We start from the raw sequence: 49514 nt of genomic DNA, 5'->3' as shown, positions 1-49514 counted from the left end.
TGGTCGCAGCGAAACTCAACCGCCGACCCAGACCAACCCTGAACCTCGAAACACCAGCCAACCGACTAAACCAGCTGCTACAAGCGGCCTAACCCCCAGCGTTGCTCCCACCAGTTGACTTTGCCCGCCAAACATTGTCATCAAATGCCACCTCGGCGGGCGTTTACTTGACCCCGAGCAGCTCTTCCACGGTTCCGATGCCGAAGAACAGCAGGAACGCGGCAGCCACAGCCCACATGAGCGGGTGGACTTCGCGGGCGCGGCCCTGGAACGTGCGGATCAGGACGTAGGAGATGAAGCCGGCGCCCAGGCCGTTGGCGATGGAGTATGTGAACGGCATCAGGGCGATGGTCAGGAACGCCGGGATGCCGACGCCCCAGTCCTGCCAGTCGATCTTGCCCACCTGGGAGACCATCATGAAGCCCACGACGACCAGTGCCGGGGCCACGGCTTCGAATGGGACCAGGTTGATCAGCGGCGTGAAGAACATGGCCACCAGGAACAGCACGCCGGTAACGATCGAGGCGAGGCCGGTGCGTGCGCCTTCGCCGATGCCCGCGCCGGATTCAACGAAGATCTGGTTGGAAGATACGGACGCGCCGCCACCGACGATTGCGCCGAGGGCGTCAACCTGCAGGACCCGGTCCACATTGGGGATGTTGCCGTCTTTGTCCACGGTTCCGGCCTCGTTTGCCAGGCCCACCATGGTGCCCATGGCGTCAAAGAAGATGCTCAGGAGGATCACGAAGGCCAGCAAAGCGGCAGCGATGAAACCGAGGTGCTCGAACGCGCCGAATGGGTTCGCCTTGCCGATCAGGGACAAGTCCGGGGCGCCCCATTCGGAGAGCGTGGGCGCCACAAGCGACCAGCCGCGCGGGTTGACGTTCTTGCCGTCAAAGCTCGGGCCGATGTGGAGCGTGAATTCAAGGATGGCGGCCAGGGCGGTGGAAACCACGATGCCGATCAGGATGGCGCCGCGGACCTTCCGGACCACAAGGGCAATGGTCAGGATCAGGCCAACCGCGAAAACCAGTGTGGGCCAGCCCATGAGCTTGCCGTCAACGCCCAGTCCCAGGGGAACCGTGGTGCCGGCCGCGTCCGGGATGCGCCGCACGAATCCTGCATTGACCAGGCCGATCAATGCGATAAAGAGGCCAATGCCCACCACGATCGCGGTCTTCAGGGCTTCAGGCACAGCCTTGAACACGGCAGTACGGAAACCTGTGAGCACCAGGATGAGCATCGTGACGCCGGAGAGCACCACAAGGCCCATCATGTCCGGCCACGTCAGTCCAGGGTGGGAGGCCACAGTGACTGCTACGAACGCGTTCACACCGAGCCCCGTTGCCACGGCGAACGGGTGCTTGGCCCACGCGCCCATGAGGATGGTCAGGATGCCCGCCACGAAAGCAGTAGTGGCCGCGACGGCGGTGAAGCCCAGGGACGCGCCACTCGAGTCCGCTCCGGAGAGGATCAGCGGGTTCAGCACCACGATGTAGCTCATGGCGAAGAACGTTGCGAAACCGCCACGAATTTCCCGGGAGTACGTGGATCCACGTTCAGTGATTTTGAAGTAGCGGTCGACTGCAGAACCTTGTTTAAGCATGAAGGACTCCGGGGATCGAGGGGAGTGTGCTCTCAAATCCTATGTGGTCGGATGCGGGCGCTCCGGACGATTCGCCTAGTCTGTAAGGAAGCCAACACTAGGAGAAACCGCCCCATGCGTACCATCCGCCCGCTTCTGGCCGCCGTCGTCGCTGCTCTTGCCTTCGCGTCCGCCCTGCTGTTTTCCGCGGCTCCGGCGTCCGCGCATGACGTCGCCGAATCCACCACGCCGGCCAATGGTGCCAGCGTGGCTGTTGTCCCGGCGTCGGTCTCCATCACGTTCAATAACCGGCCGCTGGCCATCGGTTCGGGCGTGACGGTCACGGCGGGCGGCGAAAACTGGGCGGATGGCCCCGTTGAAATCATCGACAACCAGGCGGTCCAGAAGCTGCGCGAAGGCGCGCCGGCGGGCGAGTACACGGTGGTCTGGCGAGTCGTCAGCAGCGATTCGCACCCCATCGAAGGCACGTTTACGTTCACGGCAGCCTCAGGCGCGACGTCGGCAAGCGGCTCGGCGGTTGCCTCACCGTCTGCTTCGGCATCCTCAGCGGCGGTACCGACCGCAGGTACGGGGGCGCCGGGGACTGGCACCAGCGAACCGGCAGCGGATGCCTCCCAGCCTTTCCCGTGGAGCATCGTGGGACTGGCCGTCGTTGCTGTCGGACTCGTTATCTTCCTGGCTGTTACGGCACGTAGGAAACTCGCTGCTTCCAACGACGCAGATGGCGATTCTCCCGCGGAATAACGGGGTTTTCTACGTACCTGCGAATATCTCGAAACGGTCACCGCGACACGCCAAAAGCGTAGTTCTCGTTACTTAAATGTGACTTCGGCGTGATCATCGCGTACGGTTGTACCTGTGCCTGTTCCACGTAACGGGCACTTCCGGCCTGATTGCCTAGCTCTGCCGCAGTCCGGAATCCGTTCGCAGACAAACCTTACGGCAGAGACGGGGAACCCATTTTAGGTCGCTTTCGAGCGTGCCTTGGGGTGAAGTCACGAAGCTTCCGCTGAACAGCGGGGGATAGTGACCGGGTGACTCCCATCCGAATCCGACAGCTAACCTCGCAGGCATCGGGAGAGGCTCTTTCATGTCTTCACGCATTCTTCGCGGCCGTCGTAAGGCGGACAGCGTACGTCCTAATCCGTTCATCTCCATCTCCAAGGCAGTTGCCAGCAACGCTTCCGGCGCTGGCCGCCAGGCAGCTGTTATCGCAGCAGCTTCGGGCCTCGTTCTGACCGGCTCCATTGCTGCCCACGCAGCCGAAGCTCCGGTTCAGCGGGACTCCAGCCCCGCCACGGTCGCTGAGACCGCATCCGAGGCTCCCACCCAGGTTGTTACCGCCGCATCCACGGCGACCATCAACTTCGAGCGCCCTGCTGTTGCTTCCGTAGCAGCTCCGGTCATCGAGAAGCCGGCTCCCGTTGTTGAGGCTCCCGTAGCCAAGAAGGCAGCAGTCACCACTGCCGCTGCAACGGCTCCTGTCGCCAAGGCTGCAGCTGCCGCTCCGGCTGCTGCTGCTCCCGCTGCTGCTGCCCCGGCAGTCGGTGGCGTCAACGCAGCCATGGTTGCCTCGGCTTACGCCCAGATCGGCATCATGCAGGACTGCACCGCCATGGTGGAACGGGCCCTCGGCTCCGCAGGCATCCCCGTTGGTGACCTCGGCCCCATGCAGTTCATGAACTACGGCAAGGTCGTCAGCGACCCGCAGCCCGGTGACATGATCGTTCAGTCCGGCCACGTCGCCATCTACATCGGCAACGGCCAGGCCATCAGCGGTGGCATCAACGGCAACCAGACGGGCATCCACCCGATCAGCTGGTTGACCGCAACCGGTCCCATCACTTACGTACGCGCTGGCGCATAAGCCTCACGCTTCAGTTCAAAGGCCGGTGCCTTCGAAGACCAGATTCTTCGAGGGCACCGGCCTTTGGCGTTAAGTTTTGTGCGTAAAAGTTCCAGACGGAGACGTACGACGGCGGATCGGCGCGCCTTGCCGCACGGCGGGCCAGGGTTTGCGGGCCTGATCGGCTAGGCGGTGGCCAGGCCTGGCCCTGCCGGGAGGGCAACCTTGGAAGAGATTGCCTGACCCACTGCTTTGGCCTGCCGAAGGACTTCCTTGGGTGTGGGCGTAATGAGTTCGCCGACACCTACAAGGTGCATTCCGACTGCCCTCATGGCCGCGGCCAGGTTTTGGCCGATGGCAATCCCGAGTTCCGCCAGCATTCGGCGCAGTTGGCTCTGCGCACAGCGCGTGACCACGATGTGGTCGGCCAGGAGAACCCCGTTGGCGGTGTGGACGGCCCACTGGCGACGTGTGGATTCGAGGGGGCCGGACACGTGGAGTCCGGTCCTCAGCCCCGCAGTGGTCATGCTGGCGGCCAATCCGTAGCCAATCTGCTGTGACGGATCCGAGCCCAGGAAATCAAGGCGGACGGCGCGCGTGGTGCTGCGGACGTCCAGCTGATGACTCGCCGCGTAGTTCCGCAGGTGGCGGAGAATCTCGTTGCGTTCCTTCATTGCGGCGGGATCGGCCACGTCGCAGCGTTGAAGCATGCCTGTATGGATCGACGGGCCCGTTGCGGACAACGCACCAAAGCCGTCCACGACGATGGAACCCACGCCATAACGGCTGAGCTCACTGGCAACTGCCAAGCCGGACAAGCCGGCTCCGATGACCACGGTGGTGGTGCGTTCCGTGGCGGAATCAGGCGTGAGTGTCACTGCTTGGTTCCTCCTTGACGTGTGTGCCCTTCGGCATCGCGTGGGGTCGCGTCCGAGTTCCCCAAGCGGCCGCAAATAAATGGCCGGAGTGTGTCGTGAAACACGTTTGCCGGCCATTCGGTGACTCGAACACTACCGAACTTTTTCGGCCATGGATAGCCTCCCGGATGCGCGTGTTTCCGTTGTTCATCCGGAGCGCAAAATGGACCCCCGACAACCGAGCCCTGACCGTTATACACATAGCCCAAAGTCGCCTTGATTCGGCGTTGCCGACCGAGAATAGTGGGCATTGGAAGGAGAAACTTCCAGGTTTCTCCTGCCCCGGCCATTGACAATGAAGCAGTCAGGGAATCCGACCCGGAGAACCTCTGGCAGAATAGCCGGAACATCAAGCAGTAGGTGGAGAGGCGGGCCCCAATGGACCAGCACGGCAGACACAGTGAAGAGCCACAGCAAGGCGATGACCAAGCTGTCGCACCAGGCGGCATCGTCGTTGGAGTGGACGGTTCAGAGCACGGTCAGTGTGCCTTGGTTTGGGCGGCGCGGGAGGCAGAGCGCAGGCAGCTCCCATTGCACATCGTCACGGCCTATTCCGTGCCCATCTTCGCCGCATCAGGGCTGGACGGCGGCTACGCAACCGTCGACGATTCTGTGATTCGCGAGGGCGCGGATGCGATCGTGAAGCAGGCCATGGACAAGATCTCCGGCTATGCCATCGACGTCGACGCTTCGGTGGAAAACGGTGACGCTGCCGGTGTCCTGCTTGATCTCTCTGCAGAGGCCGCGCTCCTGGTTTTCGGCAGCCGGGGTCGCGGAGGCTTCGTCGGACGCTTGCTGGGTTCCGTCAGCAGTGCCTTGCCAGCCCACGCCAAATGCCCCACCGTAACGGTGCCCCTGTATTGCGCCGACCGGCTGGGGGAGAACACCGAGGACAAACACATCAAGGCAGAGCATGCCAAGGCAGGGTCCCGAACCGTGGAAAACGTGGTGGCGGTTGGCGTGGACGGCTCCGAGCAAGCCCGTGTGGCAGTGCTCGAAGCAGCCGAGCAAGCCCAACGCATGGGGGCCAAGCTCCGCGTGATCTGCGCTGTGCCGCAGTACAGCGGTTCCCTTGCATGGGTCCCGGCTCCGTTGGACCGCGATGCTCTGTTTGCGGATATCAGGGTCCAACTTGACGCAGGTGTCGCGTGGCTCAGGAGCCACTTCCCGCAATTGACCATTGAGACGGACCTCCGGGACGGTTCACCGGTTGACGTCCTGGTGGAGACGAGCCGGAGCGTGGAGTTGGTTGTGCTGGGGACGCGTGGCCGCGGTGGGTTCGCTGGCATGCTCCTGGGTTCCACCTCGGACGGTGTCCTGCACCACACCAAGGGGCCGGTGCTGGTTGTCCCTGACCGTGAGGACCCCCGGCTCGCTGACCGGCAAAAATTTGGGCCGATGCTCGGCGCAGCCTAAGCCGCGGACCGCCACCTTCCATGGACAGCCAGCAGGCCGGGGAGCAACCGCGAGAACAGGGGGCCGGCCTCGACGCGTCCGGGCAAGTGCTCACGCTCGATATTGCCGACATCCGCGGAGCAATGCTTCCCGAGGTGGGCGGCAAGGCCGCGAACCTGGGTGAGCTGGCAAGCGCCGGATTGCCCGTCCCGCCCGGCTTCTGCCTTACCACTGCCGCGTACCGGCTCGCCCTCTCGGCCATTGGCCTGCAGGAGGTCATTGCCGCCTTGAAAGCGGTCGGCACAGCTGACCTTGACCAGCTGAATGGGCTCGCCACCCGTGCCCGGTCCTTGGTGCTCGACGCCGGAGTCCCGGCTGCGGTGGGTCAGGCGGTGCGGTCCGCCTACCAGCAGTTGGGAGGCAACGTCCCTGTCGCCGTCAGGTCTTCAGCCACCGCCGAGGACCTGGCCTTCGCGAGTTTCGCTGGTCAACAAGACACATACCTGAACGTCGTGGGCGTTGACGCTGTCCTGGATGCGGTCAGCCGCTGCTGGGCTTCGCTCTGGACAGACCGGGCCGTGGCCTACCGGACCACCAACGGCATTGACCATGCGTCGGTGACGCTGGCCGTCGTCGTGCAGGAAATGGTGGATTCCGCTACCGCAGGTGTCATGTTCACCGCCAATCCGGTCACGGGGAACCGGTATGAGGCAGTGATTGACGCCAGCCCGGGTTTGGGGGAGGCCGTGGTGTCCGGGGCGGTAAATCCGGACCAGTACGTCGTGGACGTCCGTAGACGGTCAATTGTGAAAAGGACCGTCGGGGACCGGCAGGTGGAGATCCGTTCGCTTCCCGGCGGTGGCACGGAACGTGTCGAACGCCCCGGCCAGGATGGTCCCGATGCGCCCGTCCCGCAACCTTGCCTCAGCGATCTACAAGTCCTTGCACTGGCGGAATTGGGCCGCAAAGTCCAGGAACATTACAGCGCTCCACAGGACACCGAATGGGCCATTGATGATGATGGAAAACTCTGGCTCACCCAGGCCCGCCCCATCACCACCCTGTATCCGCAAACCACGCGCATACCTCCGGGCGCCGGCGAGCACGCTTTCCTGAACTTCAGCCTCGCGCAGGGCCTCACCAGGCCACTGACGCCCATGGGCCTGGCCAGCATCCGCCTCATAGCCTCGTGCGTCGCCAGGACTGCGGCGTTCGATGTGCCGGATCCCCGGTCAGGGCCGCCGCCGTATTACGAGGCTGGCCAGCGGATCTTCTTCGACCTCACTGCGGTGCTGCGGAGCAGGCCTGGCCGGGCAATCGTGCCGCGGGTTTTCGATGTCATGGAGGCCCGCTCCGCCACGCTGATGCGTGGCCTCTTCGACGATCCACGCTTCACGGTCAGAACCAAGACACCCCTGAAGCTGATTCGTCACGTCGCTCCGGTCGCAGCCAAGTACCGTGTACCGGAGTCACTCTTCCGCGGCCTGTTCCGCCCAGCTGCCGCCATGAAGCGCGTAGAGACGCTCACCGCGGAACTGCGCAAAACCCTCGATGTCCCGCCTGGGGCAACATCACATCAGCGGCTCGCCCATGTCCAGCGAATCCTTGGCGAGGAGCTTTTCGCCACAGTGCCGCAGGTGTTGCCCCTTCCAGCGCTCGGTTTTGCGATGCTGGCGCTGGTGAGGCGGATCCTGGGGGATCAAGCTACGTACGACGAACTTCAGACCGTGATCCGCGGCCTGCCCAACAATGTCACCACGGAGATGGATCTGGCCCTGTGGCAGCTTGCCTCGGAGATCCGCGAAGACCCCGACGCCGTTGCCTCCATGGCAGGCCGGACGGCAGCGGGGCTGGCGGAACAGTATCGGGACGGAAACCTCCCACCAGCTGCCCAGTCAGGACTGGATTCCTTCCTGAGCACCTACGGGCACAGGGCCGTTGCCGAGATCGACCTCGGCATGCCCCGCTGGTCAGACGATCCCACCCACATCCTTGGAGTTGTCGCCAACTATTTGAGGCTCGCCGACGGTGCAGAATCCCCGGATCAGCAGTTCCAAAAAGCCGCACGGGAAGCGGATGAGCAGGTTGCGCGCTTCGTGGCGCAGGCCAGGGCGAAGAGCCCGGTGCACGCGGCGATCGTGCGCGTCGCGATGGACCGGACCCGGAGGTTCGCGGGACTTCGCGAACTGCCTAAGTACAACCTCGTCCTGGGGCTGGCTGCCGCGCGGAAACAGTTGCTCTTGGTGGGACGCGCACTGGCAGAGTCCGGGCGCATTGAGCGTGCTGAGGACATCTTCTACCTGGATCTTGACGAAGCTGAGACTGCGCTGGCTGGAGATGACCTCCATGGAAAAGTGGCCGAGCATCGTGCGGCTTACCAGCAGGAACTCCGGCGCAGGCATATCCCGCGGGTGCTGTTGTCTGATGGAACCGAGCCAGAGGCCACGCCTGGGACCAGTGGAAAACAGCGTCCTGGCACTTTGTCCGGCAGTCCGGCGTCGGCAGGCATAGTGACGGCTCCGGCGCGCGTCATCATGGATCCCGTGGGCGCGCACCTCGAGCCAGGAGAAATCCTCGTGGCTCCATCAACGGATCCCGGCTGGACGCCGCTGTTCCTTACTGCTGGTGGACTGGTCATGGAGATGGGCGGGCCCAACTCACACGGTGCAGTGGTGGCCCGTGAATACGGAATCCCCGCAGTGGTGGGGGTTCCGGACGCAACATCGCGCCTTAGTACCGGTCAGCGGGTCACAGTGGACGGAGCGGCCGGGACGGTCAGCATTGAGAACGCGGGTGGTGGGACAGCCTAGGCGTGCTGGTGCGATTCGTGCTCAGAGTGGCTCACAGGCTCCAACTGGAAAGTGCAGTGCTCGGTGTCGAAGTGCCGGCCAAGGCAGGACCCCAGCTGGTCAAGGATGCTGTCCGCCCCGCTGGCGTTGAGGACCGCGTCCTCCACCACAACATGGGCTGAGAACACGGGGACGCCGGAGGTGATGGTCCAGATGTGGATGTCGTGGGCTTCAACCACGCCATCAACAGCGAGGATGTGCTCGCGGATCATGTTGACGTCAACGCCCTTCGGCGTGGCCTCCAGGAGGACATCCACCACGTCGCGAAGCAAGTGCCAGGCGCGGGGAATGATCATCAAAGCGATCACCACAGAGGCGATGGGGTCTGCGGCGCTGAAGCCCGTAGTCATGATGACGATTGCCGCCACGATGACCGCGATGGAACCCAGGAGATCTCCAAGGACCTCAAGGTAGGCACCGCGGACATTGAGGCTTTCCTTTTGTGCACCCTGCAGGATCAGGAGCGAGACAAGGTTGGCCACGGCGCCCAGAATGGCGGCCCACAGCATGACGTCGGTATGAATGTCCGGGGATTCCCCAAAACGGCGGATGGCCTCGATCATGATCACAACCGCGATGACGATCAGAATCAGGGCGTTGGCCAAAGCAGCCAGCACTTCGGCCCGCTGATAGCCATAGGTGCGCTGATCACTTGCTGGACGCGTAGCAATCCACGCCGCCATGAGGGCGATGAAAACGCCTGCAGCATCGGAGAGCATGTGGCCGGCATCGGCCAGCAGAGCCAAGGATCCAGACACGACGGCGCCAACCACCTGGATGCCCACCACCCCTAAGGTGATGGCCAGGACGGCAATGAGCCGCTTCCGATGCTTGCCGGTTGCTGTGACTCCGTGGGAGTGGTTGTGGTCGTGCCCCATGGTTATAAGGCTAGCCCCAGCCGAGCTCATGCAAGCGGTCGTCGTCGATCCCAAAATGGTGAGCTATCTCATGAACCACGGTGATGGCCACTTCATCGATGACTTCTTCACGCGTGCTGCAGATGTCCAGGATCGGCTGGCGGTAGATGGTGATCCGGTCAGGCAAGGAGCCGGCCTCCCACCAGGAATCCCGTTCGGTCAGCGGGACGCCCTCGTAGAGTCCCAACAGCACAGTGTCCGGATCTTCGCCGGGTTGCGGCGTGTAGTCGTCCTCAATGAATATCGCTACGTTGTCCATGGCGCTGGCCGCTTTGGGCGGGATCAGTTGGATGGCGTCGCTGACGGCCTCTTCAAATTCTTCGGGAGACATTTCGAACGGCCGGGCCACTCCAGCGGCGTATGCCTCGTCGACAGGACTGTGCTCAACAGGGCTGTGCACCGCGTTCCGTTCCCTGAGCGGAGATGATGGGCGCTCGCCGTCCGGGACGATGGGCAAGCCGGGAGGAAGATTCGCGGGCATGATCCGACTTTAGTCCGCTGAGGCCGCATCGGCGCCGTGTGTGATGAGAGATACTAAAAGTCAATCTCTTTCGACAGACACAGGAACCGCATGACCGGCACATCTTCCCTCGCGCCTGAGCCCCTCGACGTCGTCGTTGTAGGTGAGGCGTTGATCGACATCGTGCAGTCCTCCGATGGGCAGGTGGAGTACCCCGGTGGTTCGCCGGCCAACGTCGCCTTCGGTTTGGGCCGATTGGATGTCAAAGCGGGCCTCCTGACCGCCATTGGCCGTGATGCTCGTGGCGACGCCATTGCAGCACATCTGCGCAGCGCGGGGGTGGTGCTGTTGCCCGGCTCCATGTCAGCCGGAAAGACCGCGACGGCGACGGCCCGGATAGCTGCCGACGGTTCGGCTGACTACACCTTCGATATCGATTGGGACTTGCCTCCGATTGCATTGCCCTATGCCCCGAGAATCCTGCACACGGGTTCAATCGCCACCTTCCTTGAACCTGGCGCAAGCGTTGTCCGGAGTTTGCTGGAGCAGGCGCAAGGCGGGTGCATGGTCACCTACGACCCCAACATCCGCGCCGATCTTCTGGGAAGCCACCACGAGGCCCTGGCGCTCTTCGAGGAAATAGTGCCGCTGACCGACGTCGTAAAGCTCAGCGGCACCGACGCCCGCTGGTTGTATCCGGGCAAAGCGCTCGAGGATACGGCGAACCACCTCCTGGCCCTGGGCGCCGGATTGGTAGTGGTGACCCAAGGGGTTAAGGGCTCGCTCATGGCCACCCGTCATATACAGCTCAACGTTCCCGCCGTTCCGGCCACGGTCGCGGACACCATCGGCGCCGGCGACTCCTACACGGCTGCGCTCATCATGGGGCTCCTGCTTCGTGGCAGCGACGGACTGGCTCCTACCGTCATGGAACGCATCGGCACCATCGCCTCCATGGCGGCCTCCATCGCCGTCGGCCGGCCAGGCGCCAATCCGCCCACGCACCGCGAACTTTTGGCCGGAATGGCCCGCTGACGTAGAGCTAGCGGGTCCGACGCCGGGTCAGGCCGACGCCAATCAGGCACACCACGCCTCCGATCAGCCCCCAGATGGTGGGGACCTCCTGAAGCACGGCCCACGAAATCAGGATGGTGGTGCCCGGCACCAGGTACGTGGTGGCAGCCAGCTTTCCCGCCGAAATCAGTGACAGGGCGTAAGCCCACGTGGTGAATGCGATGGCCGTGGGGAAGATGCCAAGGTAGATCAAACCCAGAGTGGCGGGGAGCGGTGCTGCTTGGACCTCGGAAATCAGCTGCCCTGTCCAAGGCAAGCAGCAGATCGCGCCCACCATGATCCCGAACCACGTCGCCTGTCCTGCCGTGAACTTCCGGAGAACGGGCTTCTGCAGTATGGCACTCACCGAAGCGAGTACGGCGGCAAGCAAGCACAACAGCACACCGGCGACGTCCGCCGTCGAACGCTGTCCCGAACCCAACGCGATCATCGCGACGCCGCAGAATGCCACACCGCTGCCGATCAGCAGCCACCGAGGAAAGCCCTCCTTGAGGAAGATCCCGGCAAGAATCGCGATCAGGATGGGCGAGACGTTGATCAGCATGGCGCTGGTCCCGGCGTCGAGCATGTGCTCCGCAGCGTTCAGCGCCACGTTGTAGCCTCCAAACCACATGACACCGTAGGCCACGATCGGTAACCATTCCCGGCCGCTTGGCCAGACTTTCAGCGTCGGCAGCACCACGATTCCAAGCACGACGGCGGCAACCGCCAAGCGTCCGAGCGTCAAGGAACCGGGGGAGAAGCTGGGGCCGACTGCGCGGATTCCCACGAAAGCCGAAGCCCAAAGGACTACCGTGACGATTACGGCCGCGATGCCGAGCTTGCTGATGGCCGGTGCCGGCGCGGGAGTGGTGCGCTGGGGCAGGTCCGGGGAAGGCTGGCCGGGTTCGGCCGGGGAGGTGGTTGTCATAGAGCCAAATCTAGCTGTCAGGGAGTCAGTGCGGCTGGCGGTTTTCGGACGCGTCAGGGCAAGATCCTGCCAATGTTCGACGGCTGCCCTCGGTGGCCTCGGACTGGGTGCGTTGGTGAGGAGTGAGCTTTCGACTCTTTGGTTGCTTCTTTCGGATGAGATCCCGCCCTTCGATGGGCCTCACCTTGGGGGTCCTGGACCTTGCGCAGACCTCGATTTGGGAATATCGCCATCTATGCTCTAAAGTTTTAGAGTCCAGTTCGGACGAGCGAGACACGGAAAGAACGCGTAAAGCGTCGCTTTTCTTTGCGAAATCCGAATTGAGTTCAGGCCCCCATCGTCTAGCGGCCTAGGACACCGCCCTTTCACGGCGGCGGCACGGGTTCGAATCCCGTTGGGGGTACGCAAGGAAGTGGTAAATCGGATGAAAAAAGTCTGGTAAGCTAGAAGCCTTGAAAAAAACGCGGTAGAGATACTGCAAACGCAAGGCCCTGTAGCGCAGTTGGTTAGCGCGCCGCCCTGTCACGGCGGAGGTCGCGGGTTCAAGTCCCGTCAGGGTCGCTCTGAGCGCCGAAGAAATTCGGTTCTCAAGGTGACATGTCACCTAGGCTCTGTAGCTCAGTTGGTAGAGCGTTCGACTGAAAATCGAAAGGTCACCGGATCGACGCCGGTCGGAGCCACCACTGGGAAGCATCAGTTCTTCGGAACTGGTGCTTTTCTTCTTTAACTCGTTTGACGCCCCGGAGCCTTCGACGTGTCGAAGCTCACGTCAGTTCAAAGTGGGTAGCGGCGGTACGAATACTTCGCCGCGGGCCCCTCCACATCCCCTAACGTGGGTATTCTGCGCGGGGGCAGCCCCATGAGTTGGGGTTTTCCTGGCAGGTGTCGGCTACGAGTGCTCTTTCTGTTTTCCAGACGTGGATGGTTTTGGCCGGTGTGGTGATGTCGAGTGTTCCGTTGATGGGTAGTGGTGGGCCGTTGTTGACGGAGTAGGTGCCGGTGAAGCTTGCCGTGAGGGTGGCTTGGTAGTTGCCTGTTTCGGTGTAGATGTTGCTGGTACGCGTCTGGTTGCTGAGCCACTCTGCCTCGGGGATGGAGTAGCCGGCCACTGGTGTTGGTCCGAGGGTTGTTCCGTCGCCGAAGGCGTAGGTGTAGCTAGCCGGTGTTGCTGTCAGGTGGACGGCTTGACCGAGGATGGTGACGTCGAAGCCTTGCTCTCCTGCGGTGGCGTAGAAGTTGGTGGGGCCGCCTTTGAGGGTGTGCGGGAACGGCTGGGCTTCGAGGGTTCCCGGGCTGACGGGTAGTTGTCGGAAGTCGTTCAGGATCCGGGCGGCGATGTTGGCCAGGACGTTCTCGGGTTCAGGGTCGTATAGGCAGGTGGGTCCGCTGACGGCTGGGTAGTCCGTCCATGTGGGATTCGTGATGGACTTCGGTGCCTGCCTCCAGATCACCGGGGTGCCTTCTTCTCCGTCAGGTGTCTTGGCCGGGCATTCCATCGTGAGGCAGCCCTTGTCTGGTGTATCCGTTCCGCCAGACCGGCAGTGAACGTCAGCCATGTACTGGTTCGGGTCCTCGGCTGCCGGCGAGCCGTCTAGCTTGGGCGTCGACTTCCCCGTTTCGGGATCGAATTCCCAGATAGCTCCAATGAACGCCGATCCCTCTTTGAAGCCTGCATCCGGCGCGGAATGCTCGTTGTTTTGAATTTCGGTCTCAACGTACGTCCGACCTGCTGTTAGGTGTCCCAAGGTGGCGACGAGTCCGAGAGCGGCAAAAAAGGACAGGGACACTATCGGGCGGAACATCATTGGATGATGCCAAGGTCGGTCACAACCCAAGAACCATCTCTATACTCCGCGAAGAAAGCCACAGCGTCGTTTGTTGCTGCAGTGAGCCCGCGGTTTTCAGTTCCGTTGCCGTCCATGTAGTGAATCTCGTCCTGGATGACCTGAATCCTGCCCTGCTGCGAGGATGAGCCAGTTTCCCAACTCACTTCTGCAACTGGAGTTCGGAATCTTCCGCCTACTAGCCACCGTCCAGCCGTGTAATTGGCGCCGACTGATTTCGCGAGATGCTGGCAAAGTGCACATGTGGGTGAGGCCAGCTCTGAGGCGCTCCTCGAATCGCCTGTTTCGTACGAGTAGCTGAGCGACTGGAACCAGTATCCAATAAACGCCTCCAGCCCAGCCTTCGAGTTCTCCTTCGCCAGCTCCGGCATCACGGGAACCGGCACGTTCTGGGCCTTGCCCTTGGCATCCGCAGGCTTGTACACGGCAGACACCGACGGAGTACCCGGGGTAGCCGAAGCCGCCGGAACCGACGAGCTCGTGGTGGGTGACGCCGTCGTCGTGCCCGTATTAGAGGGTGCGCCGCTGGGCGTTGAGGCGCCCTGGCAGCCCACCAGAAGCAAAGCAAGCCCCACGCCCAAGGCTGCCGTCCGGGAGAGGACAAAAGGAAAAGTGGCAGACGAAAGGCGTGGCATGACAGGCTCCCCAGCAGCTGTTTGGCGGTGTGTCGGCCAGTCTAGGTGCGGCAAACCAGCCCAATACAGTCACGAACCGGGCCTTGTGGATAACCCGACCCTTTTCACCGCGGGGTGCTGGGCGTAGTCTTGCCTCGCTGGCCCGTCAATCGCACGCATCCTATGGGGGAACCATGGTCACCATCTCACGTTCAAGTACGCCCAAGCGCCGCCGCCTCATCCCGGTAGCCCTTCTGATCGCCACGCTGACCCTCAGCGCGTGCACTATCCCGTCGCCGGTTGCGCAGCAGTCCCCCAGTGCGTCGTCGGAGGCTCCGGCCGCGGAAGTGGGAACGAGTTCAGCCGCACCCTCGGAATCGAGCCCGGAAGCAACAGCCAGCACCGGCGCTACCACTGGAACGGGCGGAGTCTACGGTGAGTTCACGTCGATTTCCGAAGCCTGCATCTCGGTCAGCGCCACCATGCTGAGCGTCACCATTCTGCCGTTGGCGGGACTGGTGGGCGGCAACCCCGATGACGTCGAGAAGGCCAAGCAGGAGTTGTCCCAAATGCAGGGCAAAGTGCCGGATGAATTGAAGCCCGCCTTCGAAAAGCTCAGGGCCTTTACAGAGTCCGCAGGATCGGATTTCAGCAAGTATGGAGATGGGAAATTCGAAGAACTCATGAAGCCCATTCAGGACTGGATGGATAAGAACTGTAAGTAGCCGCCGCGCGCACTCCCCTCTCGCCTGACGCTTCTCCCAAAGGGTCGGAGCTAGACGCTAGGGTGGTACTCAAGAGAAGGGGAGTGCTCCATGGAAGACCAGAACGTGCAGTTTGATCCCGTGCCTGGGGGCGAGATCCTTGGTACCGGACGCACCATCATCTCCGAGGCGGCCGTGGCCAAAGTTGCGGGCATAGCTGCCCGAACCGTGCCGGGCGTCTACTCGTTGGGATCGGGGCCGTCCCGTGCGCTGGGCGCGATTCGCGACGCCGTCGGCAGTTCAGACCATGCAGCGGGCGTCCGCGCAGAAGTCGGCGAAACCCAAGTGGCCGTGGACATCAATCTGGTAGCCCTCTATGGACACCCCCTGCACAGCGTCGCCAACCAGGTCCGGAGTGCTGTTTTCCGCGCGGTAGAGGAACTCGTTGGCCTCCAGGTCATTGAGGTCAACATCGAGATCAATGACGTCTACGTTGCCCCATCGGCCAAACCTGCCGGTACCAAGAATGTCCTCGCTGAAAGGGAGGCACTCCAGTGAGCATGACCGTTGTTGGAATCGCGATCGGCGCCTTCGTGGCCTTCATGTCCTTCTCGTTCGGACTCTGGGGTTTCCTTATCTCGCTGCTTTTCATGGGCATCGGCGCGCTGCTGGGCCGCGCGGCCGACGGCAAACTGGACCTCCGCAGCGTCCTGGACGCCATTACGGGCCGGCGCTCTTCGTCATGAGCGTGGCTGAGGCTGTGGATACCACCACCAGCCTGGCCGGCCACAACCGGATCAGTACCCAGGCATTGACATCCTTGGCGCGCGCTGCCGCCGCCGAGGCCCTCGGCGTTCCCGCCACCGACATCCGCGCTGATTGGGCGGACGACGACGGCCTGCTGGCTTTGTCGATTGTCGCGCCTATTAGCATCCCGTCTTTGACCGAGGTTCTTCGGGATCCGATGCGTGTCCAAGGTTTCGGGGGTTCCATTTGGGACCGTGCGGTAGCGGCCAAGGCAAGTGTTCTTGAGACAGTCACCCGCCTTAGTGGCTCCCAACTCAGCAGGGTAGACATCAGGATCAGCGGAGCACACGTGACCGAGGGAGGCCGCGTTCAGTGATACAGGACCAGGAAACACCATTGGACCCGAACGCAGGAGCTGGCCGGGTGGCAGGCGAAGACCCCGAAATGAGCCGGATCCTGAGCCGTGCGACGCATTCCTCCCGGGCCGGGGCAGCAGTCATCGCCGCGGTGCTGGTGATCCTTTTCTGCGTATATGCGCTCCTCGAAGCAGGTGTTCGCGCAATTGGACAACCGCCGTGGCTCATCGACCCCACAACAGCGGCCGAGCGCATTATTGCGCTCCCCGAAGGTATTACGCCCCTGCTGTTGGGTGCCAGTGGGGCCGTTATCGCGATGGTCGGCCTGTTCTTTTTCCTGCATGCAGTGCTGCCCGGCAGGCGGGCCCGGCATCTGCTCCGGGACCCGCGTACCGCCGTCGTGGTTGATGATGAGGTCCTTGCCTCCGCCCTTGCACGTCGTGCACGAACTGCCGCGAACGTGACCCAGGAACAGGTCATGGTGGTTGTGTCGCGCCAAATGGTGGTGGTCAATGTACGGCCTACCTCGGGCAGCAGGGTGAGTGAAGAGGCTGTTCTGGCGGCGGTGCAAGCCGAACTTGATGAGATGTCGCCGGTACCGATGCCTTCTGTCCGGGTCAACCTGGCGTCGTCGGGGGTGATTGGCGCGTGAACGGAACACCGAGGGCCCTTAATCGCGTACTGCTGTTCATTATTGGCGTGAAACTCCTGGCCGTCGGGTTGCTTCTCCTGCTGCTGGCCACCGTGCCTGCGGTGGCTGCCTGGTGGCATGGCTGGTCCGCAAATGTCTGGGCAGGGATGGAGAACGCCTTCCGCCAGACGCGCTTCCCAGGCCGGGAAGAAAGCTGGCTGTGGATTGTGGCCGGTGCGATCCTGGTGGTCATCATCATCGCCATGGTCGCTTGGCTCTCCCAACAAGGTAAGGGCAGGGCCAACCTATTGGTCTCCAGCGATGACGACAGCCATATAAATGGCGAAGTCCGGATCGGTGGTGGCGTGGCCGAGCAGGCGCTCAGGGCAGCCTTGTCTGAGAGAACAGACCTCGCGGGCGCCTCAGTGGCGACCTATGAAGTGAAGGGCAGGCCTGGCCTGCGCATTCGGATCCAACCGAGGCAAGGAGTGGCGCCGCACATCCTCGCAGCCGAGGTGTCGCAGCTTGTTGAAGCAATGGACCAAGTAATTGGTCAGAAGACTCCGGTGCTTGTGCACATGGTTTCCGGAGCCCGGTCCCGATTCACTAAGGCGGAACGTGTCCGCTGATATTGCAGAACCCGACCTCAAGCCAATAAGTTGAATCCAAAGGGGGAATAACTTCCTTTGGCACGTACTGTCACAGATCCAACCGTCACAAAGGAGAGCACCATGAGTGAAGAGACCACGGGAGCCGAAGCGGTCAACGGCGCGGCGGAAAATGCCAAGGATGCAGCTGGCGATGCCTTGGAGAATGCCAAGGAATTTGCTGGCGAGGCCGTTGAGAATGTCAAGGAATTCGCTGGCGACGCCGCTGAGAATGTCAAAGAGTTCGCTGAAGATGCCGCCGAGAATGTCAAGGAATTCTTCTCCGGTGATGTTGGAGAAAACGCCAAGGAATTGGCGGGCGATGTCGCGGAGAAGTCAAAGGAAATCGCCGGAGACGTTGCCGAAAACGTCAAGGGTTTGGGCTCGAAGATCGCGGGCCTGTTCAAGGGCGAGAAGTAGCAATCCCCAGAACCACCTGATGGCAGCCCCCACCGCGGACAACCGACGGGACCGGGGCTGCCATCTTGCTGTCCCTGCCTAGTAGCCTGAGATCCATACGCGATGAACAGGAGAGTGCAGTGGCTGGAACAACGGTGCTCGAAACGACGGTGGCCGAACTCATGGCCGAGCTGGCCGCACTGGAGGAACCCCGGGCCAGGGAAGTCAACGAAAAGCACGGTGACGACCACGGCGTGAACCTCAGTAAGTTGCGCGCCGTCGCGAAGAGGCTGAAAACGCAGCAGGAGCTGTCACATGAACTGTGGTCCACGGGTGACACCGCTGCCAGGCTGCTGTCACTCCTGATTTGCCGCCCAAAGGCCTTTGAGTCCGAGGAGCTGGACAGCATGCTCCGTGAGTCCCGGACTCCCAAGGTTCAAGACTGGCTGGTGAACTACGTGGTCAAGAAAAGCGCCCACTGCGAAGATTTGCGGGTGTCGTGGTTTTCTGACCCGGACCCTGAGGTGGCCAGCGCAGGCTGGGCCCTGACATCGGAGAGAGTGGTCAAGAAGCCCGAAGGCCTGGACCTCGTTTTGCTTCTGGACATCATCGAGGCCGAAATGAAGGGCGCTCCGGACCGCCTCCAGTGGGCCATGAACCAGTGTCTGGCCCAGATCGGGATTGAGTTCCCGGAACATCGGGCCAGGGCGTTGGATATCGGCGAGCGGCTGGAAGTCCTCAAGGACTACCCCACGCCGCCTAACTGCACGTCACCTTTCGCGCCGAGCTGGATCAATGAGATGGTCCGGCGCAAGGGCTGACCATCCGCGGCGCCTAGCCCCTGTTGCGGTGCATCATCCGGTATGTGAGCTCTGCGAGGAGTTCTTCGTCGGAGAGGTGCGAAGCGCGGGCGATGGGAGCGGCGGGCACTGCTATGCGCGGAGGCCCCTGCCGCGGTTCGTCGCCCGAACGCATGTCGTCGGGGGTGATCATTTCGGGGGCAAAGTTGGATTTTCCCTTGAGGACCTCTGAGACAGAGCCGGCACGCCAACCCAAGGCGTGCTCCAGCTTGCGCTGGTTGATTTCCTGGGTGCGCCGCGTTCCCGATTCCAACGTACGGACGGTCTTGATGGCGGTGCCCGCCTGCTTGGCCAACTGCACCTGGCTCAAGCCTTGCGCCAGGCGTTCTTCCTTGATCAATCGGCCGATAGTCTGCAGTGCTTCAAGTTCATCCACACTTCCTACCCTTCCATAGGCAACACTGGGTAAACAAATCGGAAGACTTCGCTTCCGGTCGCAGCGGCCGTCCAAATAGGAGGCGCCAAGGGGTCGTCGCTGACCCTCCAGCGAGATCAGCAGGCTGCTTGGTATCGATGCGGTTACGTTCGGTGTAAGCGCTTGCATTTATCCATCCATCATGGCTAGTGTGAGCGTCACCACATCAATTGCGCCGCCGAAATCACTTGTACTCAGCGAGGAGTCTTTAGCATGAAGAAAACCAAGTACCTGCTACCGGTCGCAGCCGCCGGTGTCCTGGCACTTACCCTCTCCGCCTGTAGCGGAGATGGTGGCGGTGGGGGATCCACCGCCGGCTCGGATAATTGCTCCGCCTACGAAAGCTATGGCAAGCACGACGGCAAGACCGTCTCCGTCTACTCGACAATCGTCGATATCGAAGCAACCAACCTTGAGGAATCCTGGAAGCAGTTTGAAGACTGCACGGGCATCACCGTCAAGTACGAAGGCAGCAAGGAATTCGAAACGCAGATCGGCGTCCGGGCCCAGTCCGGCACCGCTCCTGACGTGGCAATCTTCCCGCAGCCCGGTCTTCTTGCAACCCAGGCGCGGGCCGGGTACTTGAAGCCTGCTCCTAAGACCGTCTCCGATCTCGTGGACAAGAACTGGTCCCCGGACTGGAAGAAGTACGGCACCGTGGACGGCACGTACTATGCCGCGCCGATGCTTGCGAACGTCAAGGGCTTCGTTTGGTATTCGCCCAAGACCTTCAAGGACAAGGGCTGGGAAGTCCCCAAGACGTGGGACGAAATGATCGATTTGTCCAAGAAGATCGCGGCAGATGACAAGAACATGAAGCCGTGGTGTGCCGGATTCGAATCCGGTGAGGCTACTGGCTGGCCCGGCACGGACTGGATCGAAGACGTCGTCCTGCGTGCCCACGGCCCCGAGGTCTACGATCAGTGGGTTGCCCACCAGATCCCGTTCAACGACCCCAAGATCGTGGAGTCCTTCGATAAGGCCGGCGACATCCTGCTCAACCAGGACATGGTCAACGGCGGCTTCGGTGACGTCCGCTCGATCCTGAGCACCGGCTTCGCCCAGGCCGGCCAGCCGGTCCTGGATGGTACGTGTGCGATGCACCACCAGGCCAACTTCCAGGCCGCCAACTGGCCTGCAGGAACCAACGTTGCCGAGGACGGCGATGTTTGGGCCTTCATCACCCCGCCGATTGACGAAAGCAAGGGCAAGGCAGTCACCGGTGGCGGCGAGATGGTTGGAGCGTACAAGGACACCGCAGAGGTCCAGTCGTTCCTGGCCTACCTGGCAAGCGCCGACTTTGCCAACAACCGCGTCAAGCTGGGCGGCGTTGTCAGTGCAAACAAGGGCTTGGACCCGAACAACGCACAGTCCGACCTCGACAAACTGACCGTCAAGATCCTCCAGGACCCCGAGACTGTCTTCCGGTTTGATGGCTCGGACCTCATGCCGAGTGCAGTTGGTTCCAACTCGTTCTGGAAGGGCATCGTGCAGTGGATCAACGGCACCTCTTCCCAGGATGTTGCCAACAGCATCGAATCCAGCTGGCCTAAGAGCTAACTCCCAAAGTGCTGCCTCCCCTGACTGGTGCGCCCAGGCGGGGAGGCAGTGCTTTTCCCGGAACTTAGTGATTCACTCACGCCCCGGAGGTTGGGTATGGAATTTATCGGAGGAAAACTCCTTCAAGTAGTGATAGCCCTGGCGATATTCGCAGCGGTTATCGGCATCATCATGCTGGTGGTGGACAGGGCGCCGAAATCGGTCAAGGACAGGGTTACCGTGGCCGGCTTCCTTGCCCCGGCCGCAATCCTTATGCTGGTGGGCCTGGTCTATCCCGCGGTCCGCACATCAACGCTGGCCTTCACGGATGCCAGCGGCAATGCCAACGGATTCGACAACTTTGTCTGGATGTTCACGCAGCCCGAGGCTCTGACCACGCTGCGGAACACCGTCATCTGGACTGTCCTTGTTCCCCTGTTGTCCACAGGCTTTGGACTCGCCTACGCAGTCTTCATCGATAAGGCCAGGGGTGAGAAAGTACTGAAGTCCTTGGTCTTCATGCCGATGGCCATCTCTTTTGTGGGCGCCGGTATTATCTGGAAGCTCGTTTACGATTACCGTGGCCCCGGCATTGAACAGACCGGTGTCCTCAACTTCTTCCGCGACGCCTTGGGAATGGACCCCAAGCAGTTCCTCCTGGACGCTCCGGAAAACACGCTCTTCCTGATCATCGTGATGGTCTGGATCCAGACCGGCTTTGCCATGGTGATACTTTCGGCCGCCATCAAGGGTGTCCCGGTGGAACTCGTCGAGGCAGCCCGCCTTGATGGAGCGAACGCGTGGCAGCAGTTCCGGAACGTCACCATTCCGGGTATCCGCGGAGCACTGGTGGTGGTGCTGACCACCATCACCATCGCCACCCTGAAGGTGTTCGACATCGTCCGGACCATGACCGCCGGAAACTACGACACTTCTGTTGTGGCCAACGAAATGTACACGCAGGCTTTCCGCGCAGGTGAGCCGGGTCGCGGTGCCGCATTGGCGCTCATCCTGTTCCTGATGGTTCTGCCAATCGTCGTGTACAACGCTCGAGTCCTTCGCAAGCAAAGGGAGATCCATTGACAGCCACGCCAGCCCCGAAAGAGGCCTCGAAGGCCACCCGGCAGCGTCCTGGATCCGACCCAACGGAGGACGCCCAGCCGATCATGCGGAGGGTCAAAACCAAACTGACCTCCAAGTGGGCAACAGCGGCAGCGATCATTATCGCCGTCGTCTGGTCCGTCCCGACGTTCGGCCTGTTCGTCACCTCGTTCAGGCCAGCCGCCAAGCAAGTGGGTCCACGGTCCAACGGCTGGTGGAATGCCTTTGTGGACTGGGACTTCACGTTCAAGAACTACACGGATGTCCTCACGCCGGCCGGCTCACAGTCGGCCAACTTGTCCCAGTACTTCGTCAACTCCATAGCGATCGTCATCCCGGTCACCATCTTTGTGCTGGTGTTGGCATCGATGGCTGCCTACGTGTTCGCCTGGGGCAAGTTCAAGGGCCGCGACGCACTGTTCATCTTCGTCTTTGCCCTGCAGATCATCCCGCTCCAGATGGCATTGATTCCGCTCCTGCAGTTCTTCACACAGACACTGCACCTGCCGGCCGGTTCCTACGCCCAACTGTGGATCGCCCACACCATGTTCGGTCTTCCGCTGGGTATCTTCCTTCTCCACAACTTCATCTCCGAAATTCCCGGTGAAGTCATCGAGGCGGCAAGGGTGGACGGTGCCGGGCACAGCACCATCTTCTGGCGGATCATCCTTCCGCTTTCCGTTCCCGCACTGGCATCCTTGGCCATCTTCCAGTTCCTGTGGGTCTGGAATGACCTGCTGGTGGCTCTGGTGTTCTCCGGTGGAACAGCGGACGTAGCCCCGATTACGCAGCGTTTGGCGGAGATTTCCGGTACACGCGGCGCCAGGGACTACCTGAACCCGGCGGCAGCATTCGTTTCCATCATCATCCCGCTCCTGGTGTTCTTCGGCTTGCAGCGCTACTTCGTGCGCGGCCTGCTGTCCGGCGGCCTCAAGGGCTAGGAATTTGAAGCCTCGGTTACGCAGCGCATTACGCGGCTGCGTAACCGAGGGCTTCAAACCACAAACAGACACTTAAGGTGAAGGCGGAGCAACGGCGGCCGGAGAGGGGAGCCTGTGTCACGAACAACGGGTAGGTCCCAACGCGGCGGCCACACCGGCGTCAGTATTGAGGACGTCGCTGCAGCCGCTGGAGTCTCGACGGCCACCGTCTCACGGGCGGTACGGGGACTGCCTCGGGTGTCTCCGGCGACCCGGGAAAAGATCCTCGAAGTAGCCAGTTCGCTGGGATACGTGGCGTCGTCGTCGGCGTCCGGGCTGGCAACGGGCCGCACCCGAACCATCGGCGTCCTGGCACCATTCGTCAGCCGATGGTTCTTCTCCAAGGCCATCGAGGGCGCGGACCGGGAACTGCATTCCCGCAAGTACAACCTTTCCCTGTTCAACCTTGGCGGCCACGGCAGCAACCGTGAGCGGCTCTTCAGCTCCACCATGGTCTACAAGCAGATCGATGCACTCCTGGTGCTGTGCATGTCCTTGACCGAGGAAGAGCTGGAACACCTCCACAAAATAGACATCCCGCTGGTGGTGGTGGGCGGCCATGTTGAGGATTGCGCCTATATCGGCATCAATGATTACGACGCCGCTTCCACGGCCGTGCGGCATCTCCTGGACTTGGGCCACAAGGACATCGCGCTGCTCCATGGCGACGACGAAACGGACCTGAACTTCGACGTCCCCCGGGTGCGGATCCGTGCCTTCCAGGAAGTAATGACCGACGCCGGGTTGGAAGTCCGCCCCGAATGGGACCAGTGGGGCGATTTCACCGTAGCCAGCGGCCAGCAGGCCTTCAACAGGCTCTGGAGCCAGCCTGGGCGCAAGCCTACAGCCATCTTCTGTTCGTCGGACGAGATGGCGATGGGCGTTATTTTCGAGGCGGGCCGCCACGGGGTCAGGGTGCCGCAGGACCTCTCAGTGATCGGCATAGACGATCACGACTTCTCGTCCTCCATTGGCCTGACCACTGTTGGCCAACGGCCCGACAACCAAGCCGAACTTGCCACCAAGATGCTCCTGGACGAACTGGACGGGAATCCAGGGGCAGTGCATTCGGAAGTGGCTCCGCACGAGCTGATCGTGCGCGAGACGACAGCGCCGCCCAGCGCATAAAGGCACTTGCTAGGAAGCGCGCGCCAGCTGCCGGATGGGGATCCACCGCGACGCGAGCCGGCGGTAGGCAGCGGCCGCTCCGGTCATGTCGCCCTCAGCCAGGCACTCGATGCCCAGCCGCACATCCATGGGGGACTCGTCCGGGTACACCTTGTCCGCCACGGCTCCGTAGTCCAGCTCAACCATCGACTGAATGTGGAACAACTCCAGCCATTCCGTAAGCTGCGTCAGGTCATCCAGCATGTCCAGGTCCGGCGCGGCCAAGGCCAGGTGGGCCACGGCGAAGCGGGCCCGGTCCAGGGCCTCCGTCAGGGGAGTCCACACCCGCACGGTAAGAATGCGCCCCTCGGACTCCACCACGTCCTTGCGGTCCGACTCGGCAAAGAGCGAAAACCAACTGAACGGGATTCCCCATGTTGACGCCCGGGTATGGACGCGCTTGGCGTCTTCCCCGGCATTGATGCGATCGATTCTGACCTGGTGCTTATCCCGCTGAGAGACCGGAATCAGAAGGTCGGCCAGGGGACTATGCACACCGTCCATGAGTGCGTTCGCCGCCAACCCGGCCCGAATCACCAGTTGGCTGGGGCAGTAAAGCAGCCGTCCGGCGTCGTGCTCTTCTTTATCCGACGCGGCGGCATGCCGCCCAACGGGCACGCGTGTCATGCGGACAAGGTCCGTTCGGCCGGTAGGAAAAGGGTCGCCACCGGACCGCGTGATGCGGCCCAGCGAGGCTTGCAGTTCCGCATTTTCGACGGCGGCCCGGGAACCTGTCTTTCCGCCCTCGGCCACGAGTTGGCTCTGCTGTTCGGGCGGGAACGCTTCGAGCGGCTCATAAATACGCAGAGACGAAGAGAACGGCAGTCCTGCCTGGCCCCGATACAGGTTTCCAGTCATGTCCAGCCGTCCCCTTTCGTCGCGGTGAGCGTGTTCTTAGTCTGCGAGCTCCACAATCACGGGAGCGTGGTCCGAGGCGCCCTTGCCCTTGCGTTCCTCACGGTCGATCGAGGCGCCTGTGACCCGCGATGCCAGTGCCGGGGACGCGAGGCAGAAGTCGATGCGCATGCCTTCCTTCTTGGGGAAGCGCAGCTGTGTGTAGTCCCAGTAGGTGTAAACGCCGGGGCCCGGAGTGTAAGGGCGGACGACGTCGGTGAATCCGGCGGCTTCGAAGGCGTGGAAGGCGGCGCGCTCGGGTTCGGAGACGTGGGTGTAGTTGTTGGTGCGGAACAGCTCAATGTCCCACACGTCGTCGTCGAACGGGGCGATGTTCCAGTCACCCATGAGCGCGATCTGGGCGGTCGCATCGGACTTGACCCACTCGGCGGCGTGGCCTTGCAGGACGTCCAGCCACTTGATCTTGTACGGCATGTGTTCGTCGTCCAACGAGCGGCCGTTGGGGACGTAGAGACTCCAGATGCGGATGCCGCCACACGTGGCAGCGATGGCGCGGGCTTCCTGGGCCGGATCCTTGCCTGCCTTGCCGAATGCCGGCTGGTCCAGGAAGGTGCGCTCCACATCGTCCAAACCCACACGGGAGGCGATGGCCACGCCGTTCCATTGGTTTACGCCGAAGTGTGCAACCTCGTAACCCATGCGCTCAAAGAGCTCCCACGGGAAGTTTTCGTCCTTGCATTTGGTTTCCTGGATGGCCAGGACATCGCAGTCGCTGCGCTCAAGCCAGGCTTCAACGCGGTCGGCACGGGCGCGGAGGGAGTTCACATTCCAGGTAGCTATCTTCACAGCCACTAACTTACCGAACTTGGCGCTGAGCGCATCCCCTAACTGCTTTTTACCGGGATACTAGTGGCCATACAGCGGCCGGGTATCGGCCAGTTTGCGGAGCCCGATGCCCGAAGCGATGAGCAGCAGGCCGGTCAGGATCGCGAACCCTGCCAGCATCCACACGACGCCCAGGAAACCGAGGCCCGGATTCACCAGCACCACAATCCCGAACACGGTGGTGATGAGCCCGGTCAGGAACCAGAGCCCCCAGTTGCTGACGAAGTTCCTGGCGGCCAGCGACAAGACGATCTGTGAGAGCCCGAGCACCAGGGCCCACAAGCCGATGAGGACGCCTACTGCTGCTGCCGTGATCCCGGGCCAGGCGATGGCCAGGATGCCGGCAGCGATCGAGATGAGGCCACCGGCAATCGACCACCGTGACCGGCCTGCGGGGTCATAAAAGTAATGGGCCACGCTGGTGATGCCGTCGATGATCGCGAAGAACCCGAACATCACAACCACCACGAACGCCGTGGCGCTTGGCAAAGCCATGATTAACAGGCCAAAAACGATGGCGAGGACACCCCTGACGATCAAAGCCGTTCCCGGGGTCTTGAACAATTTTCGATCCGCTGCGTCCGACATACGGTCAGCGTAGCCAACCACGTGTCCTACCGCATCCCCTCGCGCCGGATAGCTGTGGCAATTGCTGCAGCCCGTGTCTCGACACCGAGTTTGGCGTAGATATGGGCGAGGTGGGTTTTGACGGTTGCCTCGGAGATGAACAGGCGTTTCCCGAGATCGCGGTTGCTGAGGCCCTCGGTCAGCAGGCTGAGCAGTTCGGCTTCGCGCGGGGTGAGGATCTCGTCCGGATTTCGAAGTTGTTGGAACAGGCGCGAGGCCACCGGCGCGCTCATCACGCTCTTACCCTCCACCGCGCCACGGACCGCTGCGAAGATCTCTGCCGGTGCCGCGTCCTTGAGCAAATAGCCCATGGCCCCTGCGTCCACGGCACGGACGATGTCGGCATCGGAGTCATAGGTGGTGAACACGATGACTGCCTGCTTGGGTCTGCGCTGGCGGAGCTGTTTGATGGCTTCGATGCCATCCATCCCGGCGCCCATGGCAAGGTCCATGAGGACGACGTCGGGTGCATGCTGCTGCGCCACTTCGAGGGCTTCCTCACCGGAGGCGGCTTCACCGACGACGGCGATGTCAGCTTGGGTACCCAGTAGCGCCTTGAGTCCGCTCCGGACTACGGTGTGGTCGTCCACGAGCACCACGGAAATGGTGGTCACAGGGCCTCCTTGGTAGAACTGGCCGGCGGGCTGACGGGCAGCTGCGCCGCGATAATGGTGCCTTCACCGGGCGCGCTTTCCACAGATAATTCTCCGCCCAACTGTTCCACCCGTTGCCGCATGGCCCTCAGCCCGTATCCGCCCTTTTCCGACGGCGACGGCACCGCTCCGGGGTCAAAGCCGCGGCCGTCGTCGAACACGTCCAAGGTCACCGCATCCGGAAGGTACCCAAGCGTCACGCTGGCATGGTCCGCGCGGGCGTGCAGTTTGATGTTGGCCACGGCACTCTGGGTCACGCGCAGCAGGGCGTGCCGCACCTCGGAGGGAAGGAGCCGCGGATCGCCGGTGACTTGGACGCGGATGGCGTCAACGTACTGACGGGCCGCATGTTCCAGCGCCTCGGGGAGGGGCGCGGTCTCCAGGCCCGGGGCGGAGAGTTCGTGAACCAGGCTGCGGGTGTCGGCGAGGTTTCGTCGCAGCACATCGGTTGCCTTGCGCACGTCAGGGTTCGCAGCATCGGGCCAGGACCGCTGGGCTGCCTCCAGGAGGAGCAGGCTGCTGGCCAGGCCTTGGGTGACGGTGTCGTGGATTTCGCGGGAAACACGCTCGCGCTCCGCGGCGATTCCGGCCTCCCGTTCGCTTGCGGCAAGCTGCTCCTGGCCGCGCTCGATCTTGTCGTAGATCAACGTGAGCATGGCACCGGCGGCGAGCGGGCCCAGGAGCATGGCAACGTCCGTCCACTCGCTCATCCGGAAGAGTCCGACGGCGGTGGCGGCCACTGTTGCGCCGCCCGCCACATACGCGGCCGGCCCGCGGAAGGCCGTCCGGGTGAGGAAGAAGATGGCGAAGGAACACCACGCGAAGCTCGGGGCGACCACCACCAACGCGGCCCACGCTGCAACCAAAGCGATCATCCACGCCAACCACAGCTGGCGCCTGCGTTCGCCGGGTTGCCGCCGATGGGCCAGGAGCGCGGTCACGGCGTACAGTGCACAGACTGCGGCCGCCAACGCCACGGTCCAGAGGTTGTCCGCGGGGGAGTGCCGCATGACGTAGCGCACCGCCGAAGCGACCATCAGGACGGCAAAACCCGAGTGCACCACGGCGTCGATGCGGCCATCGATCCGGCTGCTTGTATCCGGCCGTGGAGCGGCTGCTGGCATGCGTGGTTCCCGTTTCCGATTCCGTTGAGGGCGTTCTTCCCATGCTAGATGCCGCGCGGTCATTGGTCTCTCCACCTTTTGGCTGATACGGCGGGCGGAAGGGATGAGCCCGGGACCTGCCGAGGGCCGATGCGGCCGCGGTGCCGTCCCGGGAGCATGGATGTGTACACGGAATGTCCGTGCAGTCCCGAAGGAGAACACCCGTGAAGAAGTCCAACAAGATGATCGCCGCCGCCGCTGCCGGAGCACTGTTGCTCACCGGTGGAGTCACGGCTGTGGCCAATGCTGTGGCACCTGCGGCGCCGGTTGCCGCCCCCGCAAAGGTTGCTGCGGACGTTCAGCCTGCGCCGGAAAACGTGGTTGCACAGAACCGCATCACCGTGGGAGCTTCGAGCAAGGCCGTGAACGCTGCGCTCGCCAAATGCCAGGCTGACAAACTGCCTTTCGTGACTGTTGCCCTGGTTGACCGTTTCGGCACTGTCCAGGCACTCCTTCGCGGTGATAACGCCGCCGAGCACACCATCGAAGCGGCCAAGCAGAAGGCCTACACGGCCGCAGCATTCGGTGCGCCCACCAGCGAGCTCGCCAAGCGGATCAATGGCAACGGCCCGTCCATCGCAGACCTCCCCGGCACCCTGTTCCTGGCCGGCGGCGTCCCGCTGAAGGTCAACGGTGTCTCGGTTGCGGGCATCGGAGTCGGCGGAGCACCCGACGGCGCCCTCGACGAGGCATGCGCCACAGCCGGCGCAGATGCCTTGGCCGCGGCTGCCAAGTAGCCTCGACGGTATGAATTCCCTGAACGGGCGCGGCCTGGCTGCGGGTTCGGTCATCGGTGCGGGTTTGCTGATCGCCGGGCTCGTGGCGGGCTGCGCGCCGTCGTCGTCTGGTGACCCGTCGCCGTCGGGCGCCACTGCATCAAGCACGACGGCGGCCGCGTCGCCTTCCAGCTCCGCGGCGCCTTCTACCCCAGCTGCGTTGCCGCCCAAACTCTCATCGGAGGCTCAAATCGAAACCGACCGACTCCTGATCCTCGCTGCGAAAGCCAACGATGTTGTGAAGGTCCGCGAACTGATCGCGGCCGGCGGCAGCGTCAACGCCAAGGACGACATCCAGGACTCAGCCTTCCTGTACGCGGGAGCCGAAGGATTCAACGAGGTCCTGCAGCTGACCTTGGCCGCTGGAGCGGACGTGCGCAGCACCAACCGGTACGGCGGCACGGCCCTGATCCCGGCGAGCGAGCACGGGCATACGGACACCGTGCGTATCCTCATCGCGGCCGGCGTTCCTGTGGACCACGTGAACAACCTGGGCTGGACCGCCATGCAGGAAGCCATCCTGCTCAACAACGGCGGACCCAACCAGCAGGACGTGGTGCGGCAACTCCTTGCGGCCGGAGCCAACCCGGATATCCGTGACCCCCAAGGCCGAACCGCTCTGCAGAACGCAGAGCGGCTCGGGTTCATGGACATAGCGGCACTGATCCGCGGCCGCTGACTCAACCAGGTCGCAGCAGAGTGCGTTATGAGCCCTCAAAACGCGCAGTGCTGCGACCTACTTGGGTTAGACGGCCTCCAGCACGCTCACGTAGTTCGCGATGCCCACGCCGCCCATGTTCTGGACTGCGCCACGACGGGCGTTCGGCAGTTGCATATCCCCAGCCGTGCCCGTGAGTTGCATGGCCGCGATGACGTGCTGCGACACACCCGTGGCGCCCACGGGGTGGCCCTTCGCTTTCAGGCCGCCGGAGACGTTGATGGGCAGCTTGCCGTCCTTGTAGACCCAGCCCTCCTGGACGGCACGGCTGCCTTCGCCGCGTGGTGCCAGCCCCATGGCCTCGTACATGATGAGCTCGGCGATGGTGAAGCAGTCGTGCACCTCGGCGAAATCCAACCCCTCGATGCCGACGCCTGCCATGGCGAATGCACGCTCCCACGATGCCCTGGTGGCGGCGAATTCGGTGGGATCGCGCTTCTCGGCCGGGAAGAAGTCGTTCGCGTGGCCAAAACCAGCCAAGCGCACAGGTGCGGTTGTGCCCCCGGTTGCCGACGTCGAGAGCACGACGGCGGCCGCACCGTCCGACACCGGCGAACAGTCCGTGCGGCGCAAAGGCTCGGCCACCATGGGGTTCTTGTCGGAAATGGTCCGGCAGAACTCAACGCCGAAGTCGCGGTGCATCTGTGCGTAGGGGTTGTCCATGCCGTTGTGGTGGTTCTTGGCGGCGATGGAACCGAGGACGTCGCCAAGGGATTCACCCGCTATCTTTACCCCGTAGCGTTTGTCGTAGTGCTTGGCCACCTCTGCGAACAATCCCGTGAATCCGGTGCTGGACGCCTTGCCGGCCATTTCATAGGAAGCACCGAGGAGGGCTGCTCCCACCACATCCGCGCCGGCGTCGGTCATCTTCTCGGCACCGATCACCAGCACGTTGCGCGCCGTTCCGGCGAGCACTGCTTTCACGCCCTGCTGGAACGCCGCGGATCCTGAAGCGCAGGCGTTCTCAGTGCGGGTGGCGGGAACATTGGCCAGGTCCGCTGAGAGTTGGAGCGCCAGGGACGACGTGAAGCCCAGGGGCTGCATGCCGGAATTGAACTGGCCGAGGTAGATCTCGTCGATGTCCTTGGGATCCAACCCGGAGTTATTGATTGCTTCCCCCGTAACCTGGACGATCAGTGATTCCAGGGTGTCATCCGTCAGCTTGCCGAACTTGCTGTGTCCCCATCCGGTGAGCAGGATGTCCTTGCCGAACTGGTCTTTCAGGCTCATGCGTTCGCTCCTTCGAGTGTGTGTTCTTCAGACTCGAGCGCCACTGCAAACCCGGCCTCGGTCTTGCTCCGGATCTCTTCCACTGTGACGCCAGGGGCGAGGCGTGTCAGCAGGAGGCGAGTGCCGCCGTCGTGCGTTTCTTCGATCGGCACGATGTCGAAAACGGCGAGGTCCGTGATGATCCGGTCAACGCACTGGAGGCCCGTCAGCGGGAGGGTGCATTCGCTGACGATCTTGGCGGAGCCGTCCTTGGCGTTGTGCTCGGTGAGGACCACAACACGCGGTGTCCCGGCTACCAAGTCCATGGCCCCGCCCATGCCCTTAACCATCTTGCCGGGGATGGTCCAGTTGGCGAGGTCGCCGCTGCCGGACACTTGCATGGCACCCAGGATGGCAACTTTCACGTGCCCGCCGCGGATCATGCCGAACGAGGTGGCGGAGTCGAAGATGCTGCCGCCGGGAGTGATGGTGACGGTCTGCTTCCCGGCGTTAATAAGGTCTGCGTCTTCCTCGCCTTCGTAGGGGAAGGGGCCCATGCCGAGCAGGCCGTTCTCGCTCTGGAGGACCACCCGCACGCCGTCGGGCAGGTTGTTGGCCACCAACGTGGGGATGCCGATGCCGAGGTTGACGTAGTCGCCGTCGTTCAGTTCTTCGGCCGCAATCGCTGCCATTTCGTCGCGTGTCCATGCCATGGTGATGTTCTCCTTGCTTCTAAACCGTGAGGGATTCGCGTCGCGGCCGGACCGTACGCTGTTCGATGTCTTTGACGCGATCGCTCGCCTGCACCAGCCGCTGTACGTAGACGCCCGGGGTAACGATGTGGTTGGGGTCCAGCTCACCCGGCTGCACGATGACTTCGGCCTCTGCGATGGTCACCTTGCCTGCTGTGGCGACTACGGGATTGAAGTTCCGCGCGGTATAGCGGTAGATCAGGTTGCCGTATGTATCGGCCGTGTGGGCGTGGACCAGCGCGACGTCGGCGGTAATGGCGCGCTCGCGGACGTACGTGACGCCGTCGAACTCTTCCAGCGGCTTGCCTTCGGCAACCAAGGTGCCCACGCCGGTCCGCGTGTAGAAGGCAGGGATGCCTGCGCCGCCGGCGCGGAGGCGCTCAGCCAGCGTACCCTGCGGGGTGAACTCGACCTCGAGCTGCCCGGCGAGGTATTGCTCCGCGAAGAGTTTGTTCTCGCCGACATAGGACGCGATGACCTTCCGGACCTGGCCCGCTTCGATCAGCACGCCCAGGCCCTTGCCGTCTACGCCCATGTTGTTCGAGACGATGGTGAGGTCCTTGGCGCCGGATTCACGGACGGCGTCGATCAGGTCCGCGGGGATACCGCTGAGGCCAAAGCCCCCGACGGCGATGGTCAAGCCGTCTGCCATCAGGTCATGGAGCGCCTGGGCTGCGCTCGCGTGGATCATGGACATTCTGGACTCCTCATTGAGCGTGGCTGATTAGTATCCACTTTGTGGACTGATTGTCTCTGTCTTGGAGCCTAGGGTTCTCAGGGGGTGGGGTCAACGGCCGGTGGTGTTGGCTACTCATGGTGTGGACGCTACGCTTGCAGGTGTCCATATTGTGGATGAAATCTTCAGGAGGATGCCGTGGCAGTACAAGGAGCCCAGGTGGTGGGCCGAGTGGCCTTGTTGCTGCGCCTGGTCGGTCGGAAGCCCGAGGGCACGTCGTTGGCGGGCTTGGTGCGCGAATCAGGGCTGACCAGGCCAACGGTTCACCGGCTGCTGACCTCGCTGGCCGCTGAGGGGCTCCTTGAACACCATTCGAGCTCCGGAAAATGGGTGCTGGGCCCGGAGGTCTTCCTGCTGGGATCGGTGGCGGCGGCTCGTTTTCCCATGGAGGACATTGCCCGGCCGTCCCTGCGCAGGCTCGCTGCGGAGACGGGCGAGAGCGCATTTTTCTCCATCCGTCGCGGGAACGAGACCGTGTGTGTCCTGCGGGAAGAGGGCTCGTTCCCGGTGCGTTCATTCGTGCTCCACGAGGGCGTGCGCTTCCCGCTGGGCGTGGCGTCAGCGGGTACGGCCATCATGGCTTTCCTGTCTTCCGAAGAACAGGAGTCTCTGTTGACGGACTGGCCGGCGCATGCGGGCGACTTTGCTGAAGGGCATCCTGCGGACGTAGTGCGGAATAACCTGTCGCAGACCCGGCTGGCAGGCTATTCCGTTAATCCCGGGCTGATCCTGGAAGGAAGCTGGGGGATGGGCGCCGCCGTCTTTGACCAGCAAGGCCGGCCGGCATGGGCACTTTCCTTGACGGGAATTGAACCCCGTTTCCGTCCGGACCGTCAGGAATTCCTCGGGAAGCTGTTGCTCGAGGAGGCGCACCGAATGACGGCGCGGTTGCAAGGCGCCTGACTTAGTTGGGTTGGCGGAGGTCCAGCCGCATCAGGACCCTCGGGAAGCCGTTGAGCACTGAGGTAGTCTCAGCCACCTTCTTGAAGCCGGCCTTCTCGAACAGCTTCCGCGTCCCCACATAGGCCATGGTCAGATCCACTTTTCCGCCCTTGTTATCCACGGGGTAGCCCTCCAGTGCGGGGGCTCCGTTGCTCTTGGCAAAGTCGATGGCTCCGCGCAGGAGTTCATGGGAAATGCCTTTGCCGCGATGCCCGGGCCTGACCCGGATGCACCACACCGACCACACCTCGGCGTCGTCAACGTGGGGGATCTTCCGGTTCTTCGCGAAACTGGTGTCCGCACGCGGGTGGACCGCTGCCCACCCGACTACTTCGTCGCCGTCGTAGGCCAAAACGCCGGGAGGCGGGTCTTCGGCCACCAGCTTCTTGACGTACTTTCCACGGTCCTGTTTTTGGAGTTCCTGGTTCAGTTTGGACGGGATCCTGTAACTCAGGCACCAGCACACGTTGGAGTTGGGGCTCTTGGGCCCCACCATGGTCTTGACGTCATCGAACACCGTCGCGGGTCGAACCTCGATAGCCATGCGGTCCATCCTGTCATTGGGTTCCGCCGCTCCGCCAGAGACAGCTGATCACGCTAGACTGGCGGACGTGATGACCGGATCGGGCTACAGCCCTGCACGGATCGGCTACCCGGCCGACCTCTGACGCGCTCTGCCAGCCCAAGCGCTGGCGCCGCACGCGCACCTCCTTGTGGATCGATGAACTCCCAGCCCATCGAACTGACCCCACATACAAAGGAGTTTTGCATGCCTGCTCTTTTCAACCACACCATCATCGCTTCGCTCGACCGCTCGGCGTCAGCCGGGTTCTACCGTTCCATTCTCGAAGCGGACGAGGCCCCCACCTGGGGGCCGTTCACCAACCTCTCACTGGCTGGCGGCGTGATGCTCCAATTCGCCGAGCCCCCGGTCGAGATCCAGATGCAGCACTACGCGTTCCTGGTTGATGACGCCCACTTCGACCGTGCCTACGACCGTCTGGTAAGTGCCGGCGTCGACCATTGGGCGGATCCTCAGATGACCCGCCCGGGCGAGACAAACACGGAACACGGCGGCCGCGGGGTCTACTTCAAGGACCCCTCTGGCCACGCACTTGAGCTGATCACCAAGCCGTACTTCTAAACGGGGAAGGCGGACGTTGGATAGGGGCTGCGGCGTGGCGGACATCGCGAAGCGGGCACGGCCCCTATCCAACGTCCAGCGGAACGCGGAGCCGGGCCCCGAGTGGCTCGTTTTAAAAAGTTTTTCAATCCGCACCCATCCACCCCGTCCCATCCTCCGAATAGCTGGTGAGACACAAACCGCTGGTGAAGCAAAAGCCGCACTTGCAGACCGTGTCCCACTACCCAATGGACCCAACGCCCTGGATCCAAAAACAAGGAGAATGACATGTTGTCCACAAAGCGCCCCGCCCTCGCCTTCGTTGGCCTCACTGCAGCCGCCCTTCTCGGACTCACTGCCTGTGGTGGTTCCAGCACACCTTCATCCTCGTCGGCAGCTCCGTCCTCCGCGCCGGAGTCGTCGTCGGCAATGCCGTCTGCTTCGCCGTCGGCTTCCGCCATGAGCAGTGCCGCCATGGATCCGGCCGCTAACCTTGTGGGCCCCGGCTGCGCCGGTTACGCCGCACAGGTTCCGGACGGTGCCGGTTCGGTAATGGGCATGGCCCAGGACCCGGTAGCCGTAGCAGCATCGAACAACCCGCTGCTCAAGACCCTGACCGCCGCGGTCTCGGGCAAGCTCAACCCCAAGGTGGACCTGGTTTCCACCCTGAACGGCAGCGAATTCACGGTGTTCGCACCGGTTGACGACGCCTTCGCCAAGATCGACCCTGCAACGATCGAAACGCTCAAGACGGACGATGCCCTGCTGAGCAAGATCCTCACCTACCACGTAGTCCCCGGTCAGCTGACCCCGGACCAGATCGTCGGCACCCACAAGACTGTCCAGGGTGGCGAAGTGACCGTAGCCGGCACCAAGGACGCACTCACAGTTGACGGCGCCAATGTGATCTGCGGTGGCGTCCAGACCGCCAACGCCACGGTCTACCTGATCGACTCAGTGCTGATGCCCAAATAGGCCTTAGCTCCCAACCAGCACTAAACAAAAAGCAGGCGCCGGAATCCGGCGCCTGCTTTGCTGTGTTGTGGACTGGCTTTGTTGTATCCGCTGTTAGCGGCTGAAGTCAGTGTCGACGTAGGAGCCGGCCCGGCTGTGGTCCGAGCCGCAGGGGCAACGGTCAACCTCAATTCGGACTGTCATGGGTTTGGACGCGTCCAGGGAGAGAGTCACGTCGTTGCTGGCCTGGTTGCCGAGGCGGAGGGTGCCTTGAGCAGGAGTGTTGGGCATGGTGGACCTTACTGATGTGTGAATGTGGGCAGCCAGGAGCTGGCTATTTGTCGTCGGAGTCCTTGTTGGGTTTGCCAACCAGCGGAATGGTTCCGGTAGGTGTTCCCCCGGCGCAATCGGACTCGGTACATTTTACGGCGCACTCGTGCCTGGTGACGAGATCGAACTGAACGCCGCCGTGTTGCTCCACCCCGGTCCGGATGGCTCGATCCACCACAGAAGTCGCAAGGCGTTTATGCAGGGACAAAGGGTCGCGGCGAAGGTCCTTGACCAGCGCGAAACAAAGCAGCAGCATGACGATCACGAACGGCAAAGCCGCCACGATGGTTACTCTTTGCAGGCCTGACAAGGCTTCCGATGGTTCATCGCCACCGGCAAGAAGCATGACCGCGGCCACTGCGCCTGTGAGGCTTCCCCAGAAGATCACCACTCCACGGCGCGGGTGCTCGGCGCCGTTGGAGCTGAGCGATCCCATCACGATGGAGGCTGCGTCTGCGCCGGTGACGAAGAAGATCGCCACCAGGACCATGGCCAGCACGATGACCGCTGCGGTCAGCCAGCCCGGCATGCCAAGGTTCTTGATCAGGTCGAACAGGGCACCATCGAAGTTGATGGAGGGTGCTCCGTTGACCATTGTCACCAGGCCAGGGGTGCCTGCCTTGTCCGCTTCCTGCTGGACGTGGAAGGCAGCGCCGCCGAAGATGCCGAACCAGATGACGCTCACAACGCTCGGCACCAGCAGTACGCCGGTGACGAACTGGCGGATGGTGCGGCCACGGCTGATGCGGGCGATGAACATTCCCACGAAGGGCGTCCAGGAAATCCACCAGGCCCAGTAGAAGATGGTCCAGCTGGTCATCCAGCTGCGCAGGGAGTCGTCTCCCACGGCTTCGGTACGCGAGGACATTTCAGCCAAATCCCGGGCGTAGTCACCCACGGCTGAGGGGATCAGGTTGAGGATGAACAAGGTGGGTCCGGCTACGAACACGATCAGGGCCAGAACAACGGCCAGGACCATGTTGATGTTGGACAGCCACTGGATGCCGCGGCTGATGCCGGAAACAGCTGATGCCACGAAGCAGAAGGTCAGGATGGCGACGATGACCACCAGCACCGGGGTGCCGATCTCACCCAGCCAGCCGTTGGACGTCATGCCGCTGCCGATCTGAAGGGCCCCAAGGCCCAGGGAAGCCGCCGTCCCAAAGAGTGTGGCGAAGATAGCCAGGATGTTAATGAACTTGCCGAGCGGGCCTTCAACCATACGGATGCCGAAGAGCGAGGTGAAGGCCGCGGAGACCAGTTGCTTACGGCCCAGACGGTAGGTGCCGTAGGCCATGGCGATGCCGACTACGGCGTACATGGCCCAGGGGTGCAGGGTCCAGTGGAAGATCGACGTGGCCATGGCGGTCTGGATGGCCGCGGGTGTGCGTCCGTCCACGGTGCCTGGCGGTGGCGAGATGTAGTGGTACAGCGGTTCGGCCACGCCGTAGAACATGAGCCCAATGCCCATGCCGGCGGCGAACATCATCGCTATCCAGGAAATGGTGCGGAACTCGGGCTTCTCGCCGTCTTTACCCAGTGGGATGTTGCCGAATTTTCCGAGTGCGAGCCAGAGTACGAAGACCACGAACAACGAGGCGAGGACCATGAACAGCCAGCCCGTGTATTCCATGACCCAGTTCAGGGCGCCTTTGGATGTTTCAGAAAGGCTGTCCCTTCCGACGAAGCCCCAGACCACGAAGGCGACGGCGATGGCGCCCGTGATCCCGAAGGTGACTTTGTCGAGGGTAAGTTTGCGGTTCCGGCGGGCTGAAACGGCCTGCTCGGTCTTGGCATGGCGCAGTTCTTCCAGGATCTGCTCGTATTCTTCCGAGTCAGGCAAGGTTTCTGCGCCTCCATCCTCACCGTTGAGGACTGCCGGGTTGGTTTCTTCGGGGGAGACGTTGATGACTTGTTCAACGTTCTCCGCTTGGACGGGAGTGGCTGATGATGAATTATCCGCCAATCGATCGTCCGCAGGTAACTCCTCTGGTGTCAAGGGTTTCGTGTCACTGTTTATAGCCATGAGCGGGTCCTTTGCTCGGCGAGTCATGGGTTTGCGTTGATTCATGGCCTGGGGTGTTAGTCCGGGCGGAGGGTAGGGTTTGCGCGCTGGGCTCGGTGAGCCTGAAGGGCGTTCCGCATGAATCAACAACATTCGCGCTAAGCAACAGAGTGCGCTCCGTCACACTCAAAGTCAAGGCTTTTTCCCTGTTTAACGGCAACTTGATATATCAATTGGCTTTGAGGTGTATTGTTGCGTGTGATGGTGACTGTTGCGCCTGGAGCGCTTTGGACGCGCTGGGTCGAGAGCTAGCGGCGCCTGTAGCCCATTCGCTCGCTGATTGTCAGCCCGGCCTCGCGGAGGCCGTCTATGAGCCCTGGCTGGTCCTCGGGTGAGAAGCGGAACGCGGGACCGGAAATACTTACAGCGGCAATGACGCTTCCCGCGTGGTTATAGATGGGCACGGCAACGGCCGTGAGGCCGATTTCAAACTCTTCGTGGACTGTGGCGTACCCGTTGCGGGCCACGTCCAGCAGCTGCTTTTCCAGCTCCCCGCGGTTTGTCACCGTGCGGGGCGTGCGCGCGGGCAGGCCCACGGCTTTGAGGACCTGGCTTCTTTCGTCGGCCGTCAGCGCAGCAAGAAGGACCTTGCCGCTGGACGTGGCGTGCAGCGGTGTCAGGCTGCCCACCCAGTCGTAGGTGGCCAGCGTTGACGGTCCCATGGCTTGGTCCACGTTCACCGCATAGTTTGACCTCAACACGGCCAGGTTGACGGTCTCCTTGTATTCGGCCGCCAGCGCCTCCAGGACTCCCCGTGCCTCATGCACCACACTCAGCCGGCCGGGGATGGAAGACGCGAGGCGGAGGATCCCAAAGCCCAGCTGGTACTTGCCGCGTTCACTGTTCTGCCGGACGATGTCGCGGTTGACCAAGGAGCCCACCAGCCTGGACACGGTGGACTTGTGGACGCCCATTTCTTCGGCGATTTCACTCACGCCGGCATCACCTTGGCGGGCCAGGATTTCCAGGATCTGGAGCGCGCGGTCCACAGATTGGACGCCGCCGCCTTGGGCGTCTGCGTCCTTGTCGATGTCCGGGTTGTTGCGTGCGGCCATGGTGCCTCGTGTCGTTGTCCAGGCAGGCCGCCCTCGGCTGATCCCTCTGTCCGGCCTGCACCCCTACCTAGTCTGTCCTCATCCTAGACGGAGTTTTGCACGGACCCTTTCACACCGAGGAAACCCGTGATGGTCAACAGACTTGGTGGTCAACGGAGCCGATGGGGGATGTCCATGGCAACGGCAGGACTGGGACTGGAGAGCCCGCTGCCACGCCCTCCGGCGGAACAGCCATGTAGGCGTCCGCCCGTGAGAGCCCACGCATCATCCCGGGCCCAGTGTGGGAGGTGGGGAACACGAGGCCGTGGATCAGGGTGCAGGGTATGAGACGTGTGCTTCCCGGGGTGGGGTCCAGGTCCGCCCCGGAGACCATATGCGCGGTCTGTTGGACGGGCCGGCTTCCCAAGGCAGCGAAAAGGGGTTCGCCAAGGGTCATGAGGGTCATCATGGCGGCCAGCGGGTTTCCCGGTAGCCCGATGACGAAACGGCCATCAGGAAGTTCGGCCAACACTGCCGGGTGGCCCGGCCGCATGGCAATCCCGTCCAGGAGGAGCCTGCCGCCGAGTGCAGCGATGGCATCGCGGAAGTGGTCTGTCCCGGATTTCCCGGTTCCGCCGGTAGTAATGGTCACGTCCGGCCGCAACGCCTCAGGGGCACCGCCAAGGGCCGCCAACCACTCTTCGTACGAATCGCCAATCCTGAGCTGGCCCTCGGGCACCCCGCCCAATTGCGAAATGACCGCATCCAGCTGCGGACCGAATGCGTCGCGGACCCGTCCTGGTGCAGGCTCACCTGAGGTCACGACCTCCGATCCGGTAAGCACGACGCCGACCCTCGGCTTGCGCTGTACCTGAAGGTGGTCGTGACCAGCCACGGCGGCGAGGGCAATGTGTGCCGGATTAAGGAGCGTTCCGGCGGGTATGAGGACTTCACCCGCGGAGGCTTCTTCACCAGCGGGTCGCACGTGCCGGCCGGGGAGTGCCTCGCCCGGCTTCGCGTCGTGCCTGAGTGAGAGGTGCACGTCTCCGCGGACCTCTCCACTCTCCTTGCGGAGCACCGCAGTGGCACCGGATGGAATCAGCCCGCCGGTGGCAATGACGCTGGCCTCACCGACGGCGAGCGTCCGGCCTGACGCTGTGATGGTCCACGGGCCGCTGCCACTGATGGCCCAGCCGTCCATGGCAGATGACGCGTAGTGGGGCAGGTCCTGGTGGGCGGTGACCGGGCTGGTCAATGTGCGCCCGATCGCTTCGCCGAGGGCGACGTTCGACGACGGAAGCGGGCCGGCGCAGTCGTAGGCCAGCTGCCGGGCTTCGGCCCAGGTGGGCGCGTGCCGCCGTTCGCCGCCCACGGTGGCCCCTGCATCAAAGGTCCTGGGAGCGTCGGTAAAGATTGCTTGTGCGAGCATGGATGCCCCTGCCTGATGTGGTGGTGCTGATAAGAGCAGATACCGGGGACTGCCCGGCCTTCCCGTAATGATTGCCGCGCCGTCCCCGGTACCCGTGTGGTGCGTACTGAATTTGTTCGTACTACGCCTTCACGTAGCCGTTGGGGTTCAGCACGAACTTTGTTGCCGCTCCGGCGTCGAATTCGGCGTAGCCGCGGGGAGCGTCCTCGAGCGGGATCGCCTGGGCGTTGACTGCCTTGGCGATCTGGACCTTGTCATGCAGGATGGCCATCATCAACTGACGGTTGTACTTCATGACCGGGCACTGGCCAGTGGTGAAGGACAAGGACTTGGCCCAGCCGGTACCAAGGGACAGCGAGAGGGAGCCGTGCTTGGCGGCGTCGTCGATTCCGCCCGGGTCGCCGGTGACGTAGAGCCCGGGGATGCCCAGGGATCCGCCGGCGGCCGTGATGTCCATAAGGGAGTTCAGTACGGTGGCGGGGGCCTCGTGGGAGGCGTCCTTGCCGTGGCCGCGGGCTTCGAAGCCCACCGCATCCACGCCACAGTCCACCTCGGGAACTCCAAGGATCTGTGCGATCTGCTCCTTCGGATCGCCGTTGGACACGTTGACTGTTTCGCAGCCGAAGGAGCGCGCCTGCGCCAGACGGTCCTCGTTCATGTCGCCCACAATCACGACGGCGGCGCCCAGCAGTTGAGCGCCGACGGCGGCAGCAAGGCCCACGGGCCCGGCACCTGCGACGTAAACAGTGGATCCAACACCAACGCCGGCAGTAACGGCGCCGTGGAAGCCGGTGGGGAAAATGTCCGAGAGCATGGTCAGGTCCATGATCTTCTCCAGCGCCTGATCGCGGTCCGGGAAGCGCAGCAGGTTCCAGTCGGCGTAGGGAACCAGCACAAACTCTGCCTGTCCGCCCACCCAGCCTCCCATGTCCACGTAGCCGTAGGCGCTGCCGGGGCGGTCAGGGTTGACGTTGAGGCAGATACCGGTCTTCTGCTCCTTGCAGTTGCGGCAGCGGCCACAGGAGATGTTGAACGGTACCGAGACGATGTCGCCCACTTTGATGAACTCGACGTCGGGGCCTACCTCCACCACTTCGCCGGTGATTTCGTGACCGAGCACGAGGTCCTGTGGAGCTGTGGTGCGGCCGCGGACCATGTGCTGGTCCGAACCGCAGATGTTGGTGGTCACCGTCCGGAGGATCGCGCCGTGCGGTACCTTCCGTCCGACGTTGGCAGGGTTGACGCCGGGTCCGTCCTTGAGCTCAAACGTGGGGTAGTCAGTGTCGATGATTTCGACGACACCGGGTTCCTTGTAGGCGACTGCTCTGTTTCCTGACATGGTCACTCCCTATTCTTTGGCTGTTGCTGACAAGTGCTGCCCAATGATCCGAAAGCGGTGCTTCGATGAGGAAATACCTCCCCAGGTTTCAGGCACCGAAGCACCATTCACGGACCATTGGACGGGTGGAGAATCTGTAGAGGATCTAGGCCCTTTCCAACCGGATGATGACGGACTTTGAGGTGGGCGTTCCGCTGGTATCCGCTACGGAATCCAGGGGCACCAGGACGTTGGTTTCGGGGTAGTACGCGGCGGCGCAACCTTTCGGCGTCGAATACGACACGAGTCGGAAGTTCTCGGCCCGCCTGTCTGTTCCTTGGAACTCGGAGATCAGGTGGACCATGTCGCCGTCGGCAAAACCCAGTTCGGTGATGTCCTCGGCGTTGATGAGCACCACGCGCCGTCCGCCGTGGATGCCGCGGTAGCGGTCGTCCTTGCCGTAGATGGTGGTGTTGTACTGGTCGTGGGAACGCAGGGTTTGAAGGACCAGCCGGCCGGGCGGGATCTTGATGAATTCCAACTCGTTGCCCGTGAAGTGCGCTTTCCCGGACGCGGTGTTGAACTTCCTGGCATCGCGCGGTGGGTGGGGCAGTACAAAGCCGCCAGGATGCTGGATCCGCGCTTCGAAGTCCTCAAATCCGTCGAACACGGCTTCGATGTGTTTGCGGATCAGGGTGTAGTCGTCCCGCATGGCCAGCCACGACGCTTGCGGTGTGTTGGGCAGGCGGCTGTGCCCATCGGTGAACAGCCTGTCCGCGAGGTTGCAGACAATGGCTACTTCCGAGTGGAGGTGGTCACTGGCGGGCTTGAGCCGTCCCCGGGATGCGTGCACGGCGCTCATGGAGTCCTCCACAGTGACGCGTTGATCGCCGGTGCGCTGGGTATCTTTCTCGGTGCGGCCGAGTGTGGGCAGGATCAGCGCCCGGCGTCCGGTGGACAGATGCGAGTGATTGAGCTTGGTGGAAATCTGCACGCTCAGGCCAGTGTTGGCCAAGGCCTGCTCGGTGACCTCTGAATCGGGGGCAGCCCTGACGAAGTTGCCACCCATCCCCATGAAGAAGCGGACTTTCCCGTCCCGCATGGCGCGGATGGCTGCCACGGTGTCATAGCCGTGCTCCCGGGGAGAGCGGAACTCGAATTCCTGGTCCAGCCGGTCGTGGAAGGTCTCCGGCATTTTTTCGAAGATGCCCATGGTCCGGTCACCTTGGACGTTGGAGTGGCCGCGCACCGGACAGACGCCGGCTCCGGGCTTGCCGATGTTGCCCTGGAGCAGCAGGACGTTGACCACATCGCGGAGGGTCGGCACGGAATGCTTGTGCTGGGTCAGTCCCATGGCCCAGCACACGATGGTGGCACTGGAGGCGAGCAGCCGCTCACCCGTCGAATGGATCTGCTCCAAGGTCAGGCCGGTTGCCTCCACGATGTCATCCCACTCCACCTTCTCCAGGTGTCGCAGATAGTCATCGATGCCTACCGTGTGGTTGTTGATGAATTCATGGTCCAGGACCGTTTGCAGGCCGGGTGTCTTCCGCCCCTCAGCTTCGGCTTCGAGCAGGTATTTGCCCAAACCCTGGAAGAGGGCCTGATCGCCACCGGCACGGATCTGCAGGAAGTCGTCCGTCAGCTGGGTCCCTTGAATCATGCCGGCCACGTGCTGTGGGTTCTCAAAATGCAGGAGCCCGGCTTCAGGAAGGGGATTGACGGACACGATGACCGCACCGTTCTTCTTCGCCTTTTCCAGGGCACTGAGCATGCGCGGGTGGTTGGTGCCGGGGTTCTGCCCGGCGACGAAGATCAGCGATGCCGTTTCCAGGTCCGTCAGGCTGACAGAGCCCTTGCCGATGCCGATGGTTTCCACCAGCGCTGAGCCGGAGGACTCGTGGCACATGTTGGAACAGTCCGGGAGGTTGTTCGTCCCCAGGCCGCGCACCAGAAGCTGGTACACGAACGCGGCCTCATTGGAGGTCCGGCCGGAGGTGTAGAAGACCGCTTCATCAGGGTGTTCCATGCCCCGCAGCTCCTCGGCCATGAGGTCATACGCTTCCTCCCAGCCGATGGGCGTGTAATGCGTTGCGCCTTCATCGAGGAACATCGGGTGGGTGATCCGGCCTTGCTGGCCCAACCAGAAATCGTCGCGGGTCTTGAGCTCGGCAACGGAATGCTTGGCGAAGAACTCCGGCGTGACGCGGCGGCGGGTGGCTTCCTCGGCCACCGCTTTGGCGCCGTTCTCGCAGAACTCCGCAGCATTGCGCTTTTCATGTTCAGGCCAGGCGCAACCCATGCAGTCGAACCCGTCCAGCTGGTTCACTGCCAGCAGGGTCTGGACGCTGCGCAGCGGTCCCATCTGTTCCAGCGAGATCTTCAAGGCGTTGGCAACGGCCGGGATGCCCACTGCTTTGGTTTTGGGTTTTGTGACGGTCAGCTTTGACTCGTCGATGTTCTCGCGCGGAGCTTTGAAATGCATGGGAGACCCTTCAGATCCGGGAAGTGGAAGCAGCCAGCAACCCGCTGCGGGACTGCTGCCGGGCGGCTTCCAGGGTGTGCAGGAGCAGGAGCGCTGTGGTCACTGACCCGACGCCGCCGGGAACCGGACTCAGGCCAGCGGCGACTCCGGTGACGCTGGCTTCGTCAACGTCTCCCACCAGGGAACCGTCGGGCAGGACGTTGGTGCCGACGTCGATCACTACCGTCTCCGGCGAGATGTGGCTGCCCTTCAGCAGTCCGGTCCGGCCGGCAGCAACAACCACGACGTCGGCTGGCTGCGTATAGCGCTCCAGCGGCCCCGACTTGGAATGGCAGATGGTGACGGTCGCGTCACGTTCGAGGAGGAGCAGGGACAGCGGCTTGCCCACCACGGCGGAACGCCCGACGACGGCCACGTTCCGTCCTGCGACGGGGATTTGGAAGTGGTCCAGCAGTTCCACGACGGCACGCGCTGTGGCGGGTGCGAAGGCGGGCTGACCGACAGCCAGACGGCCGAGGCTGAGGGGATTGGCGCCGTCGACGTCCTTTTCCGGAGCTATGAGCCCCACCAAACCGTCAGCCCTGACACCGTTGGGCAGTGGCGTCTGGAGAATGATCCCGTGCACGGATGGCTCCGCGCTGAGGTCCTCCAACACACCGGCCAGCACTTGCTCGTTGGCGTCCTGGCCGAGATCGACGATCCTGCACTCGATGCCGGCACGTCCGGCGGCGCGCTCGATGGACCGCACGTACCAGTGCGTTGACTCGTCGTCCGTGGCGACAACAACAGCCAATGCCGGGCGGAGTCCCTCATTTTCGAGGATCCGCGCGTCGTCCTGTGCCTGCTGCTGAATGAGGGAGGCGAGCCCCTTGCCGGAGAGTATCTCGGTGTTCACGCAAGGATCCTTTCGCGGACGCGCTTCACCAGGGAGTCGGCGGCCAGGACTACCTTGTCCTCGATGCCGTTGGTCTGTTCCGCCAAGCGGGTACGGGCTTCGCCGTGTTTGATGGCGGCGACGTTGATGTCGATGTTGACCCGGGCTGTTGTGGCGGCTGCGCGCGCTGCGTCTGCGGCAGCGGCGACGTCGCTGATGACATTGGGGTTGGCCACGTCAAAGAGTTCCGTAGCAAGGTCCACCACCTCACCGGCAACCTTGATGAGCTGCGCGGGAGTATGGGCGGCCTGAACAAGTGCGTCCTGGATGGCTGCGGTCTTTGTTGCCTTGAGCTCGTCGGTTTCCGCGGGGAGCTTGTAGGAATCGATGACGGACTGGAAAGCGTGTTCGTCGGCGTCCGCAAGGCGCAACGCTTCGACGATCAGGTGGTCGGCGGCGCTGGTGATCCGGCTGACCAGTGCTGCATGCTCCTCATATTTTGCGCCGGTCGTATATCTGGCCACCATGGCGACCAAGGCGGCGCCCTGGGCGGCATGCAAGGCTGCCGCTGCGCCGCCGCCGGGAGTGGGCTGACGTGAGGCAAGCCTGGAGAGGTAGTCGTTGATGGTTTCTGAGCTGATCATTGGTCTTCCTGGGCAGGCCGAGAACTAAGGCTGACAGAACAAGGGGGGATAGGGTGGCGGCCCGGATTCGGTTGCTGGAGGAAACTCCGGGCCGCCTGCCCTGGGTGGAGCGCGGTGGATCAGCCGCGGAGGCGGCTCATGGTGGGGTCGTACAGCGGATCTTCGGTAACGGTCGCCTGGATGCGGCGTCCAAAGTACTCGATTTCCACGGAGTCACCGAGCGACACAGCCGCGGGCAAGTACGCGTAAGCAATCGGTTTGCGGACCGAGTAGCCGTAAGCGGCACTCGTGACGTAACCCACCGCCTGGTCCTTGTAGAACACCGGTTCCTTGCCCAGCACCAGGCTCCTGCCGTCGTCGACCGTCAAGCAGCGCAGGCGGCGCTTGGAGGTTTCCTCGCTGCGCCCTTCCAAAGCGGCCTTACCGACGAAATTCTCCTTCGCCATCTTCACGGCAAACCCAAGACCCGCTTCATAAGGATCGTGCTCGGTGGTCATGTCCGTGCCCCAGGAGCGGTAGCCCTTTTCGAGCCTCAGCGAGCTGAAGGCTGCGCGGCCTGCGGCGATGACGCCGAACGGCTGCCCGGCCTTCCACAGGGCATCCCAGAGGCGCTGCCCGTTGTCTGCGCTGGTGTAGAGCTCCCAGCCGAGTTCGCCCACGTAGGACAGGCGCATCGCGGTGACGGTGACGCCTCCAATGGTGACCTTCTTGGACCGGAAGTACTTCAGGCCGTCATTGCTGAAGTCATCATTGCTGACCGTGCCGATGAGGTCACGGGCCAACGGACCCCACAAGCCGATGCAGCACGTGCCGCCGGTGGTGTCGCGGACCTGGACCCAGTCGCCGGCGCTGCCGTTCTCGGTCTGGTGCCGGGCTGCGCGCTCAAAGTAAGCGGTGTCGATGTTGCCGTTGGCGCCCAGCTGGAACGTGTCCTCGCTCAGGCGGGCAACCGTGATGTCACTTCGGACGCCGCCGGCTTCGTCCAGGAGCAGGGTGTAGGTGACTGCACCCGGCTTCTTGGCCAGGTCACCCGTCGTCAGTTCCTGCAGCAACTTCAGGGCGCCGGGGCCGGAAACCTCAAGGCGCTTGAGCGGCGTCATGTCGTACATGGCAACTGCGGTACGCGTCTTCCAGGCCTCAGCCGCGGCGATGGGGGAGCTGAACATGCCCGACCACGCGTCGCGGGCCGGCGGCTGCCAGTCGTCCGGCATTTCCTTCAGGAGTTCAGCGTTGGCTTCGAACCAGTAAGGGCGTTCCCACCCGGCGCCTTCCAGGAAGTAGCCGCCCAGCTGTTTGTGGCGGGCATGGAACGGGCTGACGCGAAGGTTGCGCGGGGAGAGCTTGGGCTGGAGCGGGTGCATGACGTCGTAGATTTCGACGAAGTTCTGCTGGGAGGTTTCGCTGACGTATTCGGGAGTCAGCTGGACCTCCTCGAAGCGGTGGATGTCGCAGTCGCCGAGGTCGATCTGCGACTTTCCGGTGGTGAGCAACTCCGCCACGGCTCGGGCAATACCGGCCGAGTGGGTGACCCACACGGCTTCGGCCACGAAGAATCCGTCCACTTCCTTGGACTCGCCCACCAGGGAGCCGCCGTCCGGGGTGAAGGAGAAGATGCCGTTGAAGCCATCCTCGATTTCGCTTTCCCGCAGCGCCGGCAGGATCTGCTTGGTTGCCTCCCACGCGGGGAGGAAGTCTTCCAGCGTGAAATCCAGCCGGGAGGGCATGTTGTGTTCGCTGATGCTGCTGGGTTCGTAGCTGCCCAACTCGTCCAGATCCACGGGCATGGGGCGGTGCGCGTAGGAGCCAATGCCGTAACGGTCGCCGTGCTCGCGGTAGTAGAGGTCCTGGTCCTGGTGGCGCAAGATGGGCAGCTGGGCGCCGTTGGGAAGTTCGTTCTTGCCCTTCTGGGCGGGAACAGGGGTGGTCTTGACGTACTGGTGTGCCAGCGGAAGGAGCGGAACGGACATCCCGATCAACTCGCCCACCTTGGCGCCCCAGAAGCCGGCGCAGGAAACCACGATGTCTGCGGGGATGACGCCATCGGCGGTCTCGACGCCGGTCACGCGGCGGTTTGACTGCTCAATTCCGGTGACCTCGGTGTTGCCGATGTACTTCACGCCGGCAGCTTCCGTGCGCTTGATCAGCAACTGCACGGCGCGGGCGGCAAGCGCCAGACCATCGGTGGGGACGTGAAGGCCACCCAGAATGTCTTCCTCATTGATCAGGGGGTAGAGCTCCTTGCATTCCTCGCGGGTGAGGATCTTGCCGTCGATGCCCCACGACTGTGCGTAGCCGAGCTTGCGCTTCAGGTCTGCCAGGCGCGTCTCATTCGTGGCGACTTCAAGGCCGCCCACTTGGTTGAAGCAGCTCTGGCCGTCCTCGGTGAGGGACAGGAACTTTTCCACCGTGTACTTGGCAAAGAGCGCCATGGACTTTGACGGGTTGGTTTGGAAGACCAGGCCCGGCGCGTGGGACGTGGAGCCGCCGGGCATGTTCAGGGGTCCCTGGTCCAGGACGGTGATGTTGTTCCATCCGCGGGTGACCAGTTCGTCGGCGAGGTTGGTGCCGACGATTCCGGCTCCGATGATGACAATGCGGGGCGTGGATGTCATGGGGGTTCTCCTGCTGAAGTTCGTGTGGGGTCTGGGGCGACGGGTGGCTTAGCGGAAAACCACGGTGCTGGTCTGGTCCAGCAGCACGCGGTGTTCACAGTGCCACTTGACGGCGCGGGACAAAGCCAGGGCTTCGGCATCCTGGCCCACGGTCGAGAGTGTGGTGGGTCCGTAGCTGTGATCGACGCGGATGACTTCCTGCTCGATGATTGGTCCCTCGTCCAGGTCCGCGGTGACGTAGTGGGCAGTGGCGCCAACCAGCTTCACGCCGCGGTCGTAGGCCTGGTGGTAGGGGCGGGCGCCCTTGAATCCCGGCAGGAAGGAGTGGTGGATGTTGATGGCGCGGCCCTCAAGGGCGCGGCAGAGATCGTCGGAGAGGACCTGCATATAGCGTGCCAGCACCACGAGGTCCGCGTTGTACTCCTCCACCAGGTCCAGGAGGCGCTGTTCAGCCTCTGCCTTGGTATCCGGGGTGACGGGAATGTAGACGAAGGGAAGGCCCGCAGCTTCGGCCATTGCCCGGTGGGTCTCGTGGTTGGAGGCAACTACCACCAGGTCTCCGCCGAGGCTGCCGCCCCTCCAGCGGAAGATGAGGTCATTGAGGCAGTGTCCGAACTTGGACACCATCACCAGGACCCGCTTCTTGGTTTGGTCGTGGAAGCTGAACTTCATGTCGAAGCGGCCGGCAATCGCGCTGAATTCCTCCTCGAGCCGCTCGGGTGAGTAGGACAGCGGGCCGGAGAAGGCGGTCCGCAGGTGCAGCGTCTGGCGGAGGCCGTCGTCGAACTGCTGGTGTTCTTCGATGTTGAAGCCGCGCTCAAACAGGAAGGTGGTCACTGCCTGAACGATTCCGGCCCGTTCGACGCACGACAATGTGAGTACGAACTTCTGTGCTTGCTCGTCTTTGAGCGTTTCGGGCTTCGGCAGCGTGCTTACCGGTGAGTCTGTCGCCATGAGGGTCATGTCGCCTCCTTTAGATATATTCCGGGGTCCTGAACTGATATATTAGGATTGGAATCAGCGTATACTGGTGTCCGAGGCAGGTCAATAGATTTTTTCGGCTAGGAAGAAGGAGCTGGCGCTGTGGCTTTTGGAACTCTTGCAAGCATCGGCGATGCCACGAAGAAATCCCTCGCTGACGTCGCTTATGAACGACTTCGCGACCGGCTGCTGATGCTGGAGATCAAGCCCGGCGACCTTCTCAACGATGATCAGCTCGCCAAGGACCTGGAGATCGGGCGCACGCCGGTGCGGGAGGCCCTGAAAAGGCTGGAGTTGGACCGGCTGGTCATCACCTATCCGCGGCGGGGCACGTTCGCCACCCGCGTGGAAGTAACTGACCTGGCGTTCAT

Annotated in this window: 50 protein-coding genes, 3 tRNA genes and 1 riboswitch (1 of these 54 only partly in view); of the genes, 26 read left to right on the top strand and 27 right to left on the bottom strand. The window is 62.9% G+C overall.

The features are described 5' to 3' along the window. Nucleotides 1-163: 163 nt before the first annotated feature. Entirely contained in the window at nucleotides 164-1606 is a 1443-nt protein-coding gene (locus GVL04_RS13625; protein WP_159705375.1) for an NCS2 family permease, read from the bottom strand. A gap of 114 nt (nucleotides 1607-1720) precedes the next feature. On the opposite strand from GVL04_RS13625, the gene GVL04_RS13620 reads away from it, so the two are divergent. Next, nucleotides 1721-2350: a copper resistance CopC family protein gene (locus tag GVL04_RS13620; protein WP_159705372.1), complete on the top strand. Its 630-nt coding sequence runs from the start codon at nucleotides 1721-1723 to the stop codon at nucleotides 2348-2350. Nucleotides 2351-2500: 150 nt separating this feature from the next. Next, nucleotides 2501-2693: riboswitch (cyclic di-AMP (ydaO/yuaA leader) on the top strand. A 3-nt stretch (nucleotides 2694-2696) separates the two neighbouring features. Then, entirely contained in the window at nucleotides 2697-3473 is a 777-nt protein-coding gene (locus tag GVL04_RS13615; RefSeq protein ID WP_159705369.1) for an NlpC/P60 family protein, read from the top strand. A gap of 164 nt (nucleotides 3474-3637) precedes the next feature. Here the strand turns inward: GVL04_RS13615 and GVL04_RS13610 are convergent, their stop codons facing one another. Next, nucleotides 3638-4330: an FAD-binding protein gene (locus GVL04_RS13610; RefSeq protein ID WP_159705366.1), complete on the bottom strand. Its 693-nt coding sequence runs from the start codon at nucleotides 4328-4330 to the stop codon at nucleotides 3638-3640. Between the two features lie 417 nt (nucleotides 4331-4747). Between GVL04_RS13610 and GVL04_RS13605 the strand changes: the two genes are divergently transcribed. Both GVL04_RS13605 and GVL04_RS13600 read left to right on the top strand, forming a co-directional pair. Further along, nucleotides 4748-5785, top strand: coding sequence for a universal stress protein (locus tag GVL04_RS13605; RefSeq protein ID WP_159705363.1), 1038 nt, complete (start codon nucleotides 4748-4750; stop codon nucleotides 5783-5785). A 20-nt stretch (nucleotides 5786-5805) separates the two neighbouring features. Continuing rightward, the gene (locus GVL04_RS13600; protein ID WP_159705360.1) at nucleotides 5806-8574 is read left to right on the top strand and encodes a PEP/pyruvate-binding domain-containing protein; all 2769 of its coding nucleotides are present in this window, start codon (nucleotides 5806-5808) and stop codon (nucleotides 8572-8574) included. Here the strand turns inward: GVL04_RS13600 and GVL04_RS13595 are convergent. Continuing rightward, nucleotides 8571-9491, bottom strand: a complete 921-nt coding sequence (locus tag GVL04_RS13595; RefSeq protein WP_159705357.1) for a cation diffusion facilitator family transporter — start codon at nucleotides 9489-9491, stop codon at nucleotides 8571-8573. The two genes, GVL04_RS13600 and GVL04_RS13595, sit on opposite strands and share 4 nt — an antisense overlap. Nucleotides 9492-9501: 10 nt before the next feature. Further along, a complete protein-coding gene (locus tag GVL04_RS13590) occupies nucleotides 9502-10011 on the bottom strand; it encodes a metallopeptidase family protein (protein ID WP_159705354.1) in 510 nt (169 codons plus the stop codon). Nucleotides 10012-10101: 90 nt separating this feature from the next. Here GVL04_RS13590 and GVL04_RS13585 point away from each other — a divergent pair, with 90 nt between their 5' ends. Then, nucleotides 10102-11025: a carbohydrate kinase gene (locus GVL04_RS13585; RefSeq protein WP_159705351.1), complete on the top strand. Its 924-nt coding sequence runs from the start codon at nucleotides 10102-10104 to the stop codon at nucleotides 11023-11025. 7 nt (nucleotides 11026-11032) lie between these two features. Here GVL04_RS13585 and GVL04_RS13580 read toward each other — a convergent pair whose 3' ends face one another. Further along, on the bottom strand, nucleotides 11033-11974 hold the full coding sequence (locus GVL04_RS13580) for a DMT family transporter (protein ID WP_159705348.1): 942 nt from the start codon (nucleotides 11972-11974) through the stop codon (nucleotides 11033-11035). A gap of 330 nt (nucleotides 11975-12304) precedes the next feature. Between GVL04_RS13580 and GVL04_RS13575 the strand changes: the two genes are divergently transcribed. The 3 genes from GVL04_RS13575 (at nucleotide 12305) to GVL04_RS13565 (ending at nucleotide 12657) form a co-directional block, all read left to right on the top strand. Then, nucleotides 12305-12377, top strand: a tRNA-Glu gene (locus GVL04_RS13575). A gap of 84 nt (nucleotides 12378-12461) precedes the next feature. Further along, nucleotides 12462-12535 (top strand) — tRNA-Asp (locus tag GVL04_RS13570). A 46-nt stretch (nucleotides 12536-12581) separates the two neighbouring features. Further along, nucleotides 12582-12657: transfer RNA gene (locus tag GVL04_RS13565), tRNA-Phe, on the top strand. 144 nt (nucleotides 12658-12801) lie between these two features. On the opposite strand, the gene GVL04_RS13560 is transcribed toward GVL04_RS13565, so the two are convergent. Further along, nucleotides 12802-13779: a hypothetical protein gene (locus GVL04_RS13560; RefSeq protein WP_235036280.1), complete on the bottom strand. Its 978-nt coding sequence runs from the start codon at nucleotides 13777-13779 to the stop codon at nucleotides 12802-12804. Then, entirely contained in the window at nucleotides 13776-14453 is a 678-nt protein-coding gene (locus GVL04_RS24680) for a DUF6318 family protein (RefSeq protein WP_235036279.1), read from the bottom strand. Before GVL04_RS24680 ends, GVL04_RS13560 begins: the two co-directional genes overlap by 4 nt. Nucleotides 14454-14626: 173 nt before the next feature. On the opposite strand from GVL04_RS24680, the gene GVL04_RS13550 reads away from it, so the two are divergent. The 8 genes from GVL04_RS13550 (at nucleotide 14627) to GVL04_RS13515 (ending at nucleotide 18737) form a co-directional block, all read left to right on the top strand. Next, entirely contained in the window at nucleotides 14627-15157 is a 531-nt protein-coding gene (locus GVL04_RS13550; RefSeq protein WP_159705345.1) for a hypothetical protein, read from the top strand. 90 nt (nucleotides 15158-15247) lie between these two features. Then, nucleotides 15248-15694, top strand: coding sequence for an Asp23/Gls24 family envelope stress response protein (locus GVL04_RS13545; RefSeq protein ID WP_159705342.1), 447 nt, complete (start codon nucleotides 15248-15250; stop codon nucleotides 15692-15694). Beyond that, nucleotides 15691-15882, top strand: a complete 192-nt coding sequence (locus tag GVL04_RS13540; RefSeq protein ID WP_026542624.1) for a DUF2273 domain-containing protein — start codon at nucleotides 15691-15693, stop codon at nucleotides 15880-15882. The genes GVL04_RS13545 and GVL04_RS13540 overlap by 4 nt, the downstream gene beginning before the upstream one ends. Next, nucleotides 15879-16259, top strand: a complete 381-nt coding sequence (locus GVL04_RS13535; RefSeq protein WP_159705339.1) for a hypothetical protein — start codon at nucleotides 15879-15881, stop codon at nucleotides 16257-16259. Before GVL04_RS13540 ends, GVL04_RS13535 begins: the two co-directional genes overlap by 4 nt. Nucleotides 16260-16327: 68 nt before the next feature. Then, nucleotides 16328-16891 carry a DUF6286 domain-containing protein gene (locus GVL04_RS13530; RefSeq protein ID WP_235036281.1) on the top strand — a complete coding sequence of 188 codons (564 nt, stop codon included), beginning with the start codon at nucleotides 16328-16330 and terminating at the stop codon, nucleotides 16889-16891. After that, nucleotides 16888-17499: a hypothetical protein gene (locus GVL04_RS13525; RefSeq protein WP_159705333.1), complete on the top strand. Its 612-nt coding sequence runs from the start codon at nucleotides 16888-16890 to the stop codon at nucleotides 17497-17499. The genes GVL04_RS13530 and GVL04_RS13525 overlap by 4 nt, the downstream gene beginning before the upstream one ends. Nucleotides 17500-17601: 102 nt before the next feature. Continuing rightward, nucleotides 17602-17937, top strand: a complete 336-nt coding sequence (locus GVL04_RS13520; RefSeq protein ID WP_159705330.1) for a Synuclein — start codon at nucleotides 17602-17604, stop codon at nucleotides 17935-17937. A gap of 161 nt (nucleotides 17938-18098) precedes the next feature. Continuing rightward, nucleotides 18099-18737, top strand: a complete 639-nt coding sequence (locus tag GVL04_RS13515; RefSeq protein WP_159705411.1) for a DNA alkylation repair protein — start codon at nucleotides 18099-18101, stop codon at nucleotides 18735-18737. A 13-nt stretch (nucleotides 18738-18750) separates the two neighbouring features. Here GVL04_RS13515 and GVL04_RS13510 read toward each other — a convergent pair whose 3' ends face one another. Then, nucleotides 18751-19152, bottom strand: a complete 402-nt coding sequence (locus GVL04_RS13510) for a helix-turn-helix transcriptional regulator (RefSeq protein ID WP_159705327.1) — start codon at nucleotides 19150-19152, stop codon at nucleotides 18751-18753. 252 nt (nucleotides 19153-19404) lie between these two features. On the opposite strand from GVL04_RS13510, the gene GVL04_RS13505 reads away from it, so the two are divergent. The 4 genes from GVL04_RS13505 to GVL04_RS13490 all read left to right on the top strand — a co-directional run bounded on the left by GVL04_RS13505 (nucleotide 19405) and on the right by GVL04_RS13490 (nucleotide 23939). Further along, nucleotides 19405-20751 (top strand): ABC transporter substrate-binding protein, encoded by a 1347-nt coding sequence (locus GVL04_RS13505; RefSeq protein ID WP_159705324.1) that lies wholly within the window; start codon nucleotides 19405-19407, stop codon nucleotides 20749-20751. 96 nt (nucleotides 20752-20847) lie between these two features. After that, nucleotides 20848-21813 (top strand): carbohydrate ABC transporter permease, encoded by a 966-nt coding sequence (locus tag GVL04_RS13500; protein WP_159705321.1) that lies wholly within the window; start codon nucleotides 20848-20850, stop codon nucleotides 21811-21813. Beyond that, nucleotides 21810-22772, top strand: a complete 963-nt coding sequence (locus GVL04_RS13495) for a carbohydrate ABC transporter permease (RefSeq protein WP_159705318.1) — start codon at nucleotides 21810-21812, stop codon at nucleotides 22770-22772. Before GVL04_RS13500 ends, GVL04_RS13495 begins: the two co-directional genes overlap by 4 nt. A 114-nt stretch (nucleotides 22773-22886) precedes the next feature. Beyond that, on the top strand, nucleotides 22887-23939 hold the full coding sequence (locus GVL04_RS13490; protein WP_159705315.1) for a LacI family DNA-binding transcriptional regulator: 1053 nt from the start codon (nucleotides 22887-22889) through the stop codon (nucleotides 23937-23939). Between the two features lie 9 nt (nucleotides 23940-23948). Here GVL04_RS13490 and GVL04_RS13485 read toward each other — a convergent pair whose 3' ends face one another. The 5 genes from GVL04_RS13485 to GVL04_RS13465 are packed head-to-tail and all read right to left on the bottom strand — an operon-like array spanning nucleotide 23949 to nucleotide 28122. Further along, nucleotides 23949-24836 carry a hypothetical protein gene (locus tag GVL04_RS13485; protein ID WP_159705312.1) on the bottom strand — a complete coding sequence of 296 codons (888 nt, stop codon included), beginning with the start codon at nucleotides 24834-24836 and terminating at the stop codon, nucleotides 23949-23951. 36 nt (nucleotides 24837-24872) lie between these two features. Further along, complete coding sequence (locus tag GVL04_RS13480; RefSeq protein WP_159705309.1) at nucleotides 24873-25679, bottom strand: exodeoxyribonuclease III; 807 nt, start codon at nucleotides 25677-25679, stop codon at nucleotides 24873-24875. Nucleotides 25680-25739: 60 nt separating this feature from the next. After that, nucleotides 25740-26327, bottom strand: coding sequence for an HdeD family acid-resistance protein (locus tag GVL04_RS13475; protein ID WP_235036278.1), 588 nt, complete (start codon nucleotides 26325-26327; stop codon nucleotides 25740-25742). A gap of 5 nt (nucleotides 26328-26332) precedes the next feature. Further along, nucleotides 26333-26959: a response regulator transcription factor gene (locus GVL04_RS13470; protein WP_159705306.1), complete on the bottom strand. Its 627-nt coding sequence runs from the start codon at nucleotides 26957-26959 to the stop codon at nucleotides 26333-26335. Continuing rightward, nucleotides 26956-28122 carry a sensor histidine kinase gene (locus GVL04_RS13465; protein ID WP_159705303.1) on the bottom strand — a complete coding sequence of 389 codons (1167 nt, stop codon included), beginning with the start codon at nucleotides 28120-28122 and terminating at the stop codon, nucleotides 26956-26958. The genes GVL04_RS13470 and GVL04_RS13465 overlap by 4 nt, the downstream gene beginning before the upstream one ends. Before the next feature lie 203 nt (nucleotides 28123-28325). Between GVL04_RS13465 and GVL04_RS13460 the strand changes: the two genes are divergently transcribed. Together GVL04_RS13460 and GVL04_RS13455 are read left to right on the top strand one after the other, a co-directional pair. Beyond that, nucleotides 28326-28898: a heme-binding protein gene (locus GVL04_RS13460; protein WP_200846845.1), complete on the top strand. Its 573-nt coding sequence runs from the start codon at nucleotides 28326-28328 to the stop codon at nucleotides 28896-28898. Nucleotides 28899-28908: 10 nt separating this feature from the next. Continuing rightward, nucleotides 28909-29616: an ankyrin repeat domain-containing protein gene (locus GVL04_RS13455; protein WP_159705300.1), complete on the top strand. Its 708-nt coding sequence runs from the start codon at nucleotides 28909-28911 to the stop codon at nucleotides 29614-29616. A 66-nt stretch (nucleotides 29617-29682) separates the two neighbouring features. On the opposite strand, the gene GVL04_RS13450 is transcribed toward GVL04_RS13455, so the two are convergent. Genes GVL04_RS13450 through GVL04_RS13440 form a run of 3 tightly spaced genes read right to left on the bottom strand, consistent with a single transcriptional unit; the run spans nucleotide 29683 to nucleotide 32313 of the window. Continuing rightward, complete coding sequence (locus tag GVL04_RS13450) at nucleotides 29683-30885, bottom strand: acetyl-CoA acetyltransferase (protein ID WP_159705297.1); 1203 nt, start codon at nucleotides 30883-30885, stop codon at nucleotides 29683-29685. Next, entirely contained in the window at nucleotides 30882-31577 is a 696-nt protein-coding gene (locus GVL04_RS13445; protein ID WP_159705293.1) for a CoA transferase subunit B, read from the bottom strand. Before GVL04_RS13445 ends, GVL04_RS13450 begins: the two co-directional genes overlap by 4 nt. A 19-nt stretch (nucleotides 31578-31596) precedes the next feature. Continuing rightward, nucleotides 31597-32313: a CoA transferase subunit A gene (locus GVL04_RS13440; protein WP_159705290.1), complete on the bottom strand. Its 717-nt coding sequence runs from the start codon at nucleotides 32311-32313 to the stop codon at nucleotides 31597-31599. A gap of 177 nt (nucleotides 32314-32490) precedes the next feature. Here GVL04_RS13440 and GVL04_RS13435 point away from each other — a divergent pair, with 177 nt between their 5' ends. Next, a complete protein-coding gene (locus GVL04_RS13435) occupies nucleotides 32491-33255 on the top strand; it encodes an IclR family transcriptional regulator (RefSeq protein ID WP_159705287.1) in 765 nt (254 codons plus the stop codon). A gap of 1 nt (nucleotide 33256) precedes the next feature. Here GVL04_RS13435 and GVL04_RS13430 read toward each other — a convergent pair whose 3' ends face one another. Continuing rightward, a complete protein-coding gene (locus tag GVL04_RS13430) occupies nucleotides 33257-33838 on the bottom strand; it encodes a GNAT family N-acetyltransferase (RefSeq protein ID WP_159705284.1) in 582 nt (193 codons plus the stop codon). 225 nt (nucleotides 33839-34063) lie between these two features. Here GVL04_RS13430 and GVL04_RS13425 point away from each other — a divergent pair, with 225 nt between their 5' ends. Both GVL04_RS13425 and GVL04_RS13420 read left to right on the top strand, forming a co-directional pair. Further along, on the top strand, nucleotides 34064-34438 hold the full coding sequence (locus GVL04_RS13425) for a VOC family protein (RefSeq protein WP_159705281.1): 375 nt from the start codon (nucleotides 34064-34066) through the stop codon (nucleotides 34436-34438). Between the two features lie 267 nt (nucleotides 34439-34705). Next, on the top strand, nucleotides 34706-35392 hold the full coding sequence (locus GVL04_RS13420) for a fasciclin domain-containing protein (RefSeq protein ID WP_159705278.1): 687 nt from the start codon (nucleotides 34706-34708) through the stop codon (nucleotides 35390-35392). Between the two features lie 93 nt (nucleotides 35393-35485). Here the strand turns inward: GVL04_RS13420 and GVL04_RS24530 are convergent, their stop codons facing one another. The 10 genes from GVL04_RS24530 to purU form a co-directional block, all read right to left on the bottom strand. Further along, nucleotides 35486-35662 carry a hypothetical protein gene (locus GVL04_RS24530; RefSeq protein WP_200846844.1) on the bottom strand — a complete coding sequence of 59 codons (177 nt, stop codon included), beginning with the start codon at nucleotides 35660-35662 and terminating at the stop codon, nucleotides 35486-35488. Between the two features lie 43 nt (nucleotides 35663-35705). Beyond that, nucleotides 35706-37727, bottom strand: a complete 2022-nt coding sequence (locus GVL04_RS13415; protein ID WP_235036277.1) for a BCCT family transporter — start codon at nucleotides 37725-37727, stop codon at nucleotides 35706-35708. Nucleotides 37728-38014: 287 nt separating this feature from the next. Further along, nucleotides 38015-38821: an IclR family transcriptional regulator gene (locus GVL04_RS13410; RefSeq protein ID WP_159705272.1), complete on the bottom strand. Its 807-nt coding sequence runs from the start codon at nucleotides 38819-38821 to the stop codon at nucleotides 38015-38017. A gap of 133 nt (nucleotides 38822-38954) precedes the next feature. Next, complete coding sequence (locus tag GVL04_RS13405) at nucleotides 38955-40229, bottom strand: molybdopterin molybdotransferase MoeA (protein ID WP_159705269.1); 1275 nt, start codon at nucleotides 40227-40229, stop codon at nucleotides 38955-38957. A 121-nt stretch (nucleotides 40230-40350) separates the two neighbouring features. Continuing rightward, nucleotides 40351-41568 (bottom strand): formaldehyde dehydrogenase, glutathione-independent, encoded by a 1218-nt coding sequence (fdhA, locus tag GVL04_RS13400; protein ID WP_026005570.1) that lies wholly within the window; start codon nucleotides 41566-41568, stop codon nucleotides 40351-40353. A gap of 145 nt (nucleotides 41569-41713) precedes the next feature. Continuing rightward, a complete protein-coding gene (locus GVL04_RS13395; RefSeq protein WP_159705266.1) occupies nucleotides 41714-44032 on the bottom strand; it encodes an FdhF/YdeP family oxidoreductase in 2319 nt (772 codons plus the stop codon). A 10-nt stretch (nucleotides 44033-44042) separates the two neighbouring features. Next, the gene (locus tag GVL04_RS13390; RefSeq protein ID WP_159705263.1) at nucleotides 44043-44927 is read right to left on the bottom strand and encodes a bifunctional 5,10-methylenetetrahydrofolate dehydrogenase/5,10-methenyltetrahydrofolate cyclohydrolase; all 885 of its coding nucleotides are present in this window, start codon (nucleotides 44925-44927) and stop codon (nucleotides 44043-44045) included. Next, nucleotides 44924-45550 carry a cyclodeaminase/cyclohydrolase family protein gene (locus GVL04_RS13385; protein ID WP_159705260.1) on the bottom strand — a complete coding sequence of 209 codons (627 nt, stop codon included), beginning with the start codon at nucleotides 45548-45550 and terminating at the stop codon, nucleotides 44924-44926. The genes GVL04_RS13390 and GVL04_RS13385 overlap by 4 nt, the downstream gene beginning before the upstream one ends. Before the next feature lie 119 nt (nucleotides 45551-45669). Beyond that, nucleotides 45670-48162, bottom strand: coding sequence for an FAD-dependent oxidoreductase (locus tag GVL04_RS13380; RefSeq protein ID WP_159705257.1), 2493 nt, complete (start codon nucleotides 48160-48162; stop codon nucleotides 45670-45672). Nucleotides 48163-48210: 48 nt separating this feature from the next. Beyond that, entirely contained in the window at nucleotides 48211-49125 is a 915-nt protein-coding gene (gene purU / locus GVL04_RS13375; RefSeq protein WP_159705255.1) for a formyltetrahydrofolate deformylase, read from the bottom strand. 120 nt (nucleotides 49126-49245) lie between these two features. On the opposite strand from purU, the gene GVL04_RS13370 reads away from it, so the two are divergent. Beyond that, nucleotides 49246-49514, top strand: the 5' end (the start) of a protein-coding gene (locus GVL04_RS13370; RefSeq protein WP_159705252.1) for a GntR family transcriptional regulator. Its footprint extends 412 nt past the window's final position; the window shows 269 of its 681 coding nt (coding positions 1-269); its start codon is at nucleotides 49246-49248; the stop codon falls past the right edge of the window.

The sequence above is a fragment of the Arthrobacter sp. 18067 genome, from assembly GCF_902706295.1.
In the GTDB taxonomy this organism is placed as follows: Bacteria; Actinomycetota; Actinomycetes; order Actinomycetales; family Micrococcaceae; genus Arthrobacter.
Note: the sequence above shows the minus strand (reverse complement) of the source record. Positions and strands in the feature narration are given on the sequence as shown.

Coding starts and splice junctions, on each gene's coding strand:
- GVL04_RS13625 (WP_159705375.1), bottom strand. CDS start 1,606: ATGCTTAAACAAGGTTCTGCAGTCGACCGCTACTTCAAAATCACTGAA.
- GVL04_RS13620 (WP_159705372.1), top strand. CDS start 1,721: ATGCGTACCATCCGCCCGCTTCTGGCCGCCGTCGTCGCTGCTCTTGCC.
- GVL04_RS13615 (WP_159705369.1), top strand. CDS start 2,697: ATGTCTTCACGCATTCTTCGCGGCCGTCGTAAGGCGGACAGCGTACGT.
- GVL04_RS13605 (WP_159705363.1), top strand. CDS start 4,748: ATGGACCAGCACGGCAGACACAGTGAAGAGCCACAGCAAGGCGATGAC.
- GVL04_RS13600 (WP_159705360.1), top strand. CDS start 5,806: ATGGACAGCCAGCAGGCCGGGGAGCAACCGCGAGAACAGGGGGCCGGC.
- GVL04_RS13595 (WP_159705357.1), bottom strand. CDS start 9,491: ATGGGGCACGACCACAACCACTCCCACGGAGTCACAGCAACCGGCAAG.
- GVL04_RS13590 (WP_159705354.1), bottom strand. CDS start 10,011: ATGCCCGCGAATCTTCCTCCCGGCTTGCCCATCGTCCCGGACGGCGAG.
- GVL04_RS13585 (WP_159705351.1), top strand. CDS start 10,102: ATGACCGGCACATCTTCCCTCGCGCCTGAGCCCCTCGACGTCGTCGTT.
- GVL04_RS13580 (WP_159705348.1), bottom strand. CDS start 11,974: ATGACAACCACCTCCCCGGCCGAACCCGGCCAGCCTTCCCCGGACCTG.
- GVL04_RS13560 (WP_235036280.1), bottom strand. CDS start 13,779: ATGATGTTCCGCCCGATAGTGTCCCTGTCCTTTTTTGCCGCTCTCGGA.
- GVL04_RS24680 (WP_235036279.1), bottom strand. CDS start 14,453: ATGCCACGCCTTTCGTCTGCCACTTTTCCTTTTGTCCTCTCCCGGACG.
- GVL04_RS13550 (WP_159705345.1), top strand. CDS start 14,627: ATGGTCACCATCTCACGTTCAAGTACGCCCAAGCGCCGCCGCCTCATC.
- GVL04_RS13545 (WP_159705342.1), top strand. CDS start 15,248: ATGGAAGACCAGAACGTGCAGTTTGATCCCGTGCCTGGGGGCGAGATC.
- GVL04_RS13535 (WP_159705339.1), top strand. CDS start 15,879: ATGAGCGTGGCTGAGGCTGTGGATACCACCACCAGCCTGGCCGGCCAC.
- GVL04_RS13530 (WP_235036281.1), top strand. CDS start 16,328: ATGAGCCGGATCCTGAGCCGTGCGACGCATTCCTCCCGGGCCGGGGCA.
- GVL04_RS13520 (WP_159705330.1), top strand. CDS start 17,602: ATGAGTGAAGAGACCACGGGAGCCGAAGCGGTCAACGGCGCGGCGGAA.
- GVL04_RS13515 (WP_159705411.1), top strand. CDS start 18,099: ATGGCCGAGCTGGCCGCACTGGAGGAACCCCGGGCCAGGGAAGTCAAC.
- GVL04_RS13505 (WP_159705324.1), top strand. CDS start 19,405: ATGAAGAAAACCAAGTACCTGCTACCGGTCGCAGCCGCCGGTGTCCTG.
- GVL04_RS13500 (WP_159705321.1), top strand. CDS start 20,848: ATGGAATTTATCGGAGGAAAACTCCTTCAAGTAGTGATAGCCCTGGCG.
- GVL04_RS13485 (WP_159705312.1), bottom strand. CDS start 24,836: ATGACTGGAAACCTGTATCGGGGCCAGGCAGGACTGCCGTTCTCTTCG.
- GVL04_RS13465 (WP_159705303.1), bottom strand. CDS start 28,122: ATGCCAGCAGCCGCTCCACGGCCGGATACAAGCAGCCGGATCGATGGC.
- GVL04_RS13455 (WP_159705300.1), top strand. CDS start 28,909: ATGAATTCCCTGAACGGGCGCGGCCTGGCTGCGGGTTCGGTCATCGGT.
- GVL04_RS13450 (WP_159705297.1), bottom strand. CDS start 30,885: ATGAGCCTGAAAGACCAGTTCGGCAAGGACATCCTGCTCACCGGATGG.
- GVL04_RS13445 (WP_159705293.1), bottom strand. CDS start 31,577: ATGGCATGGACACGCGACGAAATGGCAGCGATTGCGGCCGAAGAACTG.
- GVL04_RS13440 (WP_159705290.1), bottom strand. CDS start 32,313: ATGTCCATGATCCACGCGAGCGCAGCCCAGGCGCTCCATGACCTGATG.
- GVL04_RS13430 (WP_159705284.1), bottom strand. CDS start 33,838: ATGGCTATCGAGGTTCGACCCGCGACGGTGTTCGATGACGTCAAGACC.
- GVL04_RS13425 (WP_159705281.1), top strand. CDS start 34,064: ATGCCTGCTCTTTTCAACCACACCATCATCGCTTCGCTCGACCGCTCG.
- GVL04_RS13420 (WP_159705278.1), top strand. CDS start 34,706: ATGTTGTCCACAAAGCGCCCCGCCCTCGCCTTCGTTGGCCTCACTGCA.
- GVL04_RS24530 (WP_200846844.1), bottom strand. CDS start 35,662: ATGCCCAACACTCCTGCTCAAGGCACCCTCCGCCTCGGCAACCAGGCC.
- GVL04_RS13415 (WP_235036277.1), bottom strand. CDS start 37,727: ATGGCTATAAACAGTGACACGAAACCCTTGACACCAGAGGAGTTACCT.
- GVL04_RS13410 (WP_159705272.1), bottom strand. CDS start 38,821: ATGGCCGCACGCAACAACCCGGACATCGACAAGGACGCAGACGCCCAA.
- GVL04_RS13405 (WP_159705269.1), bottom strand. CDS start 40,229: ATGCTCGCACAAGCAATCTTTACCGACGCTCCCAGGACCTTTGATGCA.
- fdhA (WP_026005570.1), bottom strand. CDS start 41,568: ATGTCAGGAAACAGAGCAGTCGCCTACAAGGAACCCGGTGTCGTCGAA.
- GVL04_RS13395 (WP_159705266.1), bottom strand. CDS start 44,032: ATGCATTTCAAAGCTCCGCGCGAGAACATCGACGAGTCAAAGCTGACC.
- GVL04_RS13385 (WP_159705260.1), bottom strand. CDS start 45,550: ATGATCAGCTCAGAAACCATCAACGACTACCTCTCCAGGCTTGCCTCA.
- GVL04_RS13380 (WP_159705257.1), bottom strand. CDS start 48,162: ATGACATCCACGCCCCGCATTGTCATCATCGGAGCCGGAATCGTCGGC.
- purU (WP_159705255.1), bottom strand. CDS start 49,125: ATGACCCTCATGGCGACAGACTCACCGGTAAGCACGCTGCCGAAGCCC.